We start from the raw sequence: 49,255 nt of genomic DNA on the forward strand, positions 1-49,255 counted from the left end.
GTCTACTCATTAAACGCCCCGCAAGTACCACCTTTTTATCTTCTTCAAAATTCTGTTTGACCTTTTTAGAAGTGTGGTCTACCGGATATAAATCGGCAGGATATGGGTTAATGCCTAATTCTCGTAGCTTTCCAAGCTTTTCTCTTCGAATAATTTCCTGTTCTGAAAGTTGCATAATTTATGTTGTCATTTTAAGCCTGCAAAGATAGGGAGTATTTAACAATCTATCAATCAATTTATACTATTTGGGCGGGTTGCTTATCGCAACCGCACTTTCCGCAGTACATGGTACTTTGCTTCAATTGCTCCCGCAAGGCTTTAGTTATGTTCAAATTTATATTTCTTTAGAACGGATGTAACAAAATCAATAGTTGTGCGTCGTATAAGTAAGAAGAATATAATTGTCATCTTATATTTGCCCTGCTTTTGGGATTAATCAACCTAAAAGTTAGAATTAAAATAGCGCTCCTAGAGCGTAATTTCATCAATCAAAAAAAATATAAAAAATGAGTATTTGGAGAGTCTTACTTTCAATTTTTTTTCCACCATTAGCAGTTCTAGATAAGGGTTGTGGCTCTATAATTATTGTTTTCTTATTAACTCTCTGCGGTTGGATTCCGGGTGTTATTGCTGCATTGGTAATTTTAAATAATCCTAATAGATAGTATTTAATAGGAAGTTGTTTCTGTATTGGTTACTAAGTAAATCTGTATCTTTGTAGCATGAATAAGAATGTTAACTTACAAGATTTAGGATTAAAGGATTATAAAGAAACTTGGGATTATCAAGAGTCGATTTTTAAAGATATTTTAGATATAAAAATTAAAAACCGACGAGAAAACACCGAATTGCCTACTCCTAATTATTTCCTATTTGTAGAGCATCCACATGTTTTTACACTTGGAAAAAGTGGCGATATGACTAATTTGCTTTTAAATGAAACACAATTAAAAGAAAAAGGAGCTTCTTTTTATAAAATAAATAGAGGAGGAGATATAACATATCACGGTCCAGGTCAAATTGTAGGCTATCCAATTTTAGATTTAGATAATTTTTTTACCGATATTCATAAATACCTTCGTTTTCTAGAAGAAGTAATTATTCTTACGTTAGACGAATATGGTATTGTTGCTACCCGAAGCGATGGAGAAACAGGGGTTTGGATAGATGCTGGAACTCCTTTTGCTAGAAAAATTTGTGCTATGGGAGTTCGTGCTTCTCGATGGGTTACTATGCATGGATTTGCATTAAATGTAAATGCCAATTTGGGATATTTTGATAATATTATCCCTTGTGGGATTAGAGGGAAAGGAGTTACTTCTCTCAATGTGGAACTAGGAAAAGCTACCGTTAATGAAACCGAAGTAAAACAAAAAATACAGAAACACTTTCAAGATCTATTTGAAGCTACTTTTGTGGAGAAATAAGAAAGAAGTCGGGAGGTTAAATAATTTAAAGATTGAAAGATTGAAGGATTGAAAGATTGAAAGATTGAAAAGTCGGGAGTTGGAAGACAGAATGCAGTGTTCAATGTTCAGTAGGCGTACATTTTCAATCAAGAGTCAGGAATCAAGAGACAAGAAAAAATGCAAAAAAATGACAAGAATAAAGAGAAGGGAATATAGATTTTGTATTCTTATTCTTTTGAGAATCTTTAGTTTACCAGAAATAATAAAGAATTCGACAATTTACACAATCACAACTTTGTTGCTTTGAGTTAAAAGTTACAAGGGAAAAACTGGATAAAGCCTACATTTTGCTGAACACTCCCGACTTCGGACTTCGGACTTCCGACTTTTTATTTCCACATTTTCAAATCATCATATTGACACATTTACAAATTTGAACCTTTGCCTCTACAACCAACGGAACTAATTAATCTTATAACAGATTATCGAGTTTTTATCGCCTACGGTAACCATTTCTAACTTTTTATCATTATCTATATCTGCTAAATCGATGGCAGAATCTCCATAGACAGGGAAGTTTTCCACTTGTTTTGCATTACTGTCAAATAAATAAACCTTATGTGTTTGTTTGTCGGTTACGGTAACATAAATTTTATCGTTGATATAAAAGATTTCCGGTTTAGTGTAGATTCCAAAATCTAGCGTAGCTTTATTGTTTTTAATGGTTAAAATATTTTCAGAAATAGTAGCTAACGTATTAGCAGTTGCATCAATTAAATGGTTTTCTTTTAGTCCTAATTCAATTTTATTTAATCCACCTTTTTGGTCTACCTGAATTAAATCTCCAGAAGAATTGGTAGTTGTAAACTTCTTATCATATAAATAAACTTCATTTCCAGAAAAATCTATGGATCCTCTAACACGAATCCTCAAATCTCCTGTGCGGTGAAGAATATCTAATTTTCCATCATTTTCTTGGAGGATAATGTAATCTTTATTTCCAATACGAATATGTTTCGGACTATTAATAATAGTGTTTTCGGTTTCATCTAAAATAAAACCAGTAACCACTTTTCCGTAGCGGTCGTACATTTCTATTTTTTTACCCATTACCACCACAAAACGATAATCCTTATTATTACTATAGTCAAAAACAGCTAGCGGTTGTGTAATGGTGTTTTTAAAATCTATAGGAAATGGAGAAACCTCATTCCCATTTCTATCTAGAATCATCATTTTATCGGTTGTATTAAAGGCAAGTTGTAAGCGTCCATTTCTGTATAAATCAACCTGAGATATTTCGCCAATAATTTTACCGCTCAATTCTTTTTTCCATAAAACTTTTCCGTCTGTGCCAATTAAATAAAGGTTGTTTTTTACATCTTGCACAACAATTTCTTTCTTTTTGGTATGATGATTTATTACAAACTGCGGATTCGTAGCAATATCTGCATCTAAAGTAGTACTATATAACTGTGTAATAATATTAGAACCAACGGTAGAGGTGTTTGCTTTTTTTAATAACGCATGGAAGTGTGCAAAATCTCCTTCAGCAATATATTGAAAGGCAATAAATTTATAATCTTTAAAAGATTTTTTAGCTACCGATGCTTTAAAGTCCTCACTTAAAATAGCGCTGTCATTTTTTAGTTTTTCAAGATTCCCAATAATTAAAACAGAAGATTCATCTGCCAATTCGCTACGTAAATTTTTATAAGATGGAAGTTGAGAAAGCGTAGCACTATTTTGATAATTTGAAATAATATCTTCTAATAGGTTTATCGACTCAGCAAAAACATAAAAGTCGTCCACTTTGGCAACATAATTTGTACTAACCCCTTTTGTAATTTTCGAAAAGTGAGTCTTAATTAAGTCTGTTTTATTTATTTCCCAAATATTATAATCTCTGTATGAAGTTTCTTCTTTTACAAATTTCTGAAGACGGTCTTCAAAATCAATATTATCTGAAGTTGTAAAAGCAAATATTTTTGTTTGCTGAAACCCAATTTCTATCATTTCTGTAGCCTTATGAAAAAGAGAATCGCTCATTTGCTTCATTTCAGACTCATTTCCATTAATTGCAGGGTATGCTATAAAATAGGTAGCATTTATAGGAACAATTTCTGAAGCAAAGCTAGTAGAGGGAGTTGTATGTTTAAAAACATTTAAAGTGTTGTTGAGGGAGTCATTCGCTACAGCAATTCCGTTTAACTTGATATAATCTTGAGCGATGCTGGTATCAAAAGAAGTCCAATCGTTAAATTCCGTGAGATTGTTAGCTAGGCTTTCGGAAAGCACTCTTTTAAAAAAGCTAGCTCCTTTTTTATGATTAATAAAAATATTAGCAGGAACATTGTTTTGAGCTACTTGATATAATTTAGAAAGCTTTGGATTAGCTTTTAGGTGGTCTGAGTTTCTAATGATGTTTTCAATAATTAGACGAGAAGAAGAACCTATAAAGTGATTCCCAACATTGGTACTAAATAATTTCTTTCCTCCAATACTCAGTATTTTGATGGAAGCCCCTTCATAAGTAATGGTTTCTATTTTACGATTAACTGTAGAATCAATACTGAATAAGTTATTATGATTTTTACTTATAAAGGTGTAGTTAAACTCTTCTTTTCCAATTTCATTAAAAGCAAGAATAGAAGTGCTTTTAGGATTAATATATTTTAAGGTAGCTACTAAGGAGGCAGAATTCTTATAAGAAGTACTTTCTTGAAGCAACTTGAGAAAGTCGTTATTAATTATTTCACTTTTAAAAGCTTGATAGTCGTTTATTTTAATAACAGCGGTAGCATGTCTTGGAGTATATAAAACTAAATCTTCCGTTTGAACGGTTTCTTTTTTTGCACAAGAAAGGGTTATAAGTAGCGATAAAAATAGAATCTTAACAACAAACTTCATGGATACTTTAATTTTTTAGCAAAAATAGAGTTTAACGATAAAAAAAGTACAAAAATATGTTAAGACTTGATTTTTTGGATTTATAAAAAAAACTTTTTCTGACTAATTTTTTTGATAATCAGACATTATTGTAAGTTTTTTCTTTTAATAATGAAGAAATATGAATAATTATGTTGTGTAAAATCTTTTAAATACGTAATATTTTATATGCATTTTTTTGTTTTTATTAAGAAAAAATTATGATATTGTAAGACGCTAAATTCAAATTAATTAAATATGAGATCAAAGTTTACTTGGATGCTAACGTTTTTTATGGCGTTAGTTTTACAGTTCTCCTATGCGCAGGAGAAGACAATTACAGGTATGGTGACAGACCAAGATGGTTTGCCGTTACCTGGAGCAAATGTAACTGTTAAGGGTACGTCCACAGGTACTCAAACAGATTTTGATGGAAATTATTCAATTTCTACAGCTGTGGGGAGTAAATTAGTTTATTCGTATGTTGGTCAGAAAACTGTTGAGAAAACAGTTGGAGCAGCAAGTACAATCAACGTAGTTTTAGAGCAAGATGCTCAGGCACTAGATGAGGTAGTTGTATTAGGATATGCTACTTCTAGTAAAGCCGAATTAACAGGATCAACTGTTCAAGTTGATGCTGCAGATATTGAGCAAGTTCCAGTAGCCTCTGTAGATCAGGTGTTACAAGGTAAAGTTGCTGGTTTAGTAATGAATAACTCTTCTGGTACACCAGGTTCTACTGCAGATATCCGTATTAGAGGTGTTAGTTCTATAACAGCAGGGAATAATCCATTATATGTTATTGATGGGGTTCCGGTTGTAAACTCTGATAATACAGGAAACCAGTCCTCTGGTTCTTCATTGTCTCCTTTAGCAAGTATCAGTAGTAACAATATTGAAAGTATTACAGTACTTAAAGATGCTTCTGCTACTGCTGCTTATGGTGCACGTGGTGCTAATGGGGTTATTGTAATTACTACTAAAAAAGGTAGAGAAGGAAAAACAGCTATTAGTTTTAACACTTCATATGGTTTTTCTAATGATGCTGTAGATGGACCAGATGTATTAACTGGAGCAGAAAGAGAAATGTTGTTTTATGAATCTTTATATAATACTTATGGTGTTAGTCAAGGTTTTTCTAGAGATGGAGCACAACAATTTTATGAGAATAATTTAGGTGTCTTTGGTTCTGCTTATTATGATTGGAATCAAGCAGGTCGTCAAGAAGCAAATTGGGACGAAGTAGTAACAAATAAAGATGCAGCTTTTAGAGAGTATAACCTTTCAGCTAGTGGAGGTAATGAAAATCATAATTTCTATGCTTCATTAGGATATTTTAATCAAGAAGCAACTGTTATTGGTTCTGAATTTGAAAGAATTTCTGGACAGTTAAATTTTCAGAAATCATTAAATAGCAAATTAAAGTTTTCAACAAACAATAGTGCATCACATTCTTATCAAGATGGATTGTTAGAAACGAGTTCATATTTCTCTTCGCCTAGAACAGTTAAGTTTTTCGCTCCTCCAATAGAGCAACCATATGATGAAGATGGAGAAATCAACTTAAATACAACATTGCCTAACCCGTTATGGATTGCGCAAGAAGACATTGATGATTCTCAGTTAGTTAGAATTTTATCTAATAACTCATTAGAATGGGAAACACCTATAGAGAATTTAAGATTTACTACACGTACAAATATTGATTATCAAGTATATAACTATAAACGTTACCGTAATAGAATTGATGGTGATGGAGCTAGTACAAATGGCTATGGTTGGCAATCTCATAGTAGTAGAGCTAACTATGTATTCCAGAACTATTTAGATTATACTTGGAATGTGTCAGATGAGCATTCTATTGACTTTAAAGCATTACAAGAGTATCAAAAAAATAGATATTATTATTTAGAGGCAGATGGAGATTCATTCTCTGATGATGGTTTAACTAATTTAAATTCATCTGGTAATCCAACTACTGCTAATTCTTATTTTACAGATTGGTCAATTGCTTCTTATATGGCTCTTATGCATTATAGTGGTTTTAATGGACGTTATGTTTTTGATGCTACCTATAGAAGAGAAGGAAACTCTCGTTTCGCCGATGATAATAGATGGGGTAATTTCTGGTCTGTTGGTGGAGCTTGGAACATTCATAGAGAGGCTTTTCTTGCAGATAGTAATGTAATAAGTAATTTAAAATTAAGAGCTTCTTATGGGGTTACTGGTAACGCTAATATTGGACTGAATTTGTATCAATCGTTATTAAATTACGATTCAGATTATGCAGGTACTGGAGCTTCTTATCCAGGAACCTTTGGGAATAATGATCTTTCTTGGGAGACTTCACATACTTATGACATCGGAACAGATTTAGGGTTTTTTAATAACAGAATTACAGCTAATGTAGGTTACTATTACAGAGAGTCCAAAGATTTATTGTTGTCTGTTCCACTTTCATTAACAACTAGTTTTACAAGTCAGACTCAAAACGTTGGTAGAATGGAGAATAAAGGTTTAGAATTAGAAGTAAACTTTGATATTATCCGCTCAGAAAATTTCAATTTATCTCTTGGAGGTAATATGGCAACTAACGAGAATAAAGTATTGGAAACTGCTTTAGATGGAACAGGAGAGCCAATTAATATCACTACAGGAACGCGTAGAGTTGAGGCTGGACATCCAGTTTATGGATGGTATATGGTGTCTTATGCAGGAGTTAATCCAGATACTGGAGTTGACGAGTGGTATACAGATGGTGAAGGGAGTGCTACAACAACAAGTTGGTCTCAAGCTAATCAAGTATGGCAAGGAGAAAGTGCTTTACCAACACTTACAGCAGGTTTGAACTTGCATATTGATGCCTATGGTTTCTTCTTAGACGCTAATGGATATTATGCAGGTGGACACAAAGTATTTGAAGATTGGACACGTTATACCAATGGTACAGATAGATATTCTTTAGATCTATATAATGGTGTTGACGCATTGCTTGATAGATGGCAAGAGCCAGGAGATGTAGCTAGATACCCTAAAATGGAGTACACTGCTAAACCATGGCAAAATAGTAATAAGTTTTTATATGAAGGAGATTTTATCCGTCTTAGGAATTTGACTTTTGGTTATGACTTTAATCAAAAAATTACTGAAACTATTGGAATAGATGGATTAAGATTATTTTTAAGAGGAACTAATCTTTACACATGGGTGAAAGATGATCGTTTAAAATACGATCCAGAGACAGCAGCAGATGGATTTACAAGTTTGACCACACCACCTGTTAAATCATTCATTTTTGGATTAAACGTTAAATTTTAAAAAATTATGAAGAGAATTAATTTTATATATAAAGTAGCATTTGTAGCGGTATCCCTAGTTGGGTTAAACTCGTGTACTACAGATGACTTAGATCCTTCTACCGAACAGAATAAACCTGTAGAAGGGGGAATAACTACGGTAAGTAACCTTGAAGGAATTATTAAAGGAGCTTATAGTGCAATGACCTCAAGTGAATATTATGGTAGAGACTATATCATAACAAATGAGGTAAGAACAGATAACTGTTTTGCTAATGGTAGTTCTGGGCGTTTTACTACAGAAGCTCAAATGGCATATAATGAGAACAATGATTATATCTGGGATAATGCTTATGATGTGATAGCATCTGCAAATATTGTTATTAATCAGGATGTTAGTGTGCTTGAAGGGGATTTAGATTATGCAAAACACCTTCAAGGTCAAGCATATACCCTTAGAGCTTTAGCGCATTTCGATTTGTTGAAATCATATGGTCAAATGCATGCTGGAGGAACTCTTGGTGTTCCTTATATAACTGAATTTAAAGGAGAAGATTTATATCCTAGTAGAAATACAATTGAAGAAAACAAAACAGCAATTGCAGCAGATTTTCAAGCTGGATTTGATATGATGAGCACTGCTTATAATGATTCTTCAAAAGAATTCTTAAATAAATATGCTGCAAAAGCTTTACAATCTAGATTTAATGTATATTTTGGAATGTGGCCAGAAGCTAAGACCGCAGCAGAAGCTGTAATTAACTCAAAGTTATATTCAGTTTTATCTGCTAGTGATTTTGTAGGATCTTGGACACAAGATGGATCTTCAAATTCAATCTTTGAATTAGCTTATAGTGCAACAGATAACCAAGGAATTAATGGACTTGCTTATATCTATAGATTAGGTCCAGCAGGTAGTTATGGAGATATTCAGGTTATTGATGAGGTTGCAACCCTTTTTGAAGATACAGATGTTAGAGGACTCTTACCAGATGACGATGATGAGCCGACAGGGATTTTAGGATATGAAGATAATATGTTGAGAAACATAGGGAAGTATCCAGACAATAGGGGGTATGATAATGTTCCTGTAATTCGTTATGAAGAAGTAATCCTTAACTATGCTGAGGCATTATTAGAAACAGGTGGAGATGCTTTAACGCAATTAAATATGATTCCTTCAAATAGAGGGGCTACTCCTTATACTTCTGCAACAAAGGAAAACATCCTTTTGGAGAGAAGAAAAGAATTGATGTTTGAAGGTTTTCGTTTTGATGATTTTGTACGAAATGGAATGGGAGTGGAGAAAGTTTCACCTCAACAAAATTTATTAAGTACAGTTCCTTATGGGGATTATAGATTAGCATACCCTATCACAAATGCAGAAACAAATGCTAACTCTAATATTGTTCAAAATGACCAATATTAAATAAACTTTTTATTTGAATTAATTGCTAATTAATTCCAAACCCACCAGATTCACTGGTGGGTTTTTTTTACTTCTACTTTTTTTCTCTTCCCACAGTTTTGTAATCATTACTTCTAGGTAGGTGTAGTCTGTCTTATAATTTAAGTAAGTTGATACGTGTTATATTCTATATTTTGTAGAATATTTGTTTTTATTTAAGAAATATTTCACATATTAGTGCACGCTAAATTCAAATTAATTAAAATATGAGATCAAAATTTACTTGGATGCTAACGCTATTTATTGCGTTAGTTTTACAGTTTTCCTATGCGCAGGAAAAAACTATTACAGGGGTGGTATCAGACCAAGATGGTTTGCCATTGCCTGGAGCAAATGTTACCGTTAAAGGTACAACCAACGGTACTCAAACAGATTTTGATGGCTATTATTCTATCGATGTTTCTGTAGGTAAGGTAGTAGTGTATTCTTTTATTGGACAAAAAACAGTTGAAAAAACTGTTAGTTCACAAAATGTTTTAAACATAACTTTAGAGCAGGATGCACAAGCATTGGATGAGGTAATAGTGACTGGACAAGGTGCAGGGATACTAAGAAAGAGATTGTCTACAACAGTAGATGTTGTTGATGCAGAGACTATAGATCGTTTGCCTTCAGGTCAAATAGATCAAATCTTGCAATCTAATACGCCTAGTGCACAAATCAGAATTAGTTCGGGTCAACCAGGAACAGCAGCGATCATAAGAACTAGAGGTCCTATTAGTGCCGCATCTTCTTCAACACCAGTTGTTATTGTAGATGGAATCAGGGTAGATAATTTAAATTCAAATGCAGAGTTAGGTTTGGACACTGGTGGAGCTAATGTATCTGCCTTAGCAGATATACCTGTTGAGTCAATTGAAAAAATTGAATATATTAAAGGTGGTGCGGCAACAACATTATATGGAGCTGATGCTGCTAATGGGGTTATCCAGATAATTACAAAAAAAGGAAAAGCAGGAAAGTCAACGTTTTATTATGAGAATAGATTAGGAGTGATTTCTGGAACAAAAGATTATCTTAAATATGATAGAACAGGAGAAGCGTTATTTAGTGAAGGATTGTCAATTGAACATAAAGTAGGTGTTTATGGAGGTACTGAAAAATTCACTTATAATTTTACAGGAAGCTTATATGAAGATGATTCATTTACAGATGTAAACCAACAAGTTAAACGGAATTTAGCATTTGGGTTTAGCGCCCAAATTACTGATAAGCTTAAGTATCAAGGTTCTTTTTCTTATGTAGGCTTTGATTCTACACTGGATTATAATGCTAATACGTCCTTTGGAAGATTTTCAAATGCTGAAGGAGGTTCATATGGTAATCTAGATGAGCTTCCTGAAGAAGAGTGGCAGTCTCGTTTGGAGAATTTAGATGAAATAGCACCACTTGTTGATATAACTAGGGTTATAAATAGGTTTACTGCATCCAACAAGTTTACTTATGATATTACAAGCAAACTTCAAACAAATGCAACATTTGGTGTAGATCAACGAAGCTCCGTAGATCAAGCTATTCAAAGTAATGAATTACAAATAGTTTTGGGAAGTAAAAATCCAGGAACTACAGATCAAGCGGAAATGGATAGATCATTGAGGTCTTCATTTACAGTTACTGCGGATTTAAACTTTACGCATAAAGCGAATACAGAAAATTTTTCTTTTGTCACTATATTGGGAACTCAGTTTTTTAGATCATCAGATAAACAAAATTTAATATCAGGTACTGGAGGTGTTGATGGAACTTCATCTATTAATAATTTTGCTACAAAAACAGCCGAGGACTTTGTGTTGGAGAATGCTAATTACGGATTGTATTTTTTAGAAAATATTGGTGTATATAATGTTGCTTATTTAGAGTTCGGAGGTAGATTGGATAAAAATACATCAGCTGGAAAAAATACTAATGCAATCTTTTTGCCAAAAATTGGGCTGACTTATAACATCTCAGATCATGATTTTTATAGAAATAGCAGTATATCAAATGCTATATCTAATATAAAATTAAGAGCAAATTATGGAGAGGCAACTAATTTTGCTGAGCCATTTTCTCAAGACAAGACTTTTGCATTAGAATCGTTTTTAAACGTACTGGCATTTAGATTTGATAATCCGGGGAATCCTTACCTAAAGTCCGAAATTGTTAAGACATATGAATTTGGATTGGAATTAGGTTTTTTAGACAATAGGATTAATATTGGAGCAACAAGATATGTAGCAAAAACAGAAGATGCTTTATTTACTCCTGGAGCACCGCCTTCTTCAGGGCAACTCAATCAAATACAGAACATAGGGGAAATAGAAAATAAAGGGTGGGAATTTGCATTAAACACAGCAATTCTAAAAAATGAGAATCACAAGTTAGATTTAAATCTTTCCTATAATTACAACCGAAATAAAGTGGTAAGTTCTGGTGGAAGTGCACCCTTTAATGTAGGAGGTTTTACTGTTGTTGGTTCTTGGATCGAAGAAGGTCAAAGCTTGGGTTATTTAAGAGGAAATGCAGCATATGAACAATCAGATGGGACTTTTGAATTTGTAGCAAATGAGAATTTAGGAGATACTTTTGCTCCTAGCTTTGGATCAATGAGTTTGAATTATAGTTATAAAAATTTCAACTTCTTTGCTACCGGAGATTATCAATTTGGAGGGAAGATTGTAGACTTAAGTTTTTTATTAAGAGTATTAGGAGGAGTTGATTATGAAGGGATTCCAGATGCTTTAGCTGGACAAACTAGCCCTTTTAATTATGTCAATTATGTAACTTTTGATAATGATTTCTTGAAGATAAGAAACATTGGTGCTTCATACAGGTTTGGAGAGCTCTTAAAGCCATTTTCTGATATGATCTTTGGTCTTTCAGTAACGAATCCATTTAATTGGATAGCTGGAAATTTTGACCCTGAAGTAACAGGATCTGGTATTGGAGATCAAAATGCATTTTCTAGTGGGGGATTTGCTTATGGAACTGAGTCAGCACCAAGAATTTTTATGACATCACTTAAATTTCAATTCTAAATAAAGATAAAATGAAAAAAACAATATATATAGTTTTATTAATAGCTTTTACTTTGAGTAGTTGCTCAGATAATTTTAATGAGGCAGTAGATTTTACAGATATAGAAAATCCTAACCTTTTAGAAACCTCTATTGTGGGACAGCCTAATTCCTCAAAGATTTGGTTGACAGGACTGGAGAGAGAAACATCTCTTGCTTATAACGAGATTATAATATTAGCTGAATTAGGATCAGATAATTATATAAATACAGAGACTTTTTTCAATCAATTTCTAGATAATATAGATATTAGAGTGGAAGATCCTGATATTAGAGATACACAATATAGAATTGCCAGATTAAGAGAATCTGCACTATTTGGTTTAGAAACTGTCGGTCCTGCGGATTCTGAATATGCAACAATAACAGAAGCTGAATATAATTTCTATGAAGGTTTATCATATATGCTGGCTGGGATGTACTTTTCAGCTTTACCTCAAGAAGAATTAGGGGTTGCTGTTAGCTCGGTAGAAAATTATAATTCTGCAATTAATTCTTTCAATAAGGCAATTACTATAAATCCAGACATCCCATATTACTATATGGCTATGGCTAGAGTATATTATTATCTAGGTAATAAATCAGCTGCTGTTGATGCAGCAAAAAAAGCTCTAACTCTTGATAATAGTTTTATTAAAGCGGCAAAATATGACCAAGATGACGGGCCTTCTAATACTATGGAAAGTGCATTATTTGATAGATCTACTTTTGATGACTTACAACCTTTACCAACACTGGATTTTTTAGATCCTAAATATTCTTTTTTGTCTAGTGGAGAAGATCCAGCAGTTAATTTTTTAAAAGCAGAAGAAGCCTATCTTATTCTAGCTGAGGCGAATTTATCTACAGATATTGGAATGGCGAAACAAAACTTAAAAAATTTGTTGATGCTAATAGCTACAAGAGAGGTGAGAACTTTTAGCGATACTATTGAGGATCGAACACAAGATGAACCTGGCTCTAGACCAGATACAACCTCAGTAGTTGTAAATGGGAGAGAGGGGCTTGTTCTTTATCGTAAAGGAGAGCAAATCAGTGTGCCATCTGTATCAGGAACTTCTCTAACTGATGAAGAAATCAATATGGCGAGCACAGAAGATGAATTACTTAAATTGATATACAGAACAAGGCAGGAAGTTTTTATAGCTGAAGGGATACGTTTTGTTGATATGGGTGTGAAATTGGTTATACATGAAAATGAAATTTTACAAAACCCAAATATTAATGCTGGAGATCCTTCAACAGTTCCAGTAATTCCGTCATTCATATCTAGTGTAGTTAATGATTTGGATGCCATTACTTATGACCGAACATCGGGTATGGCAATGACAGCTATAGATTTAAATGATATATTGGTTCAAAACAAAACATCTTCAGAGGTAATTCCTTTTTATTAAAATACTAAAAAGAGAATTAATTTTTTGTTCAATAAATTCAATACAAAAACCCACCAACTTAGGTGGGTTTTTTTATAAATCTAATTTTAGTTGCTCTGGTAATAATCTAAAAGAAAGACGATGGTATTTTGTAGTACCATATTTTTTTATGGCTTCTCGGTGCTCTTTAGTTGGATAACCTTTATTTTTTTTCCAATTGTACATCGGGTATTCTTCATGGATTTCTTCCATATAAGCATCGCGGTAAGTTTTTGCAAGGATGGAAGCTGCAGCAATACTTAAATATTTACTATCGCCTTTAATAATACATTCATATGGAATATCTTTAAAAGGTTTAAATCTATTTCCGTCTACAATAATATGTTCAATCTCACTATTTAGTTTATCTAGTGCATTATGCATGGCCAAAATAGATGCATTTAAAATATTTATTTCATCAATTTTAATAGGATAAATATGAGCAACGCCAAAACAAGTAGCTCCTTCTTCAATTATTGGTTTTAAGATACTCCGTTTTAATGCTGTTAATTGTTTGGAGTCGTTAATAATTTTATTTTTAAAATTTTCAGGAAGAATAACTGCAGCAGCTGTTACTGGTCCTGCAAGGCATCCACGTCCAGCTTCGTCAGTTCCAGCTTCTAAAGAGAATTCACTATACGATTTATACATTTTAATCGTTATTTAGGAGCCTATATATGGCTAATTCAAAAAAGTCAAAGTTAAAAATAGATACGGTATTTTGTCTTTTTTCAGTGTAAAAATAATAAATCCACTTATATGGATTTCGTTCAAATAATATACCTTTGTTTTTAAATCAAAATGGATGAGATATTTTAATTTTTTGTTTTTCTTTTTAGTATTATGTCTTGGAGTGGCAAATGCTCAAGTTGAACAAGAATCTAATGTTGTTAAGGATACTACAATTGTTCTTACTAAAAAGGGAAATCCAACTAAAAAGAAAGGTGATGATTTTCCTATTGAAGATTATAAAATAATCTCCTATGCAAGAGATACTACCACTTTTGATACAACCCTAACCATTTATAAGGAATACAAATATAATTACCTTAGAAAAGACGATTTTGAGTTGCTCCCTTTTGCAAATGTTGGTCAGACATACAATATATTAGGGGCAGCTACCAAGGAGAAGAGTTTCTATCCAAGAATGGGAGAAGAAGCTAAGCATAATAATTATATGGAAGTTAGTGATATTGATTATTACCGAGTGCCAACTCCTACTACAGAGCTTTTTTATAAAACAGTAATGGAGCAAGGGCAAATTCTAGATGCATTAATTACCTTAAATACCTCTCCACAGCTAAATATGTCTATTGCCTATAAAGGGATGCGCTCTTTAGGGAAATATCAACATATTTTATCAAGTACTGGAAATTTTAGATTTACAACTAATTATCAAACTAAAAGTGGACGTTATTTATTGAGAGGCCATTATACTTCTCAAGATATTTTAAATGAAGAAAATGGCGGACTGGGAGTTCCAGAGCAGTTTACTTCTGGAGACGATGAGTTTACAGATCGTTCTAGAATTGATGTAAGATTTGAAGATGCAGAAAACTTCTTATTAGGGAAAAGATATTTTTTGGACCATGAGTTTTTTCTGTTTAAAGAAAAAGATTCTTTAAGAAATTACGGACTTTCCGTTGGACATCAATTAAATTATGAAACTAAAACGTACGAATTTAGACAGACTACAGCTAATTCATATTTTGGTGAATCTTACCAAGCATCTAATTTAGAGGATAGAGCTAAGCTAAAAACTTTTAACAATCAGCTTAATTTAAATTATAATAATAAAATAATAGGGCAAGCAACTTTCCTAGTAAACTATTATAAATACAATTATTATTTTAATAGTTTGGTGGTAAACGACAGCGCTACAATTACAAATCAACTACGAGATAATGAAATCTCCATTGGAGGAAAATTTAAAAAGCAAATTGGAGGTTTTTCTTTAGGGGGAGATTTTACGCAGAATATTGTAGGAGACTTAGGTGGAACTACATTTAATGCTGAAATGAATTACCAAATTACCGATGATATTGATGTAGATGCTAGTTTACATGCTTCGTCTCGTATGCCAAACTTTAATTTTTTATTGTATCAAAGTGATTATAAAGATTATAATTGGCAAAATACTGACACTTTTGAAAAGCAAAAATTAAGCACCATTCAAGGAACTCTTAATTCTAAAAAGTGGGGAAGTCTTAGTGTTGCTTATACTGTAAGAGATAAATATGCCTATTTTGAAGAAAATTTAGATACTGGAGATTCAATTTCTTCTGTTTTAGATGATGTACAAAGGGTTACGCCAACTCAATTTGATGGTTCTATAAATTCAATAAAAGTAAAATTGAGTAACGATTTACATTTTTTGCGTAAATGGGGACTAGCAAATACAATTATGTATCAAAATGTGAGTCAGAGTGAAGACATTATTAATGTACCGCAAATTGTAACTAGAAACACACTTTATTACTCAAATCATCTTTTCAAGAAAGCTCTTTATTTACAGGTAGGAGTTACTGCCAAATATTTTAGTGAATATTATATGAATTCATACAGTCCTGTTCTTGGGGAATTATTAATTCAGAATAGAGAAAAAATAGGAGGGTATCCAATGATGGATTTCTTTATAAATGCAAAAGTTCGTCGTACTCGTATTTATTTAAAAGCAGAACATTTTAACTCTCCCTTTGGAGATAATAATTATTATACAGCGCCAAATTATCCGTATCGAGATTTTATCGTTCGTTTTGGAGTGGTTTGGAATTTCTTTACATAAAAGCTATTTTTCAAGGAGACGCATAACTTTAGTGCGTATAACTTTTTAATTGAATTGAAATGACGATAGATAATTTTTCAAAGGATTTTCCTTTAATTAGTCAATATACTTATGCTAATACGGCAGCTTCCGGACTTATGTATGAAAGTTTGATGGAATGGCGACAAGGACATGATATTGATTTTCTTATTGGAGGGAGTAAGTTTAGAGAGTCTTTAGATGTTCAGCTTGCTGAAATTCGTACTGCAGTTGCCAATTTTTTCGATTCAGAGTTTGAAAATACACTTTTAACACCAAATTTTTCTTTTGCACTAAAAGTGTTTATCAATGGAATTGATAAAGACAAAAGTGTATTGCTTTTGGAAGACGACTATCCCTCTGTAAATTGGCCTTTTAGTAGCAGTGGTTTTAAATCTGTTTCTTTTGCTGAAGTAAATCAGCATTTAGAGCAAAATATAAAAGAAGCATTTGCAAAGCAGCAACCAGATATTTTTGCATTTAGTATTGTTCAATATCTAAATGGAATCAAATTAGATTTAAATTTTATAAAAGATCTAAAGAAAGAATATCCTGACACTATTTTTGTTGCAGATGGAACCCAATATAGTGGTACCGAGAAGTTTTCTTTTAAAGAATCTGGGATTGATGTTTTTGGTGGTAGCGGTTATAAATGGATGTTGTCAGGTTATGGTAATGGTTATATGCTCTTTAATAAAGAAATAGTTTCTCAACTATATCCTGTTTCAGTAGAATTTGAACCGCAAAAAGAAGCTTTTCAGAAGGGAAAAAATCATTTAATGTGTCATTTTGAACCTGGACATATAGACACCTTAAACTTTGGAAGTTTATTATATTCTATAGAACAATTTAATGAAATTGGAATGGATGCTATTGAAGCTCATTTAGCGTCATTGGCAAAACATGCTAAAGAGAAATTTACTGGTTTAGAGTTGCTTTCGGAAACAGTTACAGAGAGAAAAGAACATTCTACAATTTTTAATTTAAAGGTTACTCCTAAAATAATGGAGGCTCTAAAAGAGAGAAATGTGTTGTTTTCCTTACGTGGTTCTGGAATAAGAGTAAGTTTTCATATTTACAATACAATAAAGGATATTGATAAAATAGCAAATATCCTTAAACATAAATAGTTCTTTTTCTTTATTTTTATATAGTAAATTTTACATATTTCATTATTTCGTTAAGACTGTTTTATTAAAACGATAAATGTTTGGATGCTAGTTGTTTATTATGATTTAAATGTATTCTTTTGATACAAATTAATCATTAAATTTTATCAACTATGTCAATTTCAAAACAATATTTAAAGTCTAGACCAGTTTGTAAGGTAACTTTTGTAGTTTCTGCAGCAGAAGCGAATGAGGTGATAGTTGTAGGAGATTTTAACGAATGGAATCCAGAAGCAACAGCCTTAAAAAAACTAAAAAACGGTAATTTTAAAGGTACATGCGAAATTCCAAAAGATAACTCCTACGAATTCCGATATATTATAGATGGAAATTACACAAACGAACAAGAAGCAGATGGATTTCAATGGAATGATTTTGCTGGTACAGAAAACGCTATTTTATACGTATAAATAAACTACCTTAAAATCCTGTCTAAGCAAAAGGCTCAAGTCAAAAAGTTGTGGGATTTTAAAGATTGGAGGGTAAGCCCATAAAATAAATTTAATTTATTTGGAAGCAGTGTTCTTTAATGAGTAAGGATACTACTTAAGAGCTTGAAATCTCTTTGAAGGGTTAAATACGTTTTATTAGAATAGTACTAAAATCTATATAGAAATTTTCAATGGTGTTTAAATCGTAATTATCTTCCACGGAAATAATAGCACCATTCCAATTTCCTAATACCCAATTCCCATTTTTTAAATTAGGTAATTGAGCGTAATTAATAGTGTTGTTGCTCCAAGCATACGCATAGTAATATGGAAGTTTGTTGACCTCCGTATCTGCAATAGCGTATCCTAAACCTATACCTTTTTCTTTATCAATATTTATAAGCATTCCTGTGTCAAAATGGTGTGGCCAAACATATATTGTGGTGGCATTATTATAGTTACTTTTTAGTTTTTCTAAGGCACGCTGTGCTATATTGCGTTCTTCTATTAACTGAAAAATAATTTTTTCATCATCAGTATCTAAAGCAACAAACGTATCAAAGTCTGTTTCTAGTTTAAATCCTAAGTTATAATGGAAGTTACCTGCCGATAATCCGTAATCTGAAATAGTTTCGCGGATCCAAGAATCAATACCGCTGTGAGTAAGACCAAGTAAATCGAGTTCTTTATATTCACTTTCTCGATAGATTCTCAATACTATATCTTTGTAATTTAACTCAATATAAAAATCTTTTACTTTTTGAGATTGGAGAGCACTTTTTTCAATGGACCATATAAGTGCAGACTGACTATCATCTTCTTTTTTAGTAAGAAAACTGTTGGAAAAAGCAGCTAGGTATTGAGATAAATGATGAAATTTGTTTTGAATAGTATTTATGTGGAATTGATCCATAGTTTTATGCTTTTATGGTTAGTAAGAAATCTTTAAAAAGATTTTCAGAATCGACATACTGATCTATAACTTTTAAATTAGCTTGCTCGGCAAGCCAATTTACAGTAAGATCATCATATTTTTGAGAAATCTCTGTATGGATGGTTTCCCATGCTTTAAAATTTATTTCTAAATCTATTTTCTGAAGCCTAACTTTTAAATCTTCTTTTGCAACTAAATAGCTTTTTGCAGTCCCAGTCTCAGGGTCGTAAGTTTCCCAATGTAAGAATTTATCAAGATCAAAATCGGCATTCATTTCTCTGTTTATCCGCAGCAATAAATTCTTATTAAAAGCTTCAGTTATTCCAGTTTTATCACTGTAAGCATCTATAATTTGTTGAGGGTTTTTCTTTATATCAAACCCCATAAATAGCAAATCTCCTTTATTCATGCTTGCTTGAATATTTTGTAAGAATTCAATAGCTTTTTCATGTACCAAGTTTCCAATGTTTGATCCTAAAACTAAAATCACTTTTTTACGACTCTTATATTCAGCTAAACGATTTAAAACTTTAAAATACATTCCTTCTTGTGGAATTACTTTTAAATTTGGGAGTTCATTTTCTAGAGACTCTTTTAATTCTTTTAACGCATACTTGCTAATATCAATGGGTTGATAAGAGAAATTAAATTTATTTTTATCTAAATAACGTAACAGAACTTTTGTTTTTTTGCCATCTCCAGCTCCTAATTCTATTATATCAAAACCATTTTCATCATTAAAAGCTGCGGCTATTTTTTCAGTATAACTTTCAATAATACTGTATTCTGCATCTGTTAAATAATATTCTGGCATATTCATTATCTGCTGAAATATTTTATCCCCTTTTTCATCATAAAAATATTTAGAAGATAACTTTTTAGGATATGAGGTTAGACCCTTGTAAACGTCTTCTTCAAAGGCATTTGTATATATTGTTGGCATAGTTTTTCTAGATATAGTTTATCTTTTGGCAAGTCTAATTCCAGTAAATTGCCATCTTAAATGCGGATGAAAAAAGTTTCGATATGTATAACGAGTATGATCTTTGGAAGTTACCACAGATCCACCTCTAAGTACTTTTTGATTTACCATAAACTTGCCATTATACTCACCTAAAGCTCCTGCTGCTTTTTTGTAGTAAGGATAGGGGAGGTAAGCGCTTTCTGTCCACTCCCATCGTTTCCCCCAGTCAAAATAATCTTGAGCAACCTCCCATTCAAATTCTGTTGGCAAGCGTAATCCTCTCCATTCAGCATATGCAAAAGCTTCGTAGTAAGAAACGTGTGTTATGGGAGCTTCAAGGTTAATTGGTTTTAATCCTTTAAAGGTGTATTGATGCCATTCGTTATCAATTTTATGCCAATATAGAGGTGCTTTTATAGTGTTAGCTCGAATCCAATCCCAGCCTTCGGCATGCCAAAAATTAAAGTTGTTATATCCACCATCATTTATAAATTCAAGGTATTCTTCGTTGGTAATAAGTTTGTTTGAGATTTTATAGTTATGGAGAAAAACCTTATGTTTTCCTAATTCATTATCAAAACAAAAATCGTTTGTAGCGTGACCAATTTCATAAGTGCCTTCTGGAATTTTAATCCACTTAGATTTCTGTTTTTCAATTAGATTTTCTTCAAAAGTTTCAGAATAATGTGGTAAAAGCGGATTGTTTCCTAAAATATACTTTATATCTGTAAACAGTAATTCCTGATGTTGTTTTTCATGATGGATTCCTATGGTTACCAAACTGCTAATTTCTTCTGTTAAATTATCATCTAAAAATTCAGAGAGACAATTGGTAACATAATCTCGATATTTATAAACCTCTTCTACAGATGGACGTGTAAGATTGCCACGGTCTGTTCTTAAAATTTTATCACCTACACTTTCGTAATAGCTGTTAAATATATAGCTAAATTGCGAATCAAATTCTTTATAATCAGGATTGTATTGTTTTAAAATAAACTCTTCAAAAAACCATGTTGTATGTCCTAAATGCCATTTTGGAGGAGATACATTTTCAATAGGTTGCACAACATAATCTTCTTGAGTTAATGGTGCACAAATTTCTTCCGTAGCGATTCTTGTTTGAAGAAAATTGCTAATAATTTCATTGGTTATTAACATTTAGTAACTTTTTCCTTTGTTTTTTTATTAAAAATAAGGATTTTAACGTATGCATTGCAAGATGCTTAGTTAAAAGTTGTTAAAAACTAATTTAACGATTAAAAAATGAATGTAATTTTAGAATTACACCGCAACAGCTCCTTTAATATGCGGATGGTACTCGTAATTTTCTAAAGTAAAATCTTCAAACTTAAAGCTAAAAATATCTTTTACTTCGGGGTTAAGCTTCATTGTAGGCAAGGGTTTTGGCTCTCTAGATAGCTGTAGTTCCAATTGCTCTAAATGGTTGTTGTAGATATGAGCATCTCCAAAAGTATGGATAAAATCGCCAGCTTTATAACCACAAACTTGTGCCATCATCATTGTAAATAAAGCATAAGAAGCTATGTTGAAGGGCACCCCTAAAAAAATATCGGCACTTCGTTGGTATAATTGGCAAGAAAGTTTTCCATCGGCAACATAAAACTGAAAAAAAGCATGGCAGGGAGGTAAAGCCGCCTTTCCATTAGCAACATTTTCAGAAAACGAAACAGAAGTATCTGGCAAAACACTTGGGTTCCAAGCGGAAACTAACATCCTTCTACTATTTGGATTGTTTTTTAAAGTCTCCACAACCTCCTTTATTTGGTCTATTTCTTCACTGTTCCAATTTCTCCATTGATGACCGTAAACGGGACCTAAATCTCCATTTTCGTCTGCCCATTCGTTCCAAATACGTACCCCATTATCTTGTAAGTATTTTACATTTGTATCGCCATTTAGAAACCATAACAGTTCATAAATAATAGATTTTAAATGCAGTTTTTTGGTTGTTACCATAGGGAAACCTTCACTTAAATCGAAACGCATTTGGTAGCCAAAAACACTTTTGGTTCCCGTTCCTGTTCTATCTCCTTTTTCATTTCCGTTTGCTAATACGTGCTTAACAAGGTCGTGGTACTGCTTCATTTGTTATATAATCTAAGTAAGAATTTTCTGGGCGTTCCCCAACAAAAAGGTTGGGGCGGGCTTTTCGCGGTACACGGTACCTTGCTTCAATCCCTAACGCAAACTTTTACGAAAATAGAAAAAGCCTCTCAATAATTAATGTAGGAACTTCTTAATTTATTAAAAGGTTATTAACGGTTTTGGGTCTTGAGATTAATGAGCCAGAAGTCAGAAGTCGGTCCTGAGTTTTTTCGTACTTTGGGCTTTGCAGCTCTACAAATTCGCAATTTCGCCTCTTAAAGAGTTACGATTTTACAAGGTTACGTTGTTGCGAAGAAAGAAATCGCTAACTGAGTACTGAACACTCCTGACTTCGGACTTTGCAGCTCTACAAATTCGCAATTTCGCTTCTTAAAAAAGCTATGAAGTTACGTTGTCATGAAGAAATATACAGAGCACTACCTACTGAATTTGCTTCTTTACCTCTTCACAACTTTGCAACACATTTGGACTTACCCAATAATCATTCCAGCAATTGTGGCCGATAATAATGAGGCAATAGAACCTCCAATAACGGCTTTCATTCCAAATTCTGATAAATTTTTACGTTGCCCTGGTGCTAATGAACCAATTCCGCCAATTTGAATTCCAATAGAAGCAAAATTTGCAAATCCACATAACATATAGGTAGCCATAATAACAGATTTATTGTAAGTAAAATGTGTAAGGCTTGTTATGTCTTTTAAGCTAGCCAATTGTACGTACCCTACAAACTCACTAGCTGCAAGTTTAATACCCAGTAATTGCCCCATAAGCATCATATCTTCTTTAGCAACCCCAATTAACCACATAAGAGGAGCAAAAATAAAACCTAAAATAGATTCCAATGAAAATGATTCATAAGGCGTATTATCAGCTAAAACGGTATTTAAAGTTGTAAGATCTCCAATCCAGCCTAAAACATAGTTTATCATTGCAATAAACGCAATAAAAACTAAAAGCATAGCGCCAACATTGGCGGCTAATTTTAAACCTTCGGTGGTACCATTTGCTATGGCATCAAGTATGTTGGAACCAATTTTATCGGTAGAAACTTCTACATCTGTATTAACTTTTTCCTGTTGTGGATATAGCATTTTTGAAATTACTATTGCTCCTGGAGCTGCCATTACTGAGGCTGCTAACAAATGTTTTGCAAATTGAAGTCTAAGTTCTGGGTCATCGCCCCCTAAAAATCCAATATAGGCAGCTAACACACCACCAGCAACAGTAGCCATTCCACCAACCATAACAAGTAAGATTTCAGAACGAGTCATGCGCTCTAAATATGCCTTAATCATTAGTGGAGCTTCTGTTTGTCCTAAAAAAATATTTCCAGCAACCGATAAACTTTCGGCTCCAGAAATTCCTAATAATTTAGAAAGCACAATTGCCATCCCTTTTACTACTATTTGAATAACCCCTAAATAGAATAAAACAGAGGTAAGTGCCGAAAAGAATACAATAGTTGGAAGCACTTGAAATAAGAAAATAAATCCGAAACTGTCGGCATTCATTAAATCTCCTAGCAGAAATTCACTCCCTGCGGCTGTAAAATCTAGGATTAAAACAAAAATACTACCAATCCATTCAAAAGTATTTTGGACAAAAGAAATTTCTAAAACCCCAATAGCTAGTATTAATTGAGCTGCGAGTCCTATTCCTACTGTTTTCCAATTAATAGCTTTTCTGTTGCTGCTAAACAAAAAAGCTATGAATAGTAAAGATGCCATTCCTAATACACCTCTCCATAAGCTGTTAAAGCTAAAGCCTTGGTTTGGAATTAATTCTTGGTATTCTTGTTCAGAAACAAGAACATTATCTTGAGAAGGAGTTGCTATTAGTTGGTAGGAGTTTGTTTTATTTCCAAAAACCAAAGTAGAATCTGTTAGTTCGATTACTTTATACCTTTCTAAACTATCGGTTGGAGCATCAAAATAAAATATGAGATTGTTATTCTGAAAGATATAACTCCCTTTATAGTTGTTGTTTTTTTGAGTGAAATTAAAGTCGCCTTCATTGAAATTCAATTTACTTATTGCAGATTTTGAAGTGGTATTTTCAGAAGAAGACCATTTTTTTTCAATGTCTTGTGCTACCAATGTACCGGTAAAACAAATTGCTAATAGTAGTAATAGTATTTTTTTCAACACGTTTTTATTTGTATCCTTATTTTAGGTAAATTTCTTTAAAATAACATTTATAATACTACTGTTATTTCCCTTATTAGGTGTTTAGCTTGGCGGGTTAATTCTGTTTTTTGTCTTAATTAGTTTTTTTAAAACTTAATTGTTTTCTCTTTTAGAAATTTCATCTCTAATTTTAGCAGCCTTCTCATAATCTTCATTAGCAACAGCACCGTCGAGCATGGTGTATAATTCTTGAAGAGAATATGTTTTATAGGATGTATCACTAGCTTTTGGAGCAGATTCTCCACTTAAAATTTCATCAACAATAATGCTTTCTTTTTCTTCCTCTCCTTCTTCTTTAGGCGAAAATTTGAGAAAAATTCCAGCTTTATCTAAAATGTTTTTATAGGTAAATATAGGTGCATTAAAACGTAATGCTAGGGCAATAGCATCGCTTGTTCTGGCATCTATTATTTCTTCAATTTTATCGCGTTCACAAATAATGCTCGAATAAAAAACACCATCCACCAATTTATGAATAATAACCTGTTTAACAACAATTTCAAAGCGATCTGCAAAGCTCTTAAATAAGTCGTGTGTTAAAGGTCTTGGTGGTTTTATTTCTTTTTCAAGCGCTATGGCAATTGATTGTGCTTCAAAGGCACCAATTACAATAGGGAGCTTTCTTTCTCCTTCCACTTCATTTAATATCAAAGCGTAAGCTCCATTTTGGGTCTGACTATATGAAATCCCCTTTATGTTTAATTTTACTAAACTCATACATCATTTAAAATAGCAAAGGCTGTCTAAACAATGGGCAAATCCCAAAATTTAGACAGCCCTTTAGGGGCACAATTTAACAAAAATTATGCGTTATTCGCTTTAAATTCTTTCAATTTTTCGATTAACTGAGGAACCACTTCGAAAGCATCCCCTACAACCCCGTAGTCTGCAGCCTTAAAGAAGGGAGCTTCTGGGTCATTATTAATAACCACTTTTACTTTTGAAGCATTAATCCCTGCCAAATGTTGTATAGCTCCAGATATTCCTACAGCAATATAAAGATTGGCAGCTACTGGTTTCCCTGTTTGTCCAACATGTTCTCCATGTGGACGCCATCCCATATCGGAAACTGGTTTTGAACAAGCAGTTGCAGCACCTAGAACATCGGCTAATTCTTCAATCATTCCCCAATTTTCAGGCCCTTTTAATCCACGACCAGCAGATACTACAATTTCAGCATCAGCAATAGTTACTTTTCCAGTTACTTTGTCTACAGAAGTTACTTCCGTAGAGAAATCTCCTTCATTTAATTCAGGAGTAAAATCTTCCGTAGTAGCTGCAGCATCACTTTCTTTTAAACCGAAAGCATTTTTAGATAATCCTACTAATTTTACATCTGTAGAAATTTCTGTAATATTGAATGCTTTATTGGTAAAAGCGGTGCGTTTTACTTTAAAAGGACTTTCACTTTCTGGTAATGCAACAACATTTGAGGCATATCCTGCATTGAGATTAATAGCTAAAATAGGTGCTAAAAATTTAGCATTTGCACTAGAACTTATTACAATTACCTTGCTATTTTCTTTAGCAGCAGCTTGTTTTAAAACATCAGCATATGCTTTTGCATTAAAATTATTTAATTTATCGTTTGTAACGGTTAAAACTTTTTCAACCCCGTATTTTCCTAATTCAGCGGTATCGGTTGCATTTACAGTTACAGCAGTAACGCTGGTTCCAAGCATATCGGCAACGCCTTTTGCGTAAGAAGCAACTTCTAGAGCTGTTTTTTTAAGTTTTCCGTTTTCCGTTTCAGTATAAACAAGAACAGACATATGTTTTTAGTTAAAAGTTAAAAAGTTAAAAAGTTAAAAAGTTGAAGGTTGAAAAAGTTGAAAGTTTAGTATTTCTCTATGTAGAAAGAAATTTAATTTCTATTCAACTACCTACTTTTATCTTTTTACTTTGTATTTTGTTATATTACTTTAGCTTCGTTATGTAAAAGACTTACTAGTTCGTCCAAATTGTCTGGAGCTACTAATTTTATAGCGCCTTTAGCAGCGGGTTTTTCAAAGGCTACAGCCTTTGTGCTTATGCTAGCGTCTACTGGCTCAACAACATTAAGGGCTTTTTTACGGGCCATCATAATACCTCTCATATTAGGTATTTTTAGGTCGCTTTCTTCCACAAGACCTTTTTGTCCTCCAATAACTAATGGGAATGTAGTTTTTAAGGTTTCTTTTCCACCGTCAATTTCTCGAATTGCTGTTGCATTTTCTCCTTCAACCTCTAAACTGATACAATTATTTACAAAATTAGCATCAATTAAGGTAGCTAGCATTCCAGGAACCATTCCTCCATTATAGTCGATAGATTCTCTTCCTGCAATTATTAAATCAAAATCTTTAGCAACATTGGCTAATTGTTTTGCAACAAAAAAACCATCGGTTGGGTTTGTATTTATTCTTATGGCTTCATCTGCACCAATAGCTAATGCTTTTCTCAGTGTAGGTTCGGTCTCTGTTCCTCCAACATTCACTACTGTTACGGTAGCTCCTTGTTTTTCTTTGAACCACATGGCACGTGTTAATCCAAACTCGTCATTCGGATTTATAACAAATTGCACACCATTTGTATCAAACTTTGAATCTCCGTCAGTAAAATTTATTTTTGACGTAGTGTCTGGTACGTGGCTTATACACACTAATATCTTCATATTTTAGGTAATTTTTTGTGATTTTACTATATGTGTTACGAAGATACTGATAATTTACAAAATATGCTATGCATGCATAATATTTTTTTATTAAAATCTTATGGAGATAGTTCTCATAGAATTACTATTTTTGCTATGCTTAAATAAAATAGACTTTAATAATATCAAATAAAATAGATGAAAACAATTCAGTTTAGAGAAGCGGTATGCGAGGCAATGAGCGAGGAGATGCGTAGAGATGAATCGATTTACCTTATGGGGGAAGAGGTTGCAGAATACAATGGTGCATACAAGGCTTCTAAAGGGATGTTAGACGAATTTGGTCCTGAGCGCGTATTGGACACACCAATTTCTGAACTTGGTTTTGCTGGAATCGGTGTTGGTTCTGCAATGAATGGAAATAGACCAATTATTGAGTTTATGACCTTTAACTTTGCTTTGGTAGGGATTGACCAGATTATTAATAACGCAGCAAAAATCCGCCAGATGTCGGGTGGGCAATTAAATTGTCCAATCGTTTTTCGTGGTCCTACAGCTTCTGCTGGTCAGTTAGGAGCAACACACTCTCAGGCTTTTGAAAGTTGGTTTGCTAACTGTCCTGGTTTAAAAGTAGTAGTTCCATCAAATCCAAACGATGCAAAAGGGTTATTAAAGGCAGCTATTAGAGATGATGATCCAGTTATTTTTATGGAATCTGAACAGATGTATGGAGATAAAGGAGAAGTTCCAGAAGGAGATTATACTATTCCATTAGGAGTTGCAGATATAAAAAGAGAAGGAAGTGATGTTACCATTGTTTCTTTTGGGAAAATTATTAAAGAAGCATACAAAGCTGCAGACGAATTAGAAAAAGATGGCATTAGTTGTGAAATTATCGACCTTAGAACTGTAAGACCGATGGATCATGAAACTATTTTGAAATCTGTTAAGAAAACAAATCGTTTGGTTATTCTTGAAGAGGCTTGGCCTTTCGGAAATATCGCTACAGAGATAACGTATCAAGTTCAATCACAAGCATTTGATTATTTAGATGCACCAATTATTAAAATTAATACAGCAGATACACCTGCTCCTTATTCTCCTGTTCTTTTAGAAGAATGGTTGCCAAATGCAGGGGATGTTGTGAAGGCTGTAAAAAAAGTTTTATACAAATAAGCGAAATTTTTCGTTAATATAACTTCACTGACTATCTTTAGCCAGTGAAGTTTTTTTATTTATATGAAGTACATACTATCCCTATTTATAATATTTTTTTCAATTACAGTAGCTGCTCAAACTAAAGTGAGCGGTATTGTTGTAGACAGTGAAGGGATAGAAATTCCTTACGCAAATGTAATGTTCCCAAATTCTTCTGAAGGGACTATTACTAATGAAGAAGGACGTTTTTATTTAGAATCCGACTCTACCTATGATATTTTGTCGGTTACTTTAATTGGGTACGCCTCAGAGGAAATAAAATTAGAAAAGAAAGTAAACTACGATTTAAAAGTAGTATTAAATGAAGGGGAGGAGCTAGATGAAGTAGTGCTTTATGTAGGAAAGCAGCCTAAAAAGGGGAATCCAGCCATCGAAATTCTTAAAAAAGTATGGGCAAAAAAACGTCAAAACGGAATTTATCTTTTCGATCAATATAAATATGATAAATACGAAAAAATAGAATTCGACTTTAATACTATCGACAGTGCTTTTATGAGCAAAAATATTTTCAAAGGGATGGAATTTATTTTTGATCAAGTAGATACTTCAAATGTTACCGGGAAAACATACCTCCCAATCTTTATAAATGAGGCCGTTTCGGAAGTTTATGGAGATAATAAAATGAACGAAAAGGTTGAAAGATTAGTCGGAAATAAAAATTCTGGATTCAATACAAATCAAAGCGTAATATCTTTTGTAAAAGACCTTTATGCAGATTATAATATTTACAATAACTATATAAAACTTTTTAATAAAAGTTTTGTGAGTCCGCTTTCAAAAACGGGAGTAGATGTGTATAATTATGTGCTAACCGATAGTTCTTATGTAGATAATAAATGGTGCTATAACATTGTTTATTATCCTCGAAGAAAAAATGAAATGACCTTTAAAGGGAATTTTTGGGTAAACGATACCACATTTGCAGTAAAAGATATAAATATGCAAGTCTCAAAAAGCGCCAATGTAAACTGGGTGAAGGAGCTTTATATTGAACAAGAGTTTGAGGTGTTAAGCGACTCTGTTTTTCTGCTGAAAAGAGATTATTTATTGAGCGATTTTAGTTTGCGTAAAAAGGAAGAGTCTCGTGGACTATACGGAAAAAGAACTACTGTTTACAATAATTATGAGTTTGATAAAGAGAAACCTAAAAGTTTTTATAATAAACGGGTAGATCCATATAATGAATTAATTTATAATCGAGATAGTACTTTTTGGGATCAAAATCGTTTAGAAAGTTTAAATGATGACGAAAAGGGAGTTTACAAAATGTTAGACACCTTAAAAACAGTTCCAAAATTTAAACGTTTATACGATTTAACAACCATTTTAGTTTCTGGATATGTAGAAATACCAAAACTTAATCTGGATTTCGGACCTATATATTCCAGTTTTGGGTATAACGAAGCAGAAGGAATACGCCTGAGGGCAGGAGGAAGAACGTACTTCGGACCAAACGACCCATGGCGATTGCAAGGGTATACAGCCTACGGTTTTAAAGATAAAAAGTTTAAATACGGGTTTTCAGGAAAGTGGCTTTTAGATAGAAAAAACCGACTCATAATCTCTGGTGGGACTAGAAGAGATGTAGAGCAACTCGGAACAAGTTTAACATCTTCTTCCGATGTTTTAGGAAGAAGTTTTGCTTCTTCAGCAATTTTTACCGCAGGAAGTAATAATACGTTAACCGATTTAAATCTTACTACTTTCGGAATAGAATATGAGCCTGTAAAAAATTTAGTTTTAAAAACAGAAACCAATTTTAGAACCTTGCGTTCTGCTTTACCAGAAGATTTTAATTTAGATTATGTAGATCCAGACGCTCCAGGAGGAATCTCTAGTGAGACCAAGCAGTATGATGTTAATGTTTCTCTTGATTTTACCCCAGGAAGAAAAACTACAGGCTATGGAGTAGAGAGAAGTAATGTAAACAGTAATTTTGCACGTTTATATTTGGTATATACAGCAGGCCTAAAAGGCTTTTTAGAGAGTGATTTTAATTACGAGAAACTTCAGTTTTATTACCGTCAACCATTTCAATTAGGCGGTATAGGTCGTACTATAACCACAGTAGAAGCTGGGAAAACTTTTGGGGAAGTTCCGTTGAGTTTATTAAGCCCAATTCCTGGTAACCAAACGTATTTTTCTATATTTAATACCTTTCCTAACCTTAATTTCTACGAATTTGTAACCGATACGTATGTGTCTGGGCAGATAGAACATAATTTTAATGGTCGTTTATTTTCAAAAATTCCATTTCTTAAAAAATTAGATCTACGAGAAATTGTTGGTTTAAGAGCTGTTTGGGGAGAGATTTCTGATGCAAATATTGCTTTAAGCGCACCCGCAGGTGCAATTCTTCGTGCCCCAACAGATGAGGTGTATTACGAATACTCTTTTGGAATAGCCAATATCTTTAAAATTATCCGCATCGATTTTAACTTCCGAGGGAATTACTTAGATATTCCAGATGCCCGTCCTTTCTCAATTACTGGGAATTTGGAGTTTGTGTTTTAATCCACGTAGTGGTTTTTTGGTGTTTAAAACTGCTTTTTGTCGATTATATTTCCTTTTTATCTTGTTGTTATCGAATATATGTTTTATATTTGAGAAAATATCAACGTTTAGCTAAAATCTTGAACCATGAGAAAACTACCCTCTATCCCCCCCCCCCCTTAAAAATTTTGCTTAAATCACTATTTTTTTTACTTTTATTAGTTATCTTTTTTGGATGCGAAAAGGAAGAAATCATTATAGATAACAGTAGTGTTGATTCAGGAAGTGATTTTAATATCACTGAGGTAAGCTATGAAGAGTTTAAAACAGACTCAATATATCATGAATTAGCAGTAGATATAGAAAGTAAGTTTAATAAAAAGGAGCATCTGATTAGTAAGAATGATAGTTTGCTATATGATTATAACATACTTACAGATAAAGTCATAAAAGTTTCTGAGGCTAATAATTATGTATCATACACATTTGAAATATTGAACCCTAATCAACCAAAATATACATTTGATAATTATATTATTAGGAGAAAAGGTGGTGAACTTATAGAAGAATACATTGTTAGATATGAATATGATTTATTAAATTATATAAAAGGTGATGAAAACGCATATACAGCTAGGGCTGTTTTCGATTTGAATTACAATCCTATATTTGATAAAGATAACAAGAATTTATCTTCTAAAATAATATATAGTAATGGGTGTATGATGAATATAGATATGTATCATTACACCCCAGAACGTAGATGGTTTTTATATACGGATGGATCGACCTGCCATTTTCCAGGAAGATGCGAAGTTACACTTGTTATAGACGTAAATTGCCCAATTACTTCTTCTGGCGGAGGAGGTGCTGGAGGTGGCTCTGATCCTGGAGACCCATCTTTTCCTGGTAATCCTCAGGGGGGAGGAGATCCGGTTAATCAATCTGGAGTCATAGACACTCCGCTTGGCCCTGCTACAGCTTTAGAAGTAGAGAGCAGTTTAGCATTTAAAATTTATTATTTATTAGATAGAGGTTTAAATTATTATAGATACTCTTGGTTAAATAGTCATCCTGTTGAGAGTGTACAGTTATTAAGATATCTAACTGAAAATACTAATCCAACAACATTAAAGGCTACTAGCCAAGCCAGAGAGTTTGCATTGGAAGCTATGGATGCAATGATAAATGAAGAATATGTTGTTTCCTTTTCTCCTTTAATTAAATATCCTAAAGGAAGTAATTACCAAAACATATACCCGAAATTAACTGAGTATTTAAAAAATCAATTACCAAAAGTAGGTGATAATCCTAAAATTGTAAATGCAATTAAAAATATAACAGGTTTGTCAGCTGAACAAATAAAAGAGGATTTGAAATGGAATCATGGGCCGACACTAAATATTGTTCAGCTTAATAATTTTGCACTCAATACAAGTCATAAAACAACAGGAGCATTTAGTGTAAATACCCCAGATGATATTTACTTAGATATAGATTATGTAAGAGCTTTAGAGCAGAATATAAATGACCAAGGCATAGAAGATGCCTGGCTATTTTATATTGGTACTACAATATTACATGAATATGTTCATTATGGAGATAATATGGATGGTATAGACTATCCTGGTGAAGAAGGTATTCTCTTTGAACTTGCAGTATACGGCCAAGATGTACACTCAACCAATGCCATGTTAATCTTAAATAAAAAGTAATGAGTTTAATCAAGATATTTTTTATTAATGTTTGCATATTACTATCTTCTTGTAATTTTAATAAAAGGAATAAAATAGATAGTAATGTTGAAAAAGTAAAAATTATTTGTTTTTCAAATATAGAAAAACAAGAACTCCTTTTTTCTATTTTAAAAAATTCTGAAGTAAACCAATATTTACATCTTGAATTAAATGATCGGCGACCTATTTACCTCAATAGAAATAAATTTAATAATAGTTTGAATGGATTAAAATATAATGATGTAGATATCAAACTTGTTGATTCACTATCTAGTATTTCTCACAAAATATATATTCTTTTTAATGATATTAATTGTCAAGAGAAAAAGGCTTCTTTTGTATTTAGAAGTCCAATCGAAGGAGTTTTAATTGAGGGAGAGATATATTATAACTACAAAGAAGAAAAATGGAATATAAATAACATTTCAAATATTGAGTTATAGCTAGATTTTAATACTAAAAATAGTTTAGAAAAGTTTATAGGAAGGTAGTTTTGTATGAGTAAAAGTTGTGTATCAAAAAGACTAACTTAATTTTAAGTAAGTTGAATTTATGAAACTAGTATGCGCTTACATTAGTTATAAATAAAGAGAAACCCACTCAAAACGAGCTAAATTGGATTTTAACCCTAAAAATAATGTTCACAGAACTATACATTTCTTTTGTTGCTTTTAATATTGGTTTTCATTACTTTTGCACTCCATTTTAAAGAATATATAACGAGTTTTGAGTTCATTATCTGAATTCAAAATTTATAATTTAAAAATAGATGAGTTCAGATCAAATAAAGACTTTCGATGTTTTAATCGAAATTCCTAAGGGAAGTAGAAACAAATACGAGTACGATTTTAAATTGAAAAAAATACGTTACGATCGTATGATTTTCTCTTCAATGATGTATCCTGCTGATTATGGTTTTATTCCTGAAACACTAGCGTTAGATGGAGATCCTTTAGATGTTTTAGTCTTGGTTACAGAGCCAACCTTCCCTGGTTGTGTTATGGAGGTAAAACCAATTGGAGTTTTCCATATGGAAGATGAAAAAGGACCAGATGAGAAAGTAATTTGTGTGCCAGTTTCAGATCCAATTTGGAATCGTGTAAATGATTTAAGCGAATTGAATCCACATTTAATAAAAGAAATCGAACACTTCTTTCAAGTATATAAAGACTTAGAGAAAAAGAAAGTTTCTATCGGAGGATGGGGAGCTTTAGAAGACGCAAAAGATATCGTTGCTAAATGTATCAACCGTTTTCAAGATAGCGACGTTCCTAGAGAAGAAGTTAGTATCGACTAAAAATAATCTTATTTTAAGATATTAAAAGCAACAACTGCAAAGTTGTTGCTTTTTTTATTCTATTGATTTCCTTACATTTATAAGAACATAATTACTAACTAACTTATAAATATGGAATCCAATATTATTTATGTACCTATCCTTATGGCCATTCTTGGCCTTATTTTTATGGGGATAAAAGCTGTTTGGGTGAAGCGCCAACCTGCAGGAAATGAAAAAATGAAATCTATCTCTAAAAGTATCCAAGAAGGTGCGCTTGCCTTTTTAAATGCTGAATATAGACTGCTATTAATTTTTGTTATTATCGCCTCAGTCGCTTTATTCGGAATTTCTTTAGTGGTAGACACTACAAGTTGGATGATTGTTCCTGCTTTTGTAATTGGAGCTATTTTTTCTGCCTTAGCAGGAAATATAGGGATGAGAATTGCTACAGAAGCAAATACTAGAACAACAGAAGCTGCAAAAACTAGCTTGCCGCAAGCATTACAGGTTTCTTTTGGCGGGGGTACCGTAATGGGACTAGGAGTGGCAGGATTAGCAGTTTTAGGACTCAGTTTGTTCTTTTTAATCTTTACGGGTCAGTTTTTAGATGGAGCAGGGTCTTTTTATGAAAATATGACGGTTGTTTTAGAAGCGCTTGCAGGCTTTTCTTTAGGAGCAGAATCGATTGCGTTATTTGCTCGTGTTGGAGGAGGTATTTATACCAAAGCAGCAGATGTAGGAGCAGATTTAGTGGGGAAAGTAGAAGCGGGAATTCCAGAAGATGATCCTAGAAATCCAGCAACTATAGCAGATAACGTAGGAGATAATGTAGGAGATGTAGCAGGAATGGGAGCCGATTTATTTGGGTCTTATGTAGCTACAGTTTTAGCGGCTATGGTTTTAGGAAATTATGTTATTCGAGACATGAGTATTAGTGCTCCTTTTACGGATGATTTTAATAATATGGGACCAATTCTTTTGCCGTTAGTAATTGCAGGAATTGGAATTTTAGCTTCTATAATAGGTACTTTCTTAGTAAAAATAGTTAATAATGATGCTAGAGAACCGCAAGTTCAAAAAGCGCTTGATACTGGTAATTGGACAGCTATTTTTTTGATGTTGCTAGCAAGCTATTTTTTAATAGATTTTATGCTTCCTGAGACAATGGATATGAAATTCTTTGGAAACGATTATACCGTGGCTATCCCATCTATAAATGTTTTTTGGTCGGCTTGTATTGGATTGGCAGTTGGGGCACTTATTTCTTATGTAACCTCTTATTATACAAGTCTAGGAAAAAAACCAGTACTAGATATAGTTCAAAATAGTTCTACAGGGGCGGGGACAAATATTATAGCAGGACTCGCTGTAGGGATGATGTCTACGTTTTGGTCGGTGTTATTATTTGCAGCAGCTATTTATGGGTCTTATGAATTTGCAGGATTTTATGGAGTTGCAATTGCGGCTTCGGCAATGATGGCAACTACGGCAATGCAATTAGCAATAGATGCCTTTGGGCCAATTGCCGATAATGCTGGTGGGATTGCAGAAATGAGTGAATTAGAGCCAGAAGTACGAGAGCGTACCGATATATTAGATTCTGTAGGAAATACAACGGCTGCCGTTGGGAAGGGGTTTGCTATTGCTTCGGCAGCTTTAACTGCCTTGGCATTATTTGCAGCTTATGTTACTTTTACTGGAATTGACGGAATTAATATTTTTAAAGCAGATGTTTTAGCTGCCTTATTTGTTGGGGGAATGATTCCTGTTGTTTTTTCCGCTTTAGCAATGAAGTCTGTAGGGAAAGCAGCTATGGAAATGGTGCAAGAAGTAAGGAGGCAGTTTAGAGAAATTCCAGGTATTTTAGAAGGAACGGGAAGACCAGATTATAGCAAATGTGTTGAAATTTCTACTAAGGCTGCTCTAAAAGAAATGTTATTACCTGGGTTATTAACCATTATAACTCCTATTGTAATAGGGTTGGTATTTGGTGCAGAACCTTTAGGTGGATATATGGCTGGAGTTTGTGTGTCTGGTGTAATGTGGGCAATTTTTCAAAATAATGCAGGTGGTGCTTGGGACAATGCAAAAAAATCTTTTGAGGCTGGGGTAGAAATAAATGGAGAGATGACGTACAAAGGATCAGATGCTCATAAAGCGGCTGTTACTGGAGATACAGTTGGAGATCCATTTAAAGATACTTCTGGACCTTCCATGAATATTTTAATTAAACTTACTTGTTTAGTAGGATTGGTAATTGCGCCTATTTTAGGCGGGCACTCTTCGGAAGTTATAATGACGTCTAAAGAGGTTATCCAAAAGGAGATTCGTGTAAATGTTGGGAGTGCGGATTTAGAACCAGCAAAAGCGGTAATAACTACCACTAAAACAGTAAATGGTAAAATTGTTACTGAAGAAAAAATTATTGAAGGAACTCCAGAAGAAATAGAACAACAAGTGAGGGATTTAAAAGAAAAGTAATTTGAATACCTCGTGGACTTGCTTCGAGGTAGTTGAAAACTATATTTTTTAATTGTAATCTATTGTAAATCAAAAAAATATAATTAAATTTACACTGAACTGTTGCTCGTAGTTTGAGTAGGATGCGAGTAACTTGGGGTAGTTTTGAGAAGCTAAAAATATTATAATTAATATTTTTAGCTTCTTTATTTTTACTCACTCACTACTCCCAAGGGAGAATTAGATGCTAAAGTTTCTGCTGAGAAAAAGTCTTTAAAAGAGTCCGTTGATCTCAGCGTCAATTTTATTGATAATTTCTCCTAAATCTTCTGGATTGTCTACAAAGTTATACTTGTCAACATCTATAATTAGTAGTTTTCCTTTGTCGTATTGATGAATAAATGCTTCGTAGCGTTCATTTAATCTACTTAGATAGTCAATAGAAATAGAGTTTTCATATTCTCTTCCTCTTTTATGAATTTGATTTACCAAGTTAGGAATAGAACTTCTTAAATAAATTAATAAATCTGGAGATTGTACTAGGCTTTCCATTAATTGAAAAAGAGAAGAGTAATTTTTAAAATCCCTATTAGTCATCAAGCCCATGGAATGTAAATTGGGAGCAAAAATATAGGCATCTTCATATATTGTTCTGTCTTGAATAATTTTTTTTCCGCTTTCGCGAATTTCTAGAATTTGTCTAAAACGACTATTTAAGAAATAGATTTGCAAGTTAAAACTCCAACGCTCCATTTGTGTGTAGAAATCGTCTAAATACGGGTTGTCTACCACATCTTCAAAATGAGCTTCCCATTTGAAATGTTTAGAGAGTAATCTTGTTAATGTAGTTTTTCCTGCGCCTATATTACCTGCAATTGCAACGTGCATGGGGTCTATTTTTTTATATTGATAAATAACTTTGGTAAAGATACAAGAATAAGCCGCTTTGATAAAAAATAATTTTCTTTACAATGAGAAAAATAAATTATTTAAAGAGACGCAAACGATTGCTGCTAGCCCCGATTGCGCTAACTACCATGTAGTAGCAAAAGCGGGTAACAGCGAAAGGGAATAAGAAATTAAAAAAGGGCTCCAAATAAAAAAGTGTTAAACATTTTTCAGTTTCAATCTTATTCTTACATTTGTACCCAGAATTTTGAGGAAAGATTTGACTGATTGCCACCTCGTAAAAAAAGAGCTAAAGCAGTGATGAACTCCTTTAGACGCACCTGTCAAAATTCTTTCCCATTTAGAAGTTTAGAAATTACATTATGGCATATTTATTTACATCGGAGTCTGTTAGTGAAGGACATCCAGATAAAATTGCAGATCAAATAAGCGATGCGCTTTTAGACAACTTTTTGGCTTTTGATCCAGAGAGTAAAGTTGCTTGCGAAACTTTAGTAACTACTGGGCAAGTAGTGCTTGCCGGAGAGGTAAAAAGCGCTACGTATTTAGACGTACAGTCTATTGCACGTGAGGTTATTAATAAAATTGGATACACTAAAGGAGCGTATCAATTTAGTGGAGATTCTTGTGGAGTTATTTCGTTAATTCATGAGCAGTCTCAAGACATTAACCAAGGGGTAGACAGGGCATCGAAAGAGGAGCAGGGTGCTGGAGACCAAGGGATGATGTTTGGGTATGCTACCAATGAAACCGAAAACTATATGCCTTTGGCGTTAGATATTTCTCACAAATTATTAATGGGACTTGCAGATTTGCGTCGGGAAGAAAAGGAGATTACCTATTTACGTCCAGATGCAAAAGCACAGGTTACTATTGAGTATTCAGATGATAATGTGCCGCAAAGAATAGATACCATTGTACTTTCTACGCAGCACGATCAATTTGATGCTGACGATGAGAAGATGCTAACTCAAATTAAGAAAGATATTTTAGAAATCTTAATTCCAAGAGTAGTTAAGCAGTTGCCAAAATATGTTCAGGAGTTGTTTAATGATACTATTAAATATCATATCAATCCAACCGGAAAATTTGTAATTGGTGGTCCTCATGGAGATAGCGGACTTACAGGAAGAAAAATTATTGTAGATACTTACGGTGGTAAAGGAGCTCATGGAGGCGGTGCTTTTAGTGGAAAAGATCCAAGTAAAGTAGACCGTAGTGCAGCATATGCTTCTCGCCATATTGCTAAAAACTTGGTGGCAGCAGGAGTTGCAGATGAGGTTTTAGTACAGGTAAGTTATGCTATTGGCGTGGTAGAGCCGACTTCTATTTTTGTAAATACGTATGGTACTTCTAAAGTAGGATTGAGTGATGGGGAGATAGCCAAAAAAGTAGCTCAGTTGTTCGATATGCGTCCGTTTGCAATTGAAGAGCGTTTAAAATTGCGCAATCCAATATACTTAGAGTCTGCTGCATATGGGCATATGGGAAAACAACCTCGTACAGTTACAAAGGTTTTTGAATCTCCATACAACGGTAGAATTGAAAGGGAAGTTGAGCTTTTTACATGGGAAAAGTTGGACTTTATAGATAAAGTAAAAGAGAGCTTTTCGTTATAAATAGATTTTTTAGTGATGATTTGGAAAAATGAATATATTTTCTGAATCTTTGAATCCTTCATAGAGGGTTTAATTTCAAGACGTTCTGCGTCGAAACGAGTAAAATTGTTTCATTTGATTGCTTTGTGGATTTGCTCCCGAAGTAGAAGATATAAAGCTTCATTAATATTATGAGGCGAGATTAAAGTTAATCCCACAATGTGGGGAAGTAGTTCAAATACATTTTGTAGATGTTATCAAGAAAGGCGGAAGGAATAGACCTGAAGATGCCTTAGCAACCCTTTGTCTCGAGGAAACTCAGATTGAGAAGGTGCTACATTCTACCACGTAAGTGGATAGATAACAAGAATTTAATTCTTACGCGTTTACGCTTTTCTTGTTAACACCTTAACAGTACTATTTTAAGTGGTACAAATTAAATTTTAAAAGAAATGAGTAAACAAAAATTTTCAACGGATGCACTTCATGCTGGGCATGATGTAAAAGCAAATGGTGGTACAAGAGCTGTGCCGATATACCAAACGTCTTCTTATGTTTTTAATAACACAGACCATGCTGCAAATTTATTCAACTTATCAGAGGCTGGATATATTTACACGAGGTTAAACAACCCAACAAACGATGTGTTGGAGCAACGTTTGGCTGCTTTAGATGGTGGGATTGCCTCTGTGGTAACAGCCTCAGGAACGGCGGCTATTTCTACTGCTTTGTTGGTGTTGTTAAAGGCGGGAGACCATATTGTAGCTTCTAGTAGCTTGTATGGAGGAACGTATAATTTATTGAGCAACACACTTCCTAGGTTAGGTATTACAACCACATTTGTAGACCCAGATGATGCGGCAAATTTTACAAATGCCGTACAAGAGAATACACGAGCTTTTTTTATAGAATCTTTGGGGAATCCAAAATTGGACGTGTTAGATATTAAATCGATTTCTACGGAAGCAAAAAAAGTAGCACTGCCATTAATAGTAGATAATACAGTGGCTACTTCTTATTTGGTAAAACCTATTGAGCATGGAGCAAATATTGTTATTCATTCGCTAACTAAATATATCTGCGGTAATGGAACTTCACTTGGTGGAGTTATTGTAGATGCGGGTACTTTTAATTGGGGGAATGGTAAATTTCCAGAATTTACAGAGCCTTCTCCAAGTTATCATGGGTTAATTTATCATGATGTATTAAAAGAGGCTGCTTTTATAGCAAAAGTAAGAATAGAAGGTTTGAGGGATTTTGGAGGCGCGTTGAGTCCGTTAAATGCATTTCAAATTTTACAAGGATTAGAAACACTTCCTTTAAGAATAAAGAAACATAGCGAAAATGCATTGGAATTAGCGCAATGGTTAGAAAAACAAGCAGCAGTAACTTGGGTAAATTATCCTGGGCTTGAAAATAATAAATATAAAAAATTAGCAGAAGTGTATCTTCCAGAAGGACAAAGCGGACTCGTAACTTTTGGAGTTAAGGGAGGTTTTGAATCGGCTAAAAAAGTAGCAGATAACACAAAAATATTTTCCCTACTTGCTAATATTGGCGATACAAAATCGCTAATTATTCATCCTTCAAGTACAACGCATCAGCAGTTAAATGAAGAGGAGCAGTTAGCGGCTGGAGTAACTACAGATTTAATTAGACTTTCAGTAGGATTAGAAGATATAGAAGACTTAAAGTCGGATTTAAAAGAAGCATTTAAACAGATAAAAGCATAAAACGTTGAAAAACGAATTGTTACATATTACACTCAATCAGTACACAACGCTTAGCGGAGTTACGCAAGATTTAAATTTATCATACCAATTGTTTGGTAAGCCATTACATACAGCGCCTATTGTAATGGTGAATCATGCACTTACAGGGAATTCTGATGTTAGCGGAGAGAACGGTTGGTGGAAAGATTTAATAGGAGACGGAAAAGCTATTGATACAAATAATTATACGGTATTATCATTTAATATTCCAGGGAATGGTTATGATGGTTTTGTGATCGATAATTATAAAGATTTTGTGGCTAGAGATGTGGCAAACATCTTTTTGTTAGGTCTTGAAGTCTTAAAAATAGATGAATTATATGCCTTGATTGGAGGTTCTTTAGGTGGCGGAATTGCATGGGAAATGGTGGCGTTAAAACCTGCTATTACCGAACATTTTATTCCTGTGGCAACCGATTGGAAGTCGACAGATTGGCTTATTGCAAATTGCCAAATTCAGGAGCAATTTTTGGTGAATTCTAAAAATCCTGTCCACGATGCTCGAATGCACGCTATGTTGTGTTACCGAACGCCAGAATCTTTTAAATCGCGTTTCCAACGAAGCACTAATGAAGAATTGCAAGTGTTTAATGTGGAAAGTTGGTTGTTGCATCATGGAAATAAACTTCAAGAGCGATTTCAGCTTTCGGCTTATAAATTAATGAATCAGTTACTAAAAACTATTGATGTTACCCGAGGAAGACCAGAGCATTTTAGTGTATTAGAAGCTATAGATGCTAATGTACATATTGTAGGGGTGAGCTCAGATTTGTTTTTTACTGCTGAAGAGAATAGAGAAACGTATAAGCAATTGGCGCAATCTAGCGACCGTGTGCGCTATGGAGAAGTAGTTTCGGTACACGGGCACGATGCATTTTTGATAGAATATGAACAATTAGAAAAAATAATAGGGGGCATTTTTGAATCTGCTCTTAAAGATAATAAGATGAAAGTATTAAAGTTTGGAGGGAAATCCTTGGCCAATGGTAAAGGAATCAATAATGTAGTTGAAATAATTGAAAACAAGGTAAAAGAAGGAGAGAAAATCACCGTAGTAGTTTCTGCTAGGAATAACGCAACCAATGAGTTGGAGAGTATTTTGGAAACGGCGGCAGATGGGCAGGATTACGAGCATTTATTTGATGCCTTTAAGAAATATCAAACAGAAGATTATAAAAATGCCAATTTATCTGCTGAGTTTGATAGATTAGAAAAACTGTTCTCGGGAGTGAGTTTGCTTGGAGATTATAGTGTAAAAATTAAAGATGAGGTTTTAGCACAAGGCGAAATTATTTCTGCTAAATTAATCACCAATATTTTAAAAGAAAAAGGAGTCAATGCCAATTTTACAGACTCTCGGGAGCTTATAAAAACAGATGAGAAATTTGGTGACGCACAACCCTTAGAAAAAATTTCAAAAGAAAATGTTTTAAAGCATTTTGCAAAACATAATGGAACAACCGTTAATATTGTTACTGGATTTATTGGCTCTAATAAAAATAACGAAACCACTACTTTAGGAAGAAATGGAAGTAATTATACTGCTTCTTTACTGGCTAATTTTTTAGATGCTGGAGAATTGCAAAGTTTTACGCATGTAGATGGTATTTTTACTGCCAATCCAGACTTGGTGCCAAGTGCACAACGCATCGAAGAATTGTCGTTTAATGAGGCTAATGAGCTAGCAAATTTTGGTGCTACTATTTTACATGCAAAAACAATTATTCCGCTAATAGAGAAAAATATTCCACTTCGAATTTTAAATACTTTTAATCACGATAATAAAGGAACGCTTATTACTGCTAATCCTAAAAAGGAAGGAATAAAATCACTTTCAGTTTTAGAAAACGTAGCCTTAGTAAATTTAGAAGGACGCGGACTATTAGGAAAAGCAGGAGTAGATGCTAGAATTTTTAATGCTCTAGGGAAAAAAGACATCAGTGTAAGTATTATTTCACAAGGGTCTTCCGAGCGTGGAATTGGTTTGGTAGTAAATGCAAAAGATGCTACCGAAGCTATGATTTCTTTGGAAAAAGAATTTGAAAATGATTTTTACTCTAAAGACGTTAATAAAATTTCTGTGGTAGATGATGTTTCTGTAATTTCTATCATAGGTCAAGATTTGAGTACGTTCCATAAGCCTTATAATGCGTTGATTAAAAACCAGGTAATTCCTATCCTTTTTAATAATACGGTAACAGGGAAAAATGTGAGTTTAGTAGTTAAAAAATCTGAACTTCATAAAGCATTAAATGTTATTCATGGAGAGATTTTTGAAATCTGTAAGAAAATAAACATCGCTATTTTCGGACATGGATTGGTAGGAGGAACTTTAATCGATCAAATTCTTACTTCAGCAGCTAATATAGAAGAGCGTAAACATTTAAAACTGAATATTTTTGCAGTTTCTAATTCAAGAAAATTAGTACTTTCAAAAGAAGGCATTAATTCAGATTGGAAAAAAGAAATAGAGAATAGTAACCAACCTGCAACTATTAAAGATGTAATTGCATTTACGAAAGCAAATCATCTAGAAAATTTAATTGCTATAGATAATACGGCAAGTAAAGATTTTGTTGCAAATTATACCACTTTGGTGGAAAATGGCTTTGATTTAGTGTCGTCTAACAAAATTGCAAATACCCTCGATTTTAAATTTTATAAAGAGTTGAGAAGTTTACTTGATAAAAATCAGAAGCAATATTTATATGAAACTAATGTTGGAGCTGGACTTCCTTTAATTGATACAATTCGTATTTTACATTTATCAGGAGAAAATATCACTAGAATTAGAGGTGTATTTTCTGGAACTTTAAGTTATTTATTCAATCAATTTTCTTCAGAAGAAAAAACTTTTAATGAGATTCTAAAAGATACTATTGATAAAGGATTTACAGAGCCAGACCCAAGAGAAGACCTTAACGGAAACGATGTTGGTAGGAAGTTATTAATTTTAGCTCGTGAATTGGATTTGAAAAATGAATTTGAAGATGTAAATATTCAGAATTTAGTGCCCGATGGATTAAGAGATAAAGAAGTGCCAGAATTTTTACAGAGTTTAGAGGCGTTTAACGCTCCATACCAAGAAATTAAAGATAATCAAGAAGAAGGAAATGTACTTCGTTATGTTGGAGATTTACATGGAGATTTGCAGCAAGATAAAGGAATTTTAGATGTTAAGTTGGTGTCTGTCCCAGCAGACAGTGTTTTAGGACAAGTAAAAGGGGCTGATTCTATTTTTGAAATTTATACAGAATCTTACGGAGACCGGCCAATTGTAATTCAAGGAGCAGGAGCAGGAGCAGCAGTTACCGCTAGAGGTGTTTTTGGAGATATTCTTAAATTAGCCGAAAGAGGGTAGGTTAGATGGAGAGTTAAAAAGTTGAAAGTAAAGAATTGAAGAATTGAAGAATTGAAAGATTGAAAGATTGAAAGATTGAATTATTGCAATAAGTTAAGTTATACAATTAACGACTAACAACTTTCAACTAATAACAATTAACAATTAACAATTAACGAATAACTATTAACAATTAACAAACAAACAAACAAACAACAAAACACAGGGAAGAGTTGAACTTTAAAACCATCAACTTTTCAACTTTAAACATATATTATGAGTAAAAAGCATTTTGAAACGGAGGCAATCCGAACACAGATAGAACGAACCGAATTTTTAGAGCATTCAGCACCTTTGTACTTATCTTCTAGTTTTGTATTTGAAGATGCTGAAGATATGAGAGCGTCTTTTGCAGAAGAAAAAGACCGCAATTTATACAGTCGTTTTACAAATCCGAATACTACAGAATTTGTAGATAAAATCTGTAAAATGGAAGGAGCAGAAGCAGGTTATGCATTTGCTACAGGGATGTCGGCTGTGTTTTCAACCTTTGCAGCATTATTAAATAGTGGAGATCATGTGGTTTCTGCACGTTCTGTATTTGGTTCTACGCATGCTTTATTTACTAAGTTTCTTCCTAAGTGGAATATAGAAACTTCTTATTTTAAGGTGGATGAAGTTGCTTCAATTGAAAAATTGATTCAGCCAAATACAAAAATTCTTTTTGCAGAAACACCTACAAATCCTGCTGTAGATGTACTGGACTTAGAATTTTTAGGAGAAATAGCAAAAAAGCATAATTTAATATTGATAATAGATAACTGTTTTGCAACTCCCTATTTACAAAAGCCAATTGATTTTGGAGCGCATATTGTGGTGCATTCTGCTACCAAATTAATAGATGGACAAGGGCGTGTTTTAGGAGGAGTTGCCGTAGGACCAAAAGATTTAATAAGAGAAATTTATCTATTTTCAAGAAATACGGGGCCAGCCTTATCTCCTTTTAATGCTTGGGTGCTTTCAAAAAGTTTGGAAACTTTAGCAGTTCGTGTGGATCGCCATTGTGAAAATGCTTTAAAAGTAGCAGAATTTTTAGAGTCGCATTCCAATGTTAATTTTGTAAAATACCCTTTTTTAAAGTCGCATCCCCAATACGAAGTGGCAAAAAAACAAATGAAACAAGGAGGAAGCATTGTAGCTTTTGAGATTAAAGGCGGTGTAGAAGCAGGAAGAGAATTCTTAAACGCTATAAAAATGTGTTCGCTATCTGCTAACTTGGGAGATACTAGAACCATTGTAACACATCCTGCGTCTACCACACACAGTAAATTATCTGAAGAAGACAGATTGGAAGTTGGAATTTCGGATGGATTGGTTCGTGTATCTGTAGGATTAGAAAATGTAGAAGATATTATTGAAGATTTGAAACAGGCTTTGAGATAAATACAAACTCAAGTCCTTAATAAATAAATAATTACTAAAGGTTACAATTTAATGTAGCCTTTTTTTTGTGCCTTTTTTTAAGGATTTGATATTCTTTAGTTAAAAATACCCAAAAACGTTGGGATTTCTCGAATTATGTATTACTTTCGCTTTTAAATTCTATTAACCTATCGATTAACTAGAGTAATAAGAAAGATTGACGATGATTTTAGATAAAGTATTACAAGGAAATAGCTTTAAAGGGCGTTCGGAGATTACAGATAAAGATAAAGTTTCGAGTGATAAACTAAGTAGAAGTATAGCAAAATCGATAAGCTGGAGGGTTGTTGGAACATTAGATACTATATTAATATCTTGGTTTGTTACCGGAACTATAGAATTAGCATTATCAATTGGGTTTATAGAGTTAGTAACTAAAATGACACTGTATTTTTTTCATGAGCGCCTTTGGGAGCGAATTAAATGGGGAAAATAAAAGACCACGAACAAACTCACTTTGTGAGGAATTATGAATAACGGAAAATAGAAAACATGCAAAGTTTTAGAACAGAGATAGAAAATCCCGTTGTCGAAAGAGACATTATAGAATTAGAAAAGAAAATTCGACTTTTTAGAGAAGGGAAAGTAGATGAAGAACGCTTTAGAAGCTTACGATTGGCTCGTGGAGTCTATGGTCAGCGTCAAGAGGGAGTGCAAATGGTTCGAATAAAGTTGCCTTATGGAAAGGTTACTGGGAATCAATTGTTACGTATTTGTGATGTTTCGGATGAATATTCTAGAGGAAGATTACATATTACCACCCGTCAGGATATTCAAATTCATTATGTAAGTTTAGATAGAACTCCAGAATTATGGGCAGAGCTTGAACAAAGCGATGTAACAATTAGAGAAGCTTGTGGAAATACGGTACGTAATATTACTGCAAGTCCGGAAGCGGGAGTCGATCCAAACGAACCTTTTGATGTTACTCCTTATGCGCATGCAGCTTTTCAGTTTTTCTTGAGAAACCCTATTTGTCAAGAAATGGGACGTAAATTTAAGATGTCGTTTTCTTCTACAGATAAGGATTCGGCTTTATCTTATATTCACGATTTAGGTTTTATTGCAAAAGTAAAAGACGGTCAAAAAGGTTTTAAAGTAATGTTGGGAGGTGGGTTAGGCTCACAGCCTCGTCATGCAGATTTAATGTATGAGTTTATACCAACAGACCAAATTATTCCTTTAATAGAAAGTGTATTAAGAATTTTTGATCGCCATGGAGAGCGTGCAAAACGTTTAAAAGCGAGAATGAAATTCTTACTTAAAGATGTAGGATTAGATGGATTTTTACAATTAATAGAAGAAGAAAAGTTAGCACTTTCTTATCATTCATACCCTATAAGTGAAGAAGGTTTTGAATTTGATCGTTCTGTAGTAGATTCAATTTCGGTTCCAAAAGTAGATTTAAAAGATGTTGATGGATATGAGAAATGGAGAAACTCTAATGTATATCAGCAAAAACAAGAAGGCTTATTTTCAATCGGAATAAAAGTTCGTTTAGGCGATTTTTATACAGATAAAGCTAGAAAACTAGCAAGTTTAATTCAACGTTATGCGGCAGATGAGTTACGTTTAACTTTACGTCAAGATATTTTAATCCGTCATGTAAAAGCAGATTTATTACCGCTGTTTTATTTAGAGTTAAAAGAACTTGGATTTACAGATTTAGGGTATAATTCTACTGCAGATATTACTGCTTGCCCAGGTACAGATACGTGTAATTTAGGGATAGCGAGCAGCACAGGAATTGCAGAAGTGTTGGAGAAAGTTTTAGAAGAAGAGTATCCTCAGTATAGAGATAACAGAGAAGTTGCTATTAAAATTAGTGGCTGTATGAATGCTTGTGGACAACACAATATGGCGCATATTGGTTTTCAAGGGATGTCAATTCGTACAAAAGAAAAATTAGTAGCTCCTGCGCTTCAAATATTATTAGGTGGTGGTGTTGTAGGAAATGGAGAAGGTAGATTTGCAGATAAAGTTATTAAAATTCCTTCAAAAAGAGGACCTCAGGCACTGCGTTTAATTTTAGATGATTATCAGCAACATAAAGAAAATGGAGAAGATTTTTTGGCGTATTACGACAGAAAAGAGCAAATGTATTTCTATGATTTTTTAAAACCTTTATCAGATACAGATAATTTAAATGAAGATGATTTTGTAGATTGGGGGCATGATAAAGCGTATGTTCAGGAAGTAGGAGTTGGAGAATGTGCTGGAGTAGTTATAGATTTGGTTGCTACACTTTTATTTGAAAGTGAAGAAAAAATAGAAAAAGCGCAGTTTTCTTTAGAAGAGAAAAAATGGGCAGATAGTATTTACCAATCGTATACCTCATTAATAAATACTGCAAAAGCATTATTAATAGGAGAAAATAAAAAGACCAATACCCAAGCGGGGATAATAAATCAGTTTGACGAAGTGTTTGTCGCACCCGGAAAGATTTCACTAAACACCACTTTCCATGATCTCGTTTATCAAATTAAAATTAATAAACCATCTGAAACATTTGCAAAATCGTTTTTAGAAGACGCGCAAGCTTTTTACAAAAAAGCAGATGCTTTCAGAAGATTAGAATTAGCTAATGCAGACAAATAACCAACCAAAACTGACTTTAATAGGGGCAGGTCCGGGAGATCCGGATTTGCTTACTATTAAGGGTATGAAAACTTTACAAGCTGCCAATGTTGTTTTATACGACGCATTGGTGAATCCACAATTATTGGATCATGCGCCAAATGCGGAGCATATTTTTGTGGGAAAAAGAAAAGGATGCTATGCATACCAACAAGAACAAATAAACGAACTTATTGTAAGTAGCGCTAAAGCTCATGGACATGTAGTGCGTTTAAAAGGAGGCGATCCTTTTGTTTTTGGAAGAGGATCTGAAGAAATGGAGTATGCAATTGCTCATGGAATTGAAACTGATTTTGTGCCTGGAATTTCTTCTGCTTTGGCAGTACCAGCATATCAAAATATTCCGTTGACAAAAAGAGGAAGTTCAGAAAGTTTTTGGGTAATTACGGGCACCACCAAAGCTCATAAACTATCAAATGATGTTGTTTTAGCTTCAAAATCATCTGCAACTGTGGTGATTTTAATGGGAATGAGTAAGCTTTCAGAAATAACAACTTTATTTAAAAATGAAAGTAAACACGAAGTGCCTGTTGCTATTATTCAGAGTGGAACAACACCAGAAGAAAAAATAGGAATCGGAACAATAGCTACTATAGAAACTGTGGTTGAGCAACAAAAACTTACCAATCCAGCAATTATTGTAATTGGGGAGGTGGTAAACCATAGAGAAAAGATATTGGAAATTAGTAGCCAAGTTGCTACAGTATAATTGAAGAGGATGGAAACGGGAGAACGGAATGAATTATATCCAGTTTTTTTAAAAGTAAATAACCTTAATATACTAATTGTTGGAGGAGGAAATGTTGCTTTAGAGAAGCTTACTTTTTTACTAAAGTCAAGTCCAAATGCAAAAGTGCAAATGGTGGCGCCACACTTTAGAGAAGAAACTATTAGTAAGGCAAAGGCTCATAATGTAGAAATGATTACAGATGTGTATGCTGAAAATTATTTAACAGCTAAGCATATTGTTATAGCTACAACAGATAAAGAAGAAGTAAACGTTAAGGTTTATAAAGATTGTAAGGAACAAAATATTTTGGTAAATGTAGCCGATAATCCGCCATATTGCGATTTCTATATGGGGGGGATTGTAACCAAAGGAAATGTGAAAATAGCCATTTCTACTAATGGGAAATCTCCTACTACAGCCAAAAGATTACGTCAGTTTTTTGAAGAAGTGATTCCAGAGAATATCGATGATCTTGTTCAGAACTTAAATGAATATAGAAAAACCATCAAGGGGAATTTTGAGGAAAAAGTTGAGAAACTAAACGAATTTACCAAGAGTTTAGTGGAAAAATAGAAAAAGAAAAAGTTAGAAATGTTATTGTAAATCCCATAACGTAAATGGGGAAAGTTAAAAGTCATGATTAAAACAGATATACTAATAATAGGAGCAGGGCCAACGGGATTATTCACTGTTTTTGAAGCGGGATTATTAAAATTGAAGTGCCATTTAATTGATGCCTTACCACAACCAGGAGGGCAATGTTCTGAGATTTATCCA

Annotated in this window: 36 protein-coding genes and 1 riboswitch (1 of these 37 running past the window's edge); of the genes, 24 read left to right on the top strand and 12 right to left on the bottom strand. The window is 33.3% G+C overall.

From position 1 onward, the window contains the following. Positions 1–175, bottom strand: the start of a protein-coding gene (lysS, locus tag AC13CQ_RS04500; protein ID WP_474506776.1) for a lysine--tRNA ligase. The gene continues 1,517 nt to the left of window position 1, outside the view; only the first 175 of its 1,692 coding nucleotides appear in the window; its start codon is at positions 173–175; the stop codon falls past the left edge of the window. A gap of 331 nt (positions 176–506) precedes the next feature. On the opposite strand from lysS, the gene AC13CQ_RS04505 reads away from it, so the two are divergent. After that, positions 507–665 carry a YqaE/Pmp3 family membrane protein gene (locus AC13CQ_RS04505; protein ID WP_236959854.1) on the top strand — a complete coding sequence of 53 codons (159 nt, stop codon included), beginning with the start codon at positions 507–509 and terminating at the stop codon, positions 663–665. A gap of 57 nt (positions 666–722) precedes the next feature. After that, positions 723–1,427 (top strand): lipoyl(octanoyl) transferase LipB, encoded by a 705-nt coding sequence (lipB, locus tag AC13CQ_RS04510; protein WP_335587751.1) that lies wholly within the window; start codon positions 723–725, stop codon positions 1,425–1,427. A 444-nt stretch (positions 1,428–1,871) separates the two neighbouring features. On the opposite strand, the gene AC13CQ_RS04515 is transcribed toward lipB, so the two are convergent. Then, positions 1,872–4,319: a ribonuclease HII gene (locus AC13CQ_RS04515; RefSeq protein WP_474506777.1), complete on the bottom strand. Its 2,448-nt coding sequence runs from the start codon at positions 4,317–4,319 to the stop codon at positions 1,872–1,874. A 276-nt stretch (positions 4,320–4,595) separates the two neighbouring features. Here AC13CQ_RS04515 and AC13CQ_RS04520 point away from each other — a divergent pair, with 276 nt between their 5' ends. The 4 genes from AC13CQ_RS04520 to AC13CQ_RS04535 all read left to right on the top strand — a co-directional run bounded on the left by AC13CQ_RS04520 (position 4,596) and on the right by AC13CQ_RS04535 (position 13,554). Then, a complete protein-coding gene (locus AC13CQ_RS04520) occupies positions 4,596–7,655 on the top strand; it encodes a SusC/RagA family TonB-linked outer membrane protein (protein WP_474506778.1) in 3,060 nt (1,019 codons plus the stop codon). Between the two features lie 6 nt (positions 7,656–7,661). Further along, complete coding sequence (locus tag AC13CQ_RS04525; protein ID WP_474506779.1) at positions 7,662–9,062, top strand: RagB/SusD family nutrient uptake outer membrane protein; 1,401 nt, start codon at positions 7,662–7,664, stop codon at positions 9,060–9,062. 245 nt (positions 9,063–9,307) lie between these two features. Next, the gene (locus AC13CQ_RS04530; RefSeq protein ID WP_456865381.1) at positions 9,308–12,118 is read left to right on the top strand and encodes a TonB-dependent receptor domain-containing protein; all 2,811 of its coding nucleotides are present in this window, start codon (positions 9,308–9,310) and stop codon (positions 12,116–12,118) included. An 11-nt stretch (positions 12,119–12,129) separates the two neighbouring features. Then, the gene (locus tag AC13CQ_RS04535; protein WP_456865384.1) at positions 12,130–13,554 is read left to right on the top strand and encodes a tetratricopeptide repeat protein; all 1,425 of its coding nucleotides are present in this window, start codon (positions 12,130–12,132) and stop codon (positions 13,552–13,554) included. A 72-nt stretch (positions 13,555–13,626) separates the two neighbouring features. On the opposite strand, the gene AC13CQ_RS04540 is transcribed toward AC13CQ_RS04535, so the two are convergent. Continuing rightward, positions 13,627–14,223, bottom strand: a complete 597-nt coding sequence (locus AC13CQ_RS04540; protein ID WP_008612285.1) for a ribonuclease HII — start codon at positions 14,221–14,223, stop codon at positions 13,627–13,629. A 154-nt stretch (positions 14,224–14,377) separates the two neighbouring features. Here AC13CQ_RS04540 and AC13CQ_RS04545 point away from each other — a divergent pair, with 154 nt between their 5' ends. The 3 genes from AC13CQ_RS04545 (at position 14,378) to AC13CQ_RS04555 (ending at position 17,954) form a co-directional block, all read left to right on the top strand. Then, on the top strand, positions 14,378–16,357 hold the full coding sequence (locus AC13CQ_RS04545) for a putative porin (RefSeq protein ID WP_474506781.1): 1,980 nt from the start codon (positions 14,378–14,380) through the stop codon (positions 16,355–16,357). A 59-nt stretch (positions 16,358–16,416) separates the two neighbouring features. Beyond that, on the top strand, positions 16,417–17,505 hold the full coding sequence (locus tag AC13CQ_RS04550) for an aminotransferase class V-fold PLP-dependent enzyme (protein ID WP_008612287.1): 1,089 nt from the start codon (positions 16,417–16,419) through the stop codon (positions 17,503–17,505). A 152-nt stretch (positions 17,506–17,657) separates the two neighbouring features. Beyond that, positions 17,658–17,954 (top strand): isoamylase early set domain-containing protein, encoded by a 297-nt coding sequence (locus AC13CQ_RS04555; protein ID WP_474506782.1) that lies wholly within the window; start codon positions 17,658–17,660, stop codon positions 17,952–17,954. Between the two features lie 163 nt (positions 17,955–18,117). Here the strand turns inward: AC13CQ_RS04555 and AC13CQ_RS04560 are convergent, their stop codons facing one another. The 8 genes from AC13CQ_RS04560 to AC13CQ_RS04595 all read right to left on the bottom strand — a co-directional run bounded on the left by AC13CQ_RS04560 (position 18,118) and on the right by AC13CQ_RS04595 (position 26,845). Further along, positions 18,118–18,888, bottom strand: a complete 771-nt coding sequence (locus AC13CQ_RS04560; RefSeq protein ID WP_456865391.1) for a hypothetical protein — start codon at positions 18,886–18,888, stop codon at positions 18,118–18,120. A gap of 4 nt (positions 18,889–18,892) precedes the next feature. Beyond that, a complete protein-coding gene (locus tag AC13CQ_RS04565; protein WP_474507671.1) occupies positions 18,893–19,852 on the bottom strand; it encodes an L-histidine N(alpha)-methyltransferase in 960 nt (319 codons plus the stop codon). An 18-nt stretch (positions 19,853–19,870) separates the two neighbouring features. Then, a complete protein-coding gene (gene egtB, locus AC13CQ_RS04570) occupies positions 19,871–21,034 on the bottom strand; it encodes an ergothioneine biosynthesis protein EgtB (protein WP_008612291.1) in 1,164 nt (387 codons plus the stop codon). Positions 21,035–21,157: 123 nt separating this feature from the next. Continuing rightward, positions 21,158–21,982: a thymidylate synthase gene (locus AC13CQ_RS04575; RefSeq protein ID WP_456865400.1), complete on the bottom strand. Its 825-nt coding sequence runs from the start codon at positions 21,980–21,982 to the stop codon at positions 21,158–21,160. Between the two features lie 491 nt (positions 21,983–22,473). Next, positions 22,474–24,150 carry a nucleoside transporter C-terminal domain-containing protein gene (locus AC13CQ_RS04580; RefSeq protein ID WP_335587742.1) on the bottom strand — a complete coding sequence of 559 codons (1,677 nt, stop codon included), beginning with the start codon at positions 24,148–24,150 and terminating at the stop codon, positions 22,474–22,476. 135 nt (positions 24,151–24,285) lie between these two features. Beyond that, positions 24,286–24,909 (bottom strand): bifunctional nuclease family protein, encoded by a 624-nt coding sequence (locus AC13CQ_RS04585; protein ID WP_008612295.1) that lies wholly within the window; start codon positions 24,907–24,909, stop codon positions 24,286–24,288. Between the two features lie 86 nt (positions 24,910–24,995). Then, on the bottom strand, positions 24,996–25,964 hold the full coding sequence (locus AC13CQ_RS04590; protein WP_335587741.1) for an electron transfer flavoprotein subunit alpha/FixB family protein: 969 nt from the start codon (positions 25,962–25,964) through the stop codon (positions 24,996–24,998). Positions 25,965–26,104: 140 nt separating this feature from the next. Then, a complete protein-coding gene (locus tag AC13CQ_RS04595; RefSeq protein ID WP_335587740.1) occupies positions 26,105–26,845 on the bottom strand; it encodes an electron transfer flavoprotein subunit beta/FixA family protein in 741 nt (246 codons plus the stop codon). 177 nt (positions 26,846–27,022) lie between these two features. Between AC13CQ_RS04595 and AC13CQ_RS04600 the strand changes: the two genes are divergently transcribed. The 6 genes from AC13CQ_RS04600 to AC13CQ_RS04625 all read left to right on the top strand — a co-directional run bounded on the left by AC13CQ_RS04600 (position 27,023) and on the right by AC13CQ_RS04625 (position 36,031). Then, a complete protein-coding gene (locus AC13CQ_RS04600) occupies positions 27,023–28,000 on the top strand; it encodes a pyruvate dehydrogenase complex E1 component subunit beta (protein WP_008612300.1) in 978 nt (325 codons plus the stop codon). 63 nt (positions 28,001–28,063) lie between these two features. After that, positions 28,064–30,556, top strand: coding sequence for a DUF5686 family protein (locus AC13CQ_RS04605; protein WP_008612301.1), 2,493 nt, complete (start codon positions 28,064–28,066; stop codon positions 30,554–30,556). A 167-nt stretch (positions 30,557–30,723) separates the two neighbouring features. Next, a complete protein-coding gene (locus AC13CQ_RS04610) occupies positions 30,724–32,250 on the top strand; it encodes a hypothetical protein (protein ID WP_482882714.1) in 1,527 nt (508 codons plus the stop codon). Continuing rightward, the gene (locus AC13CQ_RS04615) at positions 32,250–32,714 is read left to right on the top strand and encodes a hypothetical protein (protein WP_474507817.1); all 465 of its coding nucleotides are present in this window, start codon (positions 32,250–32,252) and stop codon (positions 32,712–32,714) included. The genes AC13CQ_RS04610 and AC13CQ_RS04615 overlap by 1 nt, the downstream gene beginning before the upstream one ends. Before the next feature lie 326 nt (positions 32,715–33,040). Continuing rightward, a complete protein-coding gene (locus AC13CQ_RS04620) occupies positions 33,041–33,568 on the top strand; it encodes an inorganic diphosphatase (protein WP_008612302.1) in 528 nt (175 codons plus the stop codon). A 111-nt stretch (positions 33,569–33,679) separates the two neighbouring features. Then, positions 33,680–36,031 carry a sodium-translocating pyrophosphatase gene (locus AC13CQ_RS04625; protein ID WP_335587738.1) on the top strand — a complete coding sequence of 784 codons (2,352 nt, stop codon included), beginning with the start codon at positions 33,680–33,682 and terminating at the stop codon, positions 36,029–36,031. A gap of 252 nt (positions 36,032–36,283) precedes the next feature. Here AC13CQ_RS04625 and AC13CQ_RS04630 read toward each other — a convergent pair whose 3' ends face one another. Further along, positions 36,284–36,898, bottom strand: coding sequence for a deoxynucleoside kinase (locus AC13CQ_RS04630; protein WP_008612306.1), 615 nt, complete (start codon positions 36,896–36,898; stop codon positions 36,284–36,286). A gap of 383 nt (positions 36,899–37,281) precedes the next feature. Here AC13CQ_RS04630 and metK point away from each other — a divergent pair, with 383 nt between their 5' ends. The 9 genes from metK to AC13CQ_RS04675 form a co-directional block, all read left to right on the top strand. Then, complete coding sequence (gene metK / locus AC13CQ_RS04635; protein ID WP_008612308.1) at positions 37,282–38,538, top strand: methionine adenosyltransferase; 1,257 nt, start codon at positions 37,282–37,284, stop codon at positions 38,536–38,538. A 230-nt stretch (positions 38,539–38,768) separates the two neighbouring features. Next, positions 38,769–38,884, top strand: a riboswitch (SAM riboswitch). Between the two features lie 85 nt (positions 38,885–38,969). Continuing rightward, entirely contained in the window at positions 38,970–40,250 is a 1,281-nt protein-coding gene (locus tag AC13CQ_RS04640) for an O-acetylhomoserine aminocarboxypropyltransferase/cysteine synthase family protein (RefSeq protein ID WP_474507348.1), read from the top strand. A gap of 4 nt (positions 40,251–40,254) precedes the next feature. Next, entirely contained in the window at positions 40,255–43,650 is a 3,396-nt protein-coding gene (gene thrA / locus AC13CQ_RS04645) for a bifunctional aspartate kinase/homoserine dehydrogenase I (protein WP_008612311.1), read from the top strand. A gap of 255 nt (positions 43,651–43,905) precedes the next feature. After that, positions 43,906–45,072: a trans-sulfuration enzyme family protein gene (locus AC13CQ_RS04650; RefSeq protein ID WP_008612313.1), complete on the top strand. Its 1,167-nt coding sequence runs from the start codon at positions 43,906–43,908 to the stop codon at positions 45,070–45,072. A 202-nt stretch (positions 45,073–45,274) separates the two neighbouring features. Beyond that, positions 45,275–45,547, top strand: coding sequence for a DUF2061 domain-containing protein (locus tag AC13CQ_RS04655; RefSeq protein ID WP_008612314.1), 273 nt, complete (start codon positions 45,275–45,277; stop codon positions 45,545–45,547). A gap of 56 nt (positions 45,548–45,603) precedes the next feature. Next, entirely contained in the window at positions 45,604–47,709 is a 2,106-nt protein-coding gene (locus AC13CQ_RS04660; RefSeq protein WP_008612315.1) for a HEPN domain-containing protein, read from the top strand. Continuing rightward, the gene (gene cobA, locus AC13CQ_RS04665) at positions 47,696–48,457 is read left to right on the top strand and encodes a uroporphyrinogen-III C-methyltransferase (protein WP_008612316.1); all 762 of its coding nucleotides are present in this window, start codon (positions 47,696–47,698) and stop codon (positions 48,455–48,457) included. Before AC13CQ_RS04660 ends, cobA begins: the two co-directional genes overlap by 14 nt. 9 nt (positions 48,458–48,466) lie before the next feature. Continuing rightward, positions 48,467–49,051 (top strand): precorrin-2 dehydrogenase/sirohydrochlorin ferrochelatase family protein, encoded by a 585-nt coding sequence (locus AC13CQ_RS04670; protein ID WP_008612317.1) that lies wholly within the window; start codon positions 48,467–48,469, stop codon positions 49,049–49,051. Between the two features lie 63 nt (positions 49,052–49,114). After that, positions 49,115–49,255 (top strand): NAD(P)-binding protein (locus AC13CQ_RS04675; RefSeq protein WP_482882588.1); only part of this gene is annotated, 141 nt, incomplete at its 3' end.

It is taken from the genome of Galbibacter sp. L-19 (genome assembly GCF_056857615.1).

Bases quoted from the DNA above. Each gene is read 5' to 3' on its own strand.
- AC13CQ_RS04505 (WP_236959854.1), top strand. From the start codon at position 507: ATGAGTATTTGGAGAGTCTTACTTTCAATTTTTTTTCCACCATTAGCA.
- lipB (WP_335587751.1), top strand. From the start codon at position 723: ATGAATAAGAATGTTAACTTACAAGATTTAGGATTAAAGGATTATAAA.
- AC13CQ_RS04515 (WP_474506777.1), bottom strand. From the start codon at position 4,319: ATGAAGTTTGTTGTTAAGATTCTATTTTTATCGCTACTTATAACCCTT.
- AC13CQ_RS04520 (WP_474506778.1), top strand. From the start codon at position 4,596: ATGAGATCAAAGTTTACTTGGATGCTAACGTTTTTTATGGCGTTAGTT.
- AC13CQ_RS04525 (WP_474506779.1), top strand. From the start codon at position 7,662: ATGAAGAGAATTAATTTTATATATAAAGTAGCATTTGTAGCGGTATCC.
- AC13CQ_RS04530 (WP_456865381.1), top strand. From the start codon at position 9,308: ATGAGATCAAAATTTACTTGGATGCTAACGCTATTTATTGCGTTAGTT.
- AC13CQ_RS04535 (WP_456865384.1), top strand. From the start codon at position 12,130: ATGAAAAAAACAATATATATAGTTTTATTAATAGCTTTTACTTTGAGT.
- AC13CQ_RS04540 (WP_008612285.1), bottom strand. From the start codon at position 14,223: ATGTATAAATCGTATAGTGAATTCTCTTTAGAAGCTGGAACTGACGAA.
- AC13CQ_RS04545 (WP_474506781.1), top strand. From the start codon at position 14,378: ATGAGATATTTTAATTTTTTGTTTTTCTTTTTAGTATTATGTCTTGGA.
- AC13CQ_RS04550 (WP_008612287.1), top strand. From the start codon at position 16,417: ATGACGATAGATAATTTTTCAAAGGATTTTCCTTTAATTAGTCAATAT.
- AC13CQ_RS04555 (WP_474506782.1), top strand. From the start codon at position 17,658: ATGTCAATTTCAAAACAATATTTAAAGTCTAGACCAGTTTGTAAGGTA.
- AC13CQ_RS04560 (WP_456865391.1), bottom strand. From the start codon at position 18,888: ATGGATCAATTCCACATAAATACTATTCAAAACAAATTTCATCATTTA.
- AC13CQ_RS04565 (WP_474507671.1), bottom strand. From the start codon at position 19,852: ATGCCAACAATATATACAAATGCCTTTGAAGAAGACGTTTACAAGGGT.
- egtB (WP_008612291.1), bottom strand. From the start codon at position 21,034: ATGTTAATAACCAATGAAATTATTAGCAATTTTCTTCAAACAAGAATC.
- AC13CQ_RS04575 (WP_456865400.1), bottom strand. From the start codon at position 21,982: ATGAAGCAGTACCACGACCTTGTTAAGCACGTATTAGCAAACGGAAAT.
- AC13CQ_RS04585 (WP_008612295.1), bottom strand. From the start codon at position 24,909: ATGAGTTTAGTAAAATTAAACATAAAGGGGATTTCATATAGTCAGACC.
- AC13CQ_RS04590 (WP_335587741.1), bottom strand. From the start codon at position 25,964: ATGTCTGTTCTTGTTTATACTGAAACGGAAAACGGAAAACTTAAAAAA.
- AC13CQ_RS04595 (WP_335587740.1), bottom strand. From the start codon at position 26,845: ATGAAGATATTAGTGTGTATAAGCCACGTACCAGACACTACGTCAAAA.
- AC13CQ_RS04600 (WP_008612300.1), top strand. From the start codon at position 27,023: ATGAAAACAATTCAGTTTAGAGAAGCGGTATGCGAGGCAATGAGCGAG.
- AC13CQ_RS04605 (WP_008612301.1), top strand. From the start codon at position 28,064: ATGAAGTACATACTATCCCTATTTATAATATTTTTTTCAATTACAGTA.
- AC13CQ_RS04615 (WP_474507817.1), top strand. From the start codon at position 32,250: ATGAGTTTAATCAAGATATTTTTTATTAATGTTTGCATATTACTATCT.
- AC13CQ_RS04620 (WP_008612302.1), top strand. From the start codon at position 33,041: ATGAGTTCAGATCAAATAAAGACTTTCGATGTTTTAATCGAAATTCCT.
- AC13CQ_RS04625 (WP_335587738.1), top strand. From the start codon at position 33,680: ATGGAATCCAATATTATTTATGTACCTATCCTTATGGCCATTCTTGGC.
- AC13CQ_RS04630 (WP_008612306.1), bottom strand. From the start codon at position 36,898: ATGCACGTTGCAATTGCAGGTAATATAGGCGCAGGAAAAACTACATTA.
- metK (WP_008612308.1), top strand. From the start codon at position 37,282: ATGGCATATTTATTTACATCGGAGTCTGTTAGTGAAGGACATCCAGAT.
- AC13CQ_RS04640 (WP_474507348.1), top strand. From the start codon at position 38,970: ATGAGTAAACAAAAATTTTCAACGGATGCACTTCATGCTGGGCATGAT.
- AC13CQ_RS04650 (WP_008612313.1), top strand. From the start codon at position 43,906: ATGAGTAAAAAGCATTTTGAAACGGAGGCAATCCGAACACAGATAGAA.
- AC13CQ_RS04655 (WP_008612314.1), top strand. From the start codon at position 45,275: ATGATTTTAGATAAAGTATTACAAGGAAATAGCTTTAAAGGGCGTTCG.
- AC13CQ_RS04660 (WP_008612315.1), top strand. From the start codon at position 45,604: ATGCAAAGTTTTAGAACAGAGATAGAAAATCCCGTTGTCGAAAGAGAC.
- cobA (WP_008612316.1), top strand. From the start codon at position 47,696: ATGCAGACAAATAACCAACCAAAACTGACTTTAATAGGGGCAGGTCCG.
- AC13CQ_RS04670 (WP_008612317.1), top strand. From the start codon at position 48,467: ATGGAAACGGGAGAACGGAATGAATTATATCCAGTTTTTTTAAAAGTA.